Below are 57671 nucleotides of genomic sequence, written 5' to 3' on the forward strand. Positions count from 1 at the left end.
GCCCAGTCCGACCGAGAGCACGAGGGACCTGGGCGTCGTGGCGTGATAGGCCCCCGTCGAGTGCGTGAGACGTGCGTCTCGAACTGCTTCGGAGGGGCGCCGTCTCTCCTGCACTCCCGCGCTCGTCCCACGATGTGAGAGCGCTCCCAGCAAGTTACTGACAAGGCAGTCAGTTGTGCCCTAGGCTCCCCGCACCGGCGCGACGTCGCGCCGGCGTCGGTGCGTTGCGCCGACCCCCTGTTCGAAGGAGAACACCCACCGTGACCCTCTCGACGACCATCCCCGGCGCGGGCAGACCGGCTCGTCGCGCCCGTGCCGCCGGCGCCGGCGTGGCGGCGCTCGCCGTGGCCGCGACGGGCGTGGCGCTCGGTGCGCCCGCCACGGCCGCCCCGGCCACCGATCCCGACCTCGGACCGAACGTCGTCTTCATCGACGACTCGTGGTCGGTGGACCAGATCAACACCTACCTCGCGTCGATCAACGACGAGGCGGAGTTCAGCCAGGACCGCCACGCCGTGTTCTTCGAGCCCGGCGTCTACGGCGACGCGTCCGGCGCGAACGACCCGGCGACGGCGACCGGCATCGTCAACGCGGAGGTCGGCTACTACACCGCGATCGCCGGCCTCGGCGCGCAGCCCGACGACGTGCTCATCAACGGCGCGCTGAGCGTGCAGCCGGTCGTGAGCTGCCCGAACAACCCGTGGAGCTGCCAGGACCCGGGCTCGCTCACGCGCTTCTGGCGCTCGCTGAGCAACGTCGCGATCAACCCGATCCAGCGCCCGGTCGACGAGGACGTGAACCGCCCGTTCCCGGCGGGAATCACCGACCCGCACCAGCTCCGGTTCGCGGTGTCGCAGGCCGCGCCGCTGCGCCGCGTCGACATCCAGGGCGACCTCACGGTCTTCGGCCGCTTCGGCGAGTACGCGAGCGGTGGCTACCTCGCCAACTCGCGCGTCTCGGGCCGCCTCGTGACCGGCTCGCAGCAGCAGTGGTACACGCGCAACTCCGAGGTCGGCACCTGGGACGGCGGCGTGTGGAACATGGTCTTCTCCGGCGTCGAGGGCGCCCCGGCCACGGATTTCGGACCCCGGCCCGACGGCACCGCCGGCAACAAGACGACGCTCGACACGACCCCGCTGAGCCGGGAGGCGCCGTTCCTCTTCCGTGACGGCGAGGACCTCGCCGTGTTCGTGCCGAACGCGCGGACCGAGACGCGCGGCGTCGACTGGTCGACCGACGCGGACGCGGGCCAGAAGCTGTCCCTCGACGCCTTCTTCGTCGCCCACGAGGGCGACTCGGCGGCGGAGATCAACGCGGCCCTCGCGACCGGCAAGCACCTCCTGCTCACGCCCGGCGTCTACCACCTCGACGAGGCGATCCGCGTCGAGAACCCCGACACGGTCGTGCTGGGCCTCGGCTACGCGTCGCTCGCCCCGATGTCGGGCACCGCGGCGCTGGAGATCGGCGACGTCGCGGGCGTCAAGGTCGCGGGCATCACGGTCGACGCCGGACCGGTCGAGTCGGACGTCCTCGTGCGCGTCGGTCCGGCGGACGCGCACGTGGCGGACGCCACCGACCCGACGACGCTCACCGACGTGTTCGTCCGCGTCGGCGGGCCGTGGGTCGGCAAGGCGACGACGAGCATCGAGGTCAACAGCGACCACGTGCTCATGGACCACATCTGGGCCTGGCGCGGGGACCACGGCGCCGGCATCGGGTGGGACCAGAACACGGGCGACCACGGCGTCGTCGTGAACGGCGACGACGTGACGGCCACGGGCCTGTTCGTCGAGCACTACCAGAAGAACCAGACGATCTGGAACGGCGAGCGCGGCCGCACGGTCTTCTACCAGAGCGAGATCCCCTACGACGTGCCGAGCCAGGCCGCGTTCATGGACGGCGACCGCAAGGGGTTCGCGTCGTACCGGGTGGGCGACCACGTCCGGCGGCACGACGCCGTCGGGCTGGGCGTGTACTCGTTCTTCAACCAGGGCGTGGACGTGCGCGTCGCGAGCGGCATCCAGACGCCGGTCCGCGCGGGCGTGACGTTCCGGTCGATGACGAGCGTCTTCCTCAACGGGTCGGGCGGCATCGACCACGTCGTCAACGACACGGGCGCTCCCGCCGTCGGCTCGTTCGCCTCCCCGCAGGTCGTCGCGTACCCGACCGACCTCCCCGCGGAGGCGGACGTCACGGTCGAGGCCACGACGCGCTGCCTCGCGGGCAGGGCGTACGTGGCGGTCCGGGCGGCCAACGGCGGCGAGGCACCCCTCGCGGTGACGCTCTCGACGCCGTTCGGGTCACGCACCGTCGCGAGCGTCGCCCCGGGCGCGAACGCGTACCAGTCGTTCGCGACGCGCGCGTCGTCCGTCGCCGCGGGCGAGGCGACCGTGCACGTCACGGGCACCGACCAGCCCGCGCACGACGTCACCGCGGCGTACGACGCCGTCGCGTGCGGCTGACGCGCCACCGCTGAGCGCCCGCGGTCCGTCTCCCCGGGGAGGCGGGCCGCGGGCGCGTGCCGGTACCGATTGCGGGACCCCGGGGGCTGGGCAAGGATCGGCGCGTGAGCACGGCCCACCGTCCCTCGCTCCCCCGCGCCGCCGCGGACCGTGGCGCCCGCGCGCTCCACGACCTCGTCGCGACCTGCCTCGCCCTGGCTGCCGTCGTGCTGCTCACCGGGCTCGCACTGCTCGCCCCCGCCGGGACCGCGCACGCCGTCCCCCCGGTGGACGTCGCGGGCGAGATCACGGATCCCGACGGTGTCCTGGGCAACCAGACCGCCGCGGTCCAGGACGCGCTCGACCGCCTCGCGCAGGACACCGACCTCCAGCTCTTCGTCGTGTACGTCCCGAGCTTCGACGGCATGGACGGCGTCGACTGGGCGAACGCCACCGCCAACACGTCCGGGCTCGGCGTCGACGACCTGCTCCTCGCCGTCGCGACCGAGGACCGGCGCTACGGGCTCTCCTACGACAACAACGTGTCCCTCACCGACGCCGAGCTGGACCGGATCTCCGCGGCCGCGGAGGACGAGCTGCGGGACGACGACTGGGCCGGCGCCGCGATCGCCGCGGCCGAGGTAGCGCGCGGAGCGAGCCAGGGCTCCGGGGGAGCGTCCTGGTTCTGGGTCCTGCTCGGGCTCGGCGTGCTCGTCCTCGTGGTCGTCCTGGTCGTGCGCGCGGTCGCCAGACGCCGCCGGACCACCGTTCCGGGCGGGGGTCCGGCGGAGGGTGGCCTCGCGGCCCTGCCCACCGACGAGCTCAACCGGCGCGCGAGCGCCGCCCTCGTCGCGATCGACGACGCCGTGAAGACCTCGGAGCAGGAGCTCGGCTTCGCGCAGGCGCAGTTCGGCCTCGAGGCGACACAGCAGTTCTCCGCGGCGCTCGCCGAGGGCAAGCGGAAGGTCTCCGAGGCGTTCGCGCTCCGTCAGCAGCTCGACGACGACCGCCCCGAGACCGAGCCCCAGGCCCGGGACGCGATGGCCCGCATCGTCGCGCTGTGCGACGAGGTGGCGGAGTCCCTCGACGCCCAGTCCCGCACCTTCGACGAGCTGCGCGACCTCCAGGCGCGCGCCCCACAGGTGCTCGACGAGACCGACCAGCGCGCGAGCGAGGTCCTCGCCCGCGTCGAGCCCGCGCGCGCGACCCTCGAGGGCCTCGCCCGCACGTACCCACCGACGTCGCTCGCGTCCGTCGCGCAGAACCCCGACCAGGCGCAGGCGCTCGTCGCGAACGCCCGCGAGTCCGTCGCGCGGGGTCGCGAGGCGCTCGCCGGCAAGGACCGCGCGACGGCGGTCGCGCTCGCGCGCGCCGCGCAGAACGCCGTCGGGCAGGCGGTCACGCTGCTCGACGCCGTCGACCGGGCGGGCGCGGACCTCGCCGAGTCAGGTCCGCGCCTCGACAAGGGGCTGGCCTCCATCACCTCGGACATCGCCGACGCCGGCCGGCTCGCCCCCGCGGACCCCGCCGTGGCCCCGGCCCTCGCGGAGGCGCAGGCGGCCGCGACGGCGGCGGGTGCGGCGCGCGACGGCGGCGATCCCCTCGCCGCGCTGCGGCGCCTCACCGCGGCGGAGGCTGCGCTCGACGCCGCGCTCACGCCGTTCCGCGAGCGGGCCGAGCAGGCCGCGCGCGCGAACGCGCTCCTGCGCGACACGCTCGCTCGCGTCGACGCCCAGGTCCGCGCGACGAACGACTTCATCGAGACCCGGCGCGGCGCCGTCGGGCCCGAGGCGCGCACCCGGCTCTCGGAGGCGATCCGCCTGCTCGGCGAGGCCCGCGCCCTCCAGCCGACCGACCCCGTCGCCGCGCTCGACCGCGCGCAGCAGGCCGACGCGCAGGCCCAGTCCGCCGCGCAGCGCGCCCAGCAGGACGCGTCGAGCTGGCAGTCGTCGCAGGGCGGCGGGATGTTCGGCGGTGGTGGCGGCGGGAGCAACGTCGGGGGCATGGTGCTCGGCGGCATCCTGCTCGACTCGATCCTGCGCGGCGGCGGGGGCGGCCGGTCCGGCGGCTTCGGGGGCGGGAGCTTCGGCGGCGGTTCCGGGGGCGGAGGCTTCGGCGGCGGCCGGGTGGGCGGGCGCTCCGGCGGCCGGTCGTCGGGCGGTCGCTCGGGCCGCGGCGGGCGCTTCTGACGCGGACCGCACGCACCCGCGACCAGACCGGACGAGACGGACGAACGACACCAGCAGAGCACCACCGACCAGCACGAGACGGCTCACCAGAGAGGGACGACCATGGCGGAGAAGCAGAGCATCTTCGGACGGATCGCGCAGCTCGCCCGCGCGAACATCAACGCGCTCCTGGACAACGCGGAGGACCCGCAGAAGATGCTGGACCAGCTCGTGCGCGACTACACGAACAACATCGCCGACGCCGAGCAGGCCGTCGCGCAGACCATCGGCAACCTGCGGCTCGCGGAGCAGGACTACAACGAGGACGTCGCCGCCGTGCAGGAGTGGGGCCAGAAGGCCGTCGCCGCCTCCGCGCAGGCCGACCGCTACCGGCAGCAGGGTGATACCGCCAACGCCGACAAGTTCGACAACCTCGCCAAGATCGCGCTCGGCAAGCAGATCTCCGCCGAGGGCGAGGTCCGCCAGGCCGAGCCGCTCATCGCGTCGCAGCGCGAGTCGGTCGAGAAGCTCAAGTCCGGCCTCGCGATGATGAAGGACAAGCTCGGCGAGCTGAAGTCCAAGCGCGACTCGCTCGTCGCCCGGCAGAAGAGCGCCCAGGCGCAGCAGACCGTCCAGGGCGCGATCAGCTCCATCAACGTGCTCGACCCGACGAGCGAGATCTCGCGCTACGAGGAGATCGTCCGCCGTGAGGAGGCGCAGGCGATCGGCCAGGCCGAGGTCGCGGCGTCGAGCATCGACTCCCAGTTCGCCGAGCTCGAGACGTCCGGCGAGGCCGTCGAGATCGAGGCCCGGCTCGCGGCCCTCAAGCAGGGCTCGTCACCCGCCCCGCAGGTGTCGCCCACTCAGGTCACGCCCGCGATCGAGTCCGGAACCACCACCCAGGACGCGCCCACCTCCGACTGGTGACGCCCGCGCAGGGTCGGCCGAGGTAGAGCCGTGGTCACGCGAGATAGAGCCGTGGTCACGCGAGGTAGAGCCGTGGTCACGCGAGGTAGAGCCGTGGTTCTTGTGCTCGACGGCGCGTGGTCGGCCTGGGTGGTCGGGGTGGGTGGTGGTGCCGCGTCGACCATCCGCCGCTCGTTCCTCGCGTCGCTCGCGCGTTCTCGGTCGGGATCGTCCTGCGTTCGCCGGCTCACTCCGGACGATCCCTCGTTCCGGGCCCGCCACGACGCGGCACCACCACCTACCCCGCCCGGCGTCGTCCCACCCTGGTCGCCGGGCACCCGCACGACCGCGTGGACGCTCGACGGCTGCGCCCTGACCGCGGGCGCGACCGTCGTCGTGCACGACCGGGGTTCTGCTTCGCAGACCAGAGTTCTACCTCATGCGACCACGGCTCTACCTCGCGCGACCAGAGCTCTACCTCGCGCGACCAGGGCTCTACCTCGCGCGACCAGGGCTCTACCTCGCGCGACCAGGGCTCTACCTCGCGCGACCAGGGCTCTACCTCGTGCGACCACGGCTCTACCTCGCGCGACCAGGGCTCTACCTCGCGACCGCGGTTCTCCCTCGTGGGGGGCGGCGACGTCGGGTCAGGCCGGGACGCGCTGATCGGCGGTCGCGCGGACCTCGGCGACGAACGCCTCGGCGAGACGACGACCGCCGTCGAGGATCTCCGGCGCGTGCGCGTCGAAGCCGGCCAGCGCGTCGTCGGTGTCGACGTCGTCGAACGCGTCGCACCACGCCTCGAAGCCCGCACGCGTCGCCTCGGGGTGGAACTGGACGCCGAGCGCCGAGCCGAGGCGGAACGCCTGGTAGGGGTACATGTTGGACGACCCGAGCCAGACGGCGCCGGAGGGAAGGTCGACGACGGCGTCGGCGTGCATGCTCGTCACGTACCGCACCGGCGCGTCGCCCGCGGCGGGCACCGAGAGCGCGGAGAGCACGGGGTCGGTCTCGGCGTCGGCGCGCCAGAAGACGCGGGTCGCGCCGGCCTCGCGCCCCGGAGGCGCCGCGACCTGGACCTGGCCACCACCGGCGACGGCGAGGAGCTGGGCGCCGAGGCAGATGCCGAGCGCGGGCACGCCGGTCGTCGCCGCGGCGAGCAGGGTCTCGCGCAGCGCGGGCAACCAGGGGGCGCGCTCGTCGTCGTGCGCGGACATGTGCCCGCCGAGGACGACGAGGCCGTCACCGACCTCGTCCGCCGCAGGGACGGTGTCGCCGTCGTACGGGCGCACGACCCGCAGGTCGGCGGCGAGCTGGTCGGCGTAGGCGTCGAGCGTGACGTCCGGGGAGTTCTGGACGACCGTGATCCGGACGGTTCCGGTTGCGGCCGTGGCGTCGGTGTCGTACGTGGTCACGAGGTCCGACGGTACCCACTCCGGGGTACCCCGACGCAAACACCCACGTCGTGGACATGGCAGGCGACCGCCGCGCGGATAGGCTGACCAGCATGTCCGACCTCCAGACCCCCGACGGCCGAGCACTGACGACGCCGCGCCGCACCTACCTCGTCGTCGACGGCGAGAACATCGACGCGACGCTCGGCATGAACGTCCTCGGGCACCGTCCCGCGCCGGAGGAGCGGCCACGGTGGGACCGCATCGTCGAGTTCGCGCGCCAGGCATGGGGCCAGGACGTCACGCCGCTGTTCTTCCTCAACGCGTCGTCGGGCCAGATGCCGATGTCGTTCGTGCAGGCGCTCCTCGCGATGGGCTACCGGCCGATCCCGCTCGCCGGCTCGGGCAGCGAGAAGGTCGTGGACATCGGTATCCAGCGGATGCTCGACGCGATCGTCGACCAGCCGGGCGACGTGCTGCTCGCGAGCCACGACGGGGACTTCCTGCCGCAGGTCGAGACGCTGCTCGACGACCCGGACCGCCGGGTGGGCGTGCTCGCGTTCCGCGAGTTCGTCAACGTCCGCCTCACGGAGCTCGCCGGGCGCGGGCTCGAGGTGTTCGACCTCGAGGACCACGCGGGGGCGTTCACGACCGTCCTGCCGCGCGTGCGCATCATCCCGCTCGAGGAGTTCGACCCGCTGCGCTACCTCTGACGCCCGCCGCCGCGAGCGCCGCCACTCAGGCGTGGAGCTCGCGGTACAGGGGCGTGGGGAACGACGCCGTCACGCCGTCGCCGCCCAGGAGCGCCGCGATGCGCTCGGCCTCCGCGGCGACGGCGCGCTCGGCGTCCGACCCCACGTCCTCGAGCAGGCGGAACGCCGGCTCCCCGCCCGGGCGCACGGCCCACGCCCCGACGATCCGGCCCTCCCACCAGACGGTCGCGCCGGCGTTGCCGATCGTGTCGAAGACCGCGGCCTTGTGCGGGCCGAGGTACCAGTCGCGCGCGGTCCAGCCCATCGTCGTCGGGTCGAGCGCCGGCAGGAGCGCGACGCTCCCCTCCAGCGGGACCTCGTCGCGCCCGGGCAGGTCGGTCCCGCGCAGCATCACGCCGGCCTGCGGGGCCGCGTCGTCCTGCGTGCCGGTCTCGACCTCGACCTCGACGACGTCGAGCGCCGCGAGCGCGGCGCGCGTGTCCCGCTGGTTCCAGCCCGTCCACCACGTCAGGTCCTTGACCGTCGCCGGCCCGAACACCTCGAGCCAGGACCGGGCCAGCGCCGTGCGCGCGGCCGCCTCCTCCATCGCGGGGATACCGCCGGGGAACCAGTCCTCGACGGGCGACCAGACGTGGCGGTTGGACGACCACGACCCGCGCGGCTCGCCCCGCACGACCGCGCCCTCCGCGGAGAGCAGCGCCGTGAGCTGGGACGTCATGGTGCGACGCACGTCCCACGTCTTGGCGGTGGTGGGCAGGAACGCGGTGCGCAGGAGCGGCGCGGCCTTCGACAGGCTCGCGCCGTCCATCGGTCCGTGCTCCGCGAGCGCACCGTGGACCTGGGCCTCGACGGCGGCGAGGAAGGTCGCCGCGTCGTCGACCGGCGGGTCCGTGGGCAGCGTCGCGAGCTCCTTGAGCAGGCGGGCGCGCAGCCGCCGGGCCACCGCGAGCGCCGCGGCCGCGTGCACGACGGGCACCGTCTCGCGCCGCACGACGAACATCGTGCGCCGCATGGCGAGCACCTTGACCAGGGTGCGACGCCGGAACACGGCGTCCCGGACGTCGTCGAGCACGAGGCGGGGGACGCGCGCGAGGACGGAGAGGTAGACGCTCGGGGCGTCCGTGGCGTGCAGGGCGAGCAGCCGGTCGACGACGTCCTCGGGGGTGCGAGCCGCCGGGCGTCCGGGCAGGTCCGTCGTGAGCGCGAGCTGTTGCGCGACGAGCCGCCGTCGCCTCTGGTCCACCGTGATCCGCACGCCCGCCATCCTGCCCGACGCCGCCCACGCGCACCGCGCGGAACCCGCCTCGGGAGCGGGCCACGGTGGAGCCCGTTCCCAGGCGACTCCCAGACCGCGGGAGGACACTGGGGGCATGAGCACCACGCCTGAGGCACGCCTCGTCGTCGTCGACGACGAGCCGAACATCCGCGAGCTGCTGGCCACGTCCCTGCGCTTCGCCGGGTTCGAGGTGCACGCCGCCGCGGACGGGCAGAGCGCCCTGCGGCTCGTGCGCGACGTCGAGCCCGACCTCGTCGTGCTCGACGTCATGCTGCCGGACATGGACGGGTTCACCGTCACGCGCCGCCTCCGCGAGAAGGGGCAGCACACACCCGTCGTCTTCCTCACGGCGAAGGACGACACGCGCGACAAGATCACCGGGCTCACCGTCGGCGGCGACGACTACGTCACGAAGCCGTTCAGCCTGGAGGAGGTCGTGGCGCGCATCCGCGCGGTGCTGCGCCGCACGCACGCCGAGCCCGTGGAGGACGCGGTGCTGCGCTTCGCCGACCTCGAGATGGACGAGGACTCGCACGAGGTCCGCCGGGCGGGCGTCGACATCGACCTGTCCCCCACGGAGTTCAAGCTCCTGCGCTACCTCATGCTCAACGCGGGCCGCGTGCTGTCCAAGGCGCAGATCCTCGACCACGTGTGGCAGTACGACTGGGGCGGCGACGCGAACATCGTCGAGTCGTACATCTCCTACCTGCGCCGCAAGATCGACAACCTCACGGTGCCCGGTCCCGACGGCGAGCCCGTCGCGCTCCCACCGCTCATCCACACCAAGCGTGGCGTGGGCTACCTGCTGCGCCAGCCGCCGACGACCTCATGACGTCCGGCCCCGACCGCACGACCACGGGTTCCCGACCGGTCCCACCGCCCCCTCCCCCATCCCCCGGCTCGGGCACGACGCCCGCCGACCCCGCGCCGTCGGGCACGGGCGACACGCCCGGGGCGGGGGCCCCCGGCTCACCGGGCGACGGCCCGACGGCGGAGCGCCCCTTCGGCCGTCCCGTCCCCACCGAGGGGTGGGGCTGGTTCGCGCGCGTGCCGCTGCGCGCCCGGCTCGTCGCCATCACGGTGCTCCTGCTCGCCGCGGGGCTCGGTCTGGCGTCGGCGGTGACGACGACGGTCGTGTCGAGCTATCTCGTGCGGCAGGTCGACGTGCAGCTCGAGCGGTCCGCGGCCGCGGTCGCGAACATCACGCTGAACGACCGGGCCGGCGCCGGCTCGCAGCTGCCCAGCGACTACTACGTGCTCGTCCGGCCGAAGGGCGGCGAGGAGATCCCCCTCCGGTGGCCGCAGACGGTGAACCTCTACGGCGTCCCGGACATCCCCGCGATGTCCGACCCCGAGGTCGAGGCGAGCCAGAACGAGCCCTTCACCGTGGACTCCGTCGGCGGGACCGATCCTGCCGAGTGGCGCGTCACGACGTTCTTCTTCTACGACAAGTTCAGCGGCGAGCTCGGCGGCACCGCGTTCGTCGCCCTCCCGCTCACCGGCATCCACGAGACGGTCAAGGTGCTGGGCCGCGCGCTCGCGCTCTCGGCGCTGGGGATCGCGCTCGTCGGCGGCGCCGTGGCCTACCTCGCCGTGCACCGCGCGCTGCGCCCGCTGCGCGAGATCGAGGAGACGGCGGCGGACATCGCGGCAGGTGACCTGTCGCGGCGCGTGCGCCCCGCCCCGCCGACGACCGAGGTGGGTTCCCTGGCCGCGTCGCTCAACGCGATGCTCTCCCAGATCGAGGAGGCCTTCGCGGTCCAGGAGGCGTCGGAGGAGCGGATGCGACGGTTCGTGTCCGACGCGAGCCACGAGCTGCGCACCCCGCTCGCGACGATCCGCGGCTACGGCGAGCTGTACCGGATGGGTGCGCTCGACACGCCCGACAAGGTCGACGACACGATGGGGCGCATCGAGGACTCGGCGACCCGCATGGGGACGCTCGTCAACGACCTGCTGGCGCTCGCCCGCCTCGACGAGGGCCGGCCGCTGCGGCACGAGCCCGTGGACCTCGTCTCGCTCGCGCGCGACTCCGCGCAGGACCTGCACGCGCTGGACCCGACCCGGGAGGTCCGGCTGGTAGGCCTGGGCACCGGTGCGAAGGCGCCCGCGGCGCTGCGCGTCGTCGGCGACGAGGACCGGCTGCGGCAGGTGCTCGCGAACCTCGTCGGCAACGTCGCGCGCCACACTCCCGTGGGGACTCCGGTCGAGATCGCGCTGGGCGCCGTGCGCCCCGCGACGCCACCCGACGACGCGCAGGCCGGCTCCCCCGGCACGGTCGCCGTGCTCGAGGTGCGCGACCACGGACCGGGCGTCCCCAGCGACCAGCGCGGCCGGGTGTTCGAGCGGTTCTACCGCGCGGACTCCTCGCGCAACCGGGCGTCGGGCGGCTCGGGCCTGGGCCTGGCGATCGTCGCCGCGATCGCGGGCGCGCACCGCGGTCGGGTGTCGGTGCACGAGACGCCGGGTGGTGGGCTCACCGTCCGCGTCGACCTCCCGCTCGCCTCCTGACGGCCGCGCACCCCGCCCCCCGCCCCACCTGCGGATCTGCTCCTGAGCGCACGACGCGCCGCGCGGAGGCGGCTCCCAGGTTCCCGAGGCACCTCCGAGTGCGGCTACGATGGCGGGTCGTCCCGCGAGACCTAGGCTGGTGGAGAGGCCGTGCGGCGACGCGGGGGCCTCCGCACCAGGCACCACGCCTGGTGACGACCGCCTCCGTCATCTCCTCGTGTCCGTCGAAGTGTCCGTCGAAGAAGGCGAAAGTTCATGGGCGTCTACAGCGCCGACGCACCGCAGTGGTTCCTCTCCTCGTTCGTCCGCAGCGCCCGTGGCGCCGGGGCGACCGCCCCGGACGACGAGGTCCGCGCCGTCGGGCAGGGGCTGCTCGACCGCTGGGACCAGCCGGACCGCCACTTCCACAACCTGCGCCACCTGGCCGACGTGCTCGGCCGGGTCGACGAGCTCTCCCAGGAGACGCACGACCCCGACCTGGTGCGCCTCGCGGCCTGGTACCACGGGGCGATCTTTGACGCCAAGGGCCGTGCGACGTACGCGAACAAGGGCGGCGAGGACGAGTCGGCGAGCGCCGCGCTCGCGAGCGCCGAGCTCACGAGCCTGGGGGTCCCCGAGCCGGCGGTCCGCCGCGTCGCGTACCTCGTGAACGCGCTCGTGCGGCACGCGCCGGACGCGTCGGACTTCGACTGCGCGGTGCTGTGCGACGCCGACCTCGCGATGCTCGCCGCGGAGCCGCAGCGTTACAAGGAGTACCTCAAGGACGTGCGCGACGAGTACGCGCACATCCCGAAGCCCGACTACGTGCGTGCCCGGATCGCGATCCTCACCAAGCTGCTCGACCGCCGGTCGCTCTTCTCGAGCCCGCTCGGCGCCGCGTGGGAGGAGCCCGCGCGACAGAACCTCGACGCCGAGCTCCAGCGGCTGCGCAAGGAGCAGCTCAAGCTGGCAGAGGCGTCGGCGCCGTCCACAGGCCCCGCTTCCTGATCTGTCGTCCACAGGGACGTCGCCGCGCCCGCGGCGCCCGCGGTCCCGTGGCTAGCGTCGTCGTCGCACCGGCACCCGCCGCGTGCGGGACGGCCCGCGGGCCGACGAGACGACGGAGGACGACATGAGCCGGTACGAGGTCGACAGCGCACGGGTCGCCCAGGCGAGCGCGGCGGTGAACGGGTCGGTCACGGCGATCCGGGCGGAGGTCGGGGCCATGATGCGCCACCTCACCGACCTGCAGGCGTCGTGGCGCGGCGGCGCGGCGACCTCCTTCACGGGCGTGATGACGCAGTGGCAGGCCACGCAGAACCAGGTCGAGCTCGCGCTCGACGACATCACGGCGGCGCTCGGCGCGGCCGCCCAGACGTACGCGGACGCCGAGTCCCAGGCCGCGCGGCTCTTCACGACACGCTAGGCGCGGGAGCGCCCGGTGAGCGGCGCGTCAGGCGTCGAGGTGCACGACGGCGAGCCGGTCGCCGGCGCGCACGTGGTCGCCCGGGCGCACGCGGACGTCGACGACGACACCGTCGGACGGTGCCAGGACCGGCAGCTCGAGCTTCATCGCCTCGAGCACGACCACGGGCGCGCCCTCGGCGACGCGCCGCCCCGGCGGCGCCTCCACGCGCCACACCACGCCGCCGAGCGGCGCGCGCAGCACGACGCGCGCCGGGTCGTCGGGGGCGGCCGGGTTGCGCTCGGTGTCGCGTGCGCCGGCGGACGTCGGGTCGGGGCCGCCACGCGCGGTCGCGCGTGCGGCGGACCCGACGAGCTCGCCCGCTGCTGCCCAGGCCGCCGCCTCGCGTCCGAACGCCGCTCGCCGCGCCGCGCCGATCGCGGCGATGTCGTCCGCCTCGCGGGCGAGGAGCGCGGCGTGCTCCCGGCCGGAGAAGACGCCGTCCTCGACCGGGACCTCCAGGACGCCCGCACGGGCCGCCGCGCGACGCTCGGCGAGCTCGTCCGGGTCGACCGGCTCCCACACGATCCGGTCGAAGTGCCGGAACAGCCAGGGGACGCCCGGGCGGAACGGCGGGCGCTGCGCGTGGGCCGACCAGACGGGGACGGTCCGTCCCACGAGCTGGTAGCCCCCGGGGCTCGCCATGCCGTACACGCACAGGAACGCTCCCCCGAGGCCGACGGCGTCGGACGGGGTCCAGGTGCGCGCCGGGGTGTACTTCGTGGTGAGCAGGCGGTGCCGGGGGTCGACCGGCACGGCGAGCGGCGCGCCCAGGTACACGTCCCCGAGCCCGAGCACGAGGTACTCGGCGTCCAGGACGGTGCGCCGCACGTCCTCGACGCTCGCGAGCCCGTTGGCCCGCCGGACGAAGTCGACGTTGGACGGCAGCCACGGCGCGTCGGACCGGACCCCGGCCGCGTACCGCTCGACGGCGTCCCGGATCGCGGGGTCCTCCCAGCTCAGGGGCAGCCGGAGCACGCGGCTCGGCACCTCGATCTCGTCGCTCGGCGGCAGGTCCTCCTCCAGCTCCCGCAGCAGCCCGACGAGCCGTGCCACGGGCAGCGTCTCGGGGTCGACGTGCAGGTGGAGCGTGCGGACGCCTGGTGTCACGTCGAGCACGCCCCGCGGAGCCGCGGCCTCGAGACCGGTCGCCAAGGCGTGGATGCGCAGCCGGTCGTGCAGGTCGAGCCCCGCTCCGCCGTCGTACTCGACGAGGAGCGCGTCGTCGGCGCCGCGCAGGTAGCGGACCGCGGGGTGCCGGTCGGCGCGCGGCGTCGGCCCGCCCGGGGGCCGGACGTCGTCGCCGACGAAGGCCCCGACGTCCCGGCCCCGGACGGCGCGCACCACCGTCGGGACGCGCGCCGCCGCCCGGGCCGCGTCGTCGCGACGCAGCCGGTCGGCGCCGTCGTCGTGGACGGTGACGAACCGCACGACGTCGCCCGGGCGCATCTGTCCGAGCTTCCACCGGGAGCCGGCGACGACGGCGAGCGCGCACACGAAGCCGCCGAGGCTCGGTCCGTCCGGGCCGAGCAGGATCGGCGTGTCCCCGCTGATGTTCAGCGCACCCACCGAGTACGGGTTGTCGAGCACGTTGGACGGGTGGAGCCCCGCCTCCCCGCCGTCGGGCCGCACCCACGTGAGCGGCGGCCCGGCGAGCCGCACGCCGGTCCGGTCCGCGTGCGGCAGCACCCGCCACCACGACGTCCGCAGCCGTCCGAGCGCGGCGGCGGTGAGCGCTGCGGACCGCGGCCCCGTCGTCACCGCGAGCTCCCACGAGTGCCCCATCCGGGGGCGGGCGTCGGGCGGCACCGCGCCCGCGGCACCCAGCCCAGGAGCGCTCGCCACCGGCTCGCCCGGCCGACCGGCCGTCCCGGGGCGAGGGTGCAGGGCGTCGCCCGCGACGAGCGCGCGCCCCGCCGGGCCGCCGACGGCGCCGAGGACGAAGGTCGCCGCCGACCCGAGGTATTCCGGGACGTCCAGACCACCCGCGACGAGCACGTACGTCCGCAGCCCGACGGCGTACGGCGCGCCCACGGCGAGCACGCCGCCCGCGGGGACGACGACGGGCTCCCACTGCCGCACGGGGGCCCCGTCGACCGTCACGGGCGCCGGCGCCCCCGTGACGCACACCGTCGCCTCGTGCGAGAACCGCAGGGTCGGGCCGGTGAGGGTGCACTCGAGCCCCGCCGCGCCCTCGGGGTTGCCGAGCGCGCGGTTGCCGGTGCGGAACGACAGGTCGTCCATCGGGCCCGACGGCGGGATGCCCACCCCCCAGTACCCGGTGCGTCCCGGCCAGTCCTGCACCGTCGTGAGGACGCCCGGGTCGAGCACGTCGACCCAGGGCTCCGGGTCGTGCACGGTCGCGAGCGTGGTGGTGGTTGCCGACCCTTCGACGACGGCGGGGTCGGCGAGCGCCGCGCGCAGCAGCGAGACGTTCGTGGGGACGCCGTCCACGCGCACGCCCGCGAGCGCGGCGCGCAGCCCCGCGACCGCGCGCGCGTGCGACGCCGCGTGCACGACGACCTTCGCGAGCAGCGGGTCCGCCTCGGGACCGAGCTCGTCACCCGCGCTCGCGCCGGTCTCGACGCGGACGTCGGGCCAGGACGCCGCGCGCTCGTCGAGCGGCCCCAGGTCGAACCGCGCGAGCGTGCCCGTGGCGGGCCGCCCGTGGCGCACGTCCTCGGCGTAGACGCGCGCCTGTGCCGCCGCCCCACGGACGGCGGGCCCCGACGGCGGCACGTCGTCGAGCACGGTCGTGTCGCCGAGGGCGAGGCGCAGCATCCAGGCCACAAGGTCGACGCCGGTGACCTCCTCGGTCACGGTGTGCTCGACCTGGATCCGCGGGTTCACCTCGAGGAACGTCACCTCGCCGGAGCCGACGTCGAGCAGCGCCTCCAGCGTCGCTGCCGAGCGGAGCCCGACCCGCGCCGCGAGGCGACGGGCGCCGTCGTGCAGGGTCGCACGCACGCCGGGATCGAGGCCGGGCGCGGGCGCGACCTCGACGACCTTCTGGTGGCGGCGCTGGAGCGAGCAGTCGCGGTCGCCGAGCGAGACGACCCGGCCTGCCCCGTCACCGAAGAGCTGCACCTCGAGGTGGCGTGCCCGGTCGACGTGGCGCTCGACGAACACCCGCCCGGACGATCCCGGGCGCGACGACTCCCGCCGCCACGCCGCGGCGAGCTCCGCCGCGTCGCGGCACACGTGCACGCCCGTCCCACCACCGCCACCGGCGTCCTTGAGCACGAGCGGGAAGCCGATCTCGTCCGCCCACCCGAGCGCGTCCTCCAGGCCACCGAGCACCGGCGACCCCGGCAGCACCCGCAGGCCGCACTCCTGCGCGAGCGCACGAGCGCGGGCCTTGTCGCCCAGGGCGCGGAGCTGCTCCGGGGTCGGGCCCGCGAACGCGACTCCGGCCGCCTCGACCGCCGCGGCGAAGCCCGCGTCCTCCGCGCGGAAGCCGTAGCCCGGGTGCAGGACGTCCGCGCCCGCGGTGAGTGCCGCGTCGAGGAGCCGGCGACCGTCGTCGTAGGACTCGGCGACCGCCGCCGGGCCGATCCGCACCGCGTCGTCCGCGAGCCGGACGTGCCTCGCCCCACGGTCCGCGTCGGAGTGCACGGCGACCGTGCGCAGCCCGAGCGCCCGCGCGCTGCGCAGCACGCGGCAGGCGATCTCGCCGCGGTTCGCGACGAGCAGCGTGGCGGCCATCGCCCTCCCCGGGGTAGGGGCGCGAGGCCACGCCTCGCCGTCGGACAGAACGCCCCCAGCCTAGAGCCCACCGCGCCGCGCCGAGCCCTCCCTCCTCGGCTCCCGGGCTCGCGTGATCAGGCCCGCGGCGCGAGTGGCCTACCCGGCCGCTCATGCTGGCTCCGCACGGGCACGACCCGGCCGTCCCGGCGGGTCGAGCAGTCGACGTGGGCGCGCGTCCCGCGACCCGGACACGTACAGACCACCCGCTCCGCGACGGTACCGCCTGGTGGCGGGGCGCCGGGCGAATCGGCGCCGCGGGCAGTCGCCGAAGGTGGGAACGGACCAGGGTGGGTCGACGCCGGGCGGGGTGGGTGGTGGTGCCGCGTCGTGGCGGGCCTGGAACGAGGGATCGTCCGGAGTGAGCTCGCGAACGCAGGACGATCCCGACCGAGAACACGGGAGCGACGCGAGGAACGAGCGGCGCGGATGGTAGACGCGGCACCACCACCCACCCCGACCACCCGACGTAACCACACGCCGTCGGGCACACAAACCACGGCTCTACCTCGCGCAACCACGGCTCTACCTCGGCCAACCACGGCTCTACCTCACGCAACCAGGGTTCTACCTCGGCGAACCGGCGCCGAGCGTCAGACGGCGAGGGCCATACGCGAGAGCGCGCGCGCCGCGCGTTCCATGACGACGGCGAGCGACTCTCCGACGTGCAGGTGGAGCGCGGTGCGGGCCTCGGGGAGGCGGTCGGCGAGCGCGAGCTCGAGGATCTCGATGTGCTCGTCGATGGTGATGCGGATGCGCTCGGACTCGACGAAGTCGTACATGCGCACGGCGCGCACCTTCTCGTTGACCTCGACGAGCGCCTCGGTGAGGCGCTCGTTGCCGGCTGCGCGGGACAGCACGGTGTGGAAGCGCTCGTCGAGGAGCACAAAGCTCGGGTCGGGCTCCGGCGGCGCGGCGCGGAGCTCGACCCACCGGGCGAGCTCGTCGCGCAGGGCGTCGGTGTCGTAGTGCAGCTCGGTGTTCTCGATGATGCGCTCGACGCCGCGCAGCTCGAGGGTCACGCGCAGCTCGTACAGGTCGCGCAGCTCGGCGAGGCTGGGCACGACGACGGCGTACCCGAAGTCGGTGCGCTGGATGAGCCCGTCGGACAGGAGCCGGGACAGCGCCTCGCGCACAGGCGTGCGCGACACCTCGAACCGCCGGCTCAGCTTGGGCTCGGTGAGCCGCTCGCGCGGGTCCACCCGACCGTTGAGGATCTCGGCGCGCAACCGCGTGTAGACGGCGTCGCGCAACGAGGTCGTGGCGGGTTCCGGCGCGGTCACGATGTCCATGCGGGGTCTCCTGGTCGTCCGGCCCGTGCGTCGTGGTCATGCCCTGCCATCATCCCGCACGGCGACCCGGCGGCGGTGCCGCCGGGTACGCCGTGCGGGTCGACGCCGCGTCGGCTACACGGCCATCGCCGCACGGACGCTCTCCTCGGCGGCCTCGCCGCCCGACCCGCGGCTCGTCACGCGCCCGGACTGGAGGACGACGTAGTCGCGCGCGGCGCCGAGCGCGAACCCGACGTGCTGCTCGACCAGCAGGACCGACAGGCCGCCCGCGTCGGTGAGGGTGAGGATCGCGTCCTCGATCTCGGTGACGACGGACGGCTGGATGCCCTCGGTCGGCTCGTCGAGCACGAGCACGCGCGGGCCGGTGATGAGGGCGCGCGCGATGGCGAGCTGCTGCCGCTGCCCGCCGGACAGGAGCCCGGCCCGTCGGCCGAGGAGCCCGCGCAGCGCCGGGAACAGGTCGAGCGCGTCGTCGAGGCGTCGCGGCCCCTCGCGCGACGTGTCGGCGACGAGCTGGAGGTTCTCGCGCGCCGTGAGGTCGCCGAACGACTGCTGCCCCTGCGGGACGTACGCGAGGCCGCGCCGCACGCGCTGGTGCGTCGGCAGCCGGGTGACGTCCTCGCCGTCGAGCACGACGCTCCCCGACCGGGCCTTGAGCAGCCCGAGCGCGGTCCGCAGGAGCGTCGTCTTGCCGGCGCCGTTGTGCCCCAGCACGGCGGCGACGCCGCCCGCCGGCACCGTGAGGTCGACGCCGTGGAGCACCATGGTCCGGCCGTAGCCCGCATGCAGTCCCGTGAGCTCGAGCATCACGCCTCCTTCTCGTCGGTCGTCGGGGCCGCCGACGTGGGCGCCGCGCCCCGCCGTCGGGCGCCGCGGGTCGCGCCCGCGCTGCCGAGGTAGACCTCCTGCACGCGCGGGTCGGCCTGGACCTCGGCGTACGTGCCCTCGGCGAGCACCTGGCCCAGGTGCAGCACGGTCACGGAGCTCGCGAAGGCCCGGAGGAACTCCATGTCGTGCTCGACGACGACGACCGTCCGCTGGGCGCCGATGCGCTGGAGCAGCTCGCCCGTCTGCTCGCGCTCGGCCTGGCTCATGCCCGCGACGGGCTCGTCGAGCAGCAGCAGCCGCGCGTCCTGGACGAGCAGCATCCCGATCTCGAGCCACTGCTTCTGCCCGTGCGCGAGGATCCCGGCCTGGACGTCGCGCAGGTGCGCGAGCCCGACGGTCTCGAGCGCCTGCTCGACGGCCTCGGGCGTCGACGTACGACGCCGCAGGAGCGCGAGCGGCCCGCGTCCCGCACCCGCCGCGATGTCGAGGTTCTGGAGCACGCTGAGCTCCTCGAACACGCTCGCCGTCTGGAACGTGCGCCCGACGCCGGCCCTCGCGATGCGGTGCGTCTTCCGGCCGAGCAGGTCGACCCCGCCGAACTGCACGGACCCCGACGCCTTGGCGAGACCGGTGATCGCGTCCACGATCGTCGTCTTGCCCGCGCCGTTGGGTCCGATGAGGAACCGGAGGTCGCCGGCGGTGACGGTGAGGTCGACGCCCTGGACGGCGACGAACCCGTCGAACTCGACCCGCAGGCCGCGCACCTCGAGGTAGTCGTGCCGGAACCGCGAGTCGTCGACGCCGAGGACGGACTGCGCCGCCTCGAGGTCGAGCCCGTCGCCCGCGACGCCGGTCTCGAGGATGGCGCCCGCCTCGGGCGCGGGCGCCGTGCCCGACGCCGGCCCGGTCGGTTGCGTGGTCATGCGGTCCTCCCGGAGGTGGCAGGGTCGTGGTCGACGGCGGTCGGCGCCTCGGCCGTCGGGTCACCAGGGTCCGGCTCGCCCGGGCGGCCCCCGGCCGCGGTGCCGCCGTCTGCCGGGTCGGGGGCGCCGCCGTCGGGCACGGTGCCGCCCCGGGAGCGGCGCCACCGCGTGAACAGCTCGGCGAGGCCGCCGGGCAGGAACGCGACGACGAGGATGAAGAGCGCGCCCTGCGCGTAGATCCAGCCGGACGGGAACGTCTCGGACAGGCTCGTCTGCGCCCAGCTCACGGCGATCGACCCGAGCACCGGGCCGAGCAGGGTCGCCCGGCCGCCGATCGCGACGCCGATGAGGAACCCGATCGACGGGACGACTCCCACGTCGGCGGGCGAGATGATGCCGACGATCGGCACGAACAGCGCGCCGCCCACGGCGGCCATGAAGGCGGCGACGGCGTACGCGACGACCTTGACCTTCGCCGGGTCGTAGCCGAGGAACCGGACGCGGTTCTCCTGGTCGCGCACGGCGACGAGCAGCTCGCCGTACCGAGACACCATGAGCTGGCGCGCGATCGCGACCATGACGAGCAGGGCGCCCGCCGCGATGAAGAAGAGCATGCGCTTGTTCACCGGGTCCGCGAGGTCGTACCCGAAGAACGACCGGAAGCCGTTGAGGCCGTTGGTGCCGCCCGTCGTCGCCTGCTGGCCGATGAGCAGGATCGCGAACGCCGCCGCGAGCGCCTGGGAGAGGATCGCGAAGTACGCGCCGCGCACCCGCCGTGTGAAGACCGCGAAGCCGAGCAGCGCCGCGACACCGGCGGGCACGATCGCGATGGCGAGGACCGTCACGACCGGCGACCGGAACGGCTCCCACCAGCCCGGCACCTCGCCCGAGCCGTAGAGCATCATGAAGTCCGGAACCCCGCCCGGCCCCGCGTCGGCAAGCTTGAGGTGCATCGCCATGATGTAGGCACCGAGGCCGAAGAACACGCCCTGACCGAGCGTGAGCATCCCGCCGCGGCCCCACGCGAGGCCGATGCCGACGGCGACCATCGCGAGGCACAGGAACTTGCCGAGCAGGCCGAGGCGGAACGTGGAGAGCGTGGCGGGCGCGACCGCGAACAGCAGGACGGCGGCGAGGGCGAACCCGACGATCACGCGGGCGCGCGAGGAGCGGTACAGGGTGGTGAGCCGGGACGTGCTCCCGGTCGTGGCGGCGCTCATGCGAGGCTCCTCGTCCGGACCGACACGAGGCCCTGGGGTCGCACCTGGAGGAAGACGACGATGACGACGAACACGAGCACCTTGGCGATGCTCGCCGTCGTGGAGTACTCGAAGGTCGCCTGGAGCAGCCCGAGCGCGAACGCGGCGATGACGGTGCCCTTGATCTGGCCGATGCCGCCCGCCACGACGACGAGGAACGCGTCGACGATGTAGCTCGTGCCGAGAGTCGGGCCGATCGACCCGAGGAGCGTGAGCGCGACGCCCGCGATCCCGGCGAGACCGGACCCGATGAAGAACGTCAGGCGGTCCGTCGTCCGCGTGGAGACGCCGCTCGCCTCGGCGAGGTCGCGGTTCTGCACGACGGCGCGGATCCGCCGCCCGAGCGGCGTCACCTTGAGCACGACGGCGAGAGCGACGACCGCGACGAGCGCCAGCGCGAGGATGAACACGCGCGTCTTGGGCACGGCCAGACCGAACAGGTCGACGGCGCCGCTCAGCCACGCCGGGGCGCGCACGTCGACGTTCGGGGCGCCGAACACGTCGCGCGCGACCTGCTGGAGCACGAGCGCGACGCCCCACGTGACGAGGAGCGTGTCGAGCGGTCGCTTGTACATCCGATGGATGAGCGTCGCCTCGAGGAGCAGGCCGAGCAGGCCACCGACGAGGAACCCGAGCGGCAGCGACACGAGCAGCGAGACGCCGGCGTTCCCGACGACCCCCTGCACGACGAACGCCGTGTAGGCGCCCGCCATCATGAACTCGCCGTGCGCCATGTTGATGACGCCCATCTGGCCGAACGTGAGCGCCAGCCCGAGGGCGGCGAGGAGCAGGACCGAGCCGAGGCTCAGCCCCGCGAAGAGCTGCGAGAACAGCACATCCATGGGCGTCGTGCCTTCCGGTGGGTGCGAACAGGAGCCCGCTGAGTGCTGGGTATCTGCCGTCCCGACCCTGCGGCGACGACAGACACCCAGCACTCAGGGGGTCAGGAGAGGCCCTCGGCCCAGTCGTAGCCCTCGAGGTACGGGTCGGGCTCGATCGGCTCGCCCGAGCTCCACTCGGTGTAGATGAGGCCGTCGGGGCCGATCTTGCCGATCAGGGCGGTCTTGGCGATGTGGTGGTTGTCGCCGTTCACGGTGACGGAGCCCTCCGGCGCGTCGAAGGTGACGCCGTCGGCGGCCTCCTGGACGTCGGCGACGTCGAACGACTCGGCCTTCTCGACCATGCCCTTCCAGAGGTAGAGCGAGGTGTACGCCGCCTCCATCGGGTCGGACGTCACGCGGTCGGCGCCGTACTTCGCCTGGAACGCCTCGACGAACGTCGCGTTCTCGGGGCTGTCGATGGTCTGGTAGTAGTTCCAGGCCGTGAGCTGGCCTTCGACGTTCTCGACGCCGACGCCGCCCACCTCCTCCTCGGCGATGGACACCGACACGACGGGCATCGTGTCCGGGCCCAGGCCCGCGTTCTTGTACTCCTTGAAGAACGCGACGTTGGAGTCGCCGTTGAGCGTGTTGAACACGGCGTCGGCGCCGGCGGACTTCACCTTGTTGACGATGGTGGAGAAGTCGGTGTGGCCGAGGGGCGCGTACTCCTCGCCGAGGACCTCGATGCCGTTGGCCTCCGCGTAGGCGTTGATGATCTTGTTCGCCGTGCGCGGGAAGACGTAGTCGGAGCCGACGAGGAAGATCGACTCGACCCCCTGCTCCTTGAGGTAGTCGAGCGCGGGGACGATCTGCTGGTTGGTCGTCGCGCCCGTGTAGAAGATGTTGGGCGACGACTCCAGGCCCTCGTACTGGACCGGGTAGAAGAGCAGCGAGTCCTGGGCCTCGAAGACGGGGAGCATCGCCTTGCGCGACGCGGACGTCCAGCCGCCGAACACCGCGGCGACGCAGTCGCTCGTGATGAGCTTCTCCGCCTTCTCCGCGAAGACGGTGGGCTCGGACTGGCCGTCCTCCTGGACGATCTCGAGCTGCTTGCCGAGCACACCGCCGTCGGCGTTGATCTCCTCGGCGGCGAGGGCGAGCGAGTCGGCAACGGTCTGCTCGGAGATCGCCATGGTGCCGGAGAGCGAGTTGAGGAAGCCGATCTTGACGGTGTCGCCGGAGGTGTCGACGCAGCTCTCGGCGGCGCTGGTCGCGGCGCCCGCACCGTCGCCGGTCTCCGTCTTCGCGCCGCACGCGGTGAGCGTGAGCGCGAGGGCGACGAGAGCGGCGGCCGGGGCGAGACGGGTCGTGGCGCGTGAAGGTGTCACGAGAGTCCTTTCAGCGAGGTTCGCACAGCGGAGTTCTGCGCAGGTTTCTCAGCAGGGGGCCGGCGGCCGCCGGGCAGGCGGTCGCTCGCCGCAGGCACCGGGTACAGGTCTGTATACGTGCATGTGCCCGGGGTGGTGCCCACTGATGTCGACGCTAGTGACGCCGTGTTTCGCCCGATCTGCCCGCCCTGTTAACGGCACGTGTCACACGGTCACGATCCGGTCACGCGCTCGAGAACGTCTCTCGAGGCAGACCCCCGGTAGCGCGAGGTAGAGCCCTGGTCCGCCGAGGTAGAGCCCTGGTCCGCCGAGGTAGAGCCCTGGTCCGCCGAGGTAGAGCCCTGGTCCGCCGAGGTAGAGCCCTGGTCCGCCGAGGTAGAGCCCTGGTCGTGGAGCGTTCCCGAACCTCGTCTCTACCTCGCGGGACCGGAGCTCTACCTCGCGACTACGGTCGTCCCATGCTGCTCCGACCTGCCGAGCCCGACGACGCCGCGCGTCTCGCGCTCGTGCACCACACCGTGTGGCGCGCGACCTACGCCCGCCTCGTGCCCGACACCTTCTGGAAGACGGCCACGCTCGAGGAGCGCACCTCGTCGTGGGAGCGCCGGCTCGCCCCGGAGGCTCCGCCCGGCCGCAGCCAGGTCGTCGTCGCGGAGGTGGACGACGCGGTGGTCGGGTTCGGCATCGGCGGCCCGTCACGGGAGGTGGGCGGCCACGCGCCCGTGCGGGACGTCGAGCTGTACTCGCTGTACGTGCTGCCCGAGCACCACGGGACGGGGACGGGACAGGCCCTGCTCGACGTCGTCGTCCCACCCGGGCCGGCGCAGGTCTGGGTGGCCGAGGAGAACCCTCGCGCACGACGCTTCTACGCGCAACGGGTTCGAACCCGACGACACTCGGCACGCCGACGCCCGCTTCGGCGGGATCGTCGAGATCCGGTTGGTCCGGTAGGGCACGGCCGAGGAGCGCCAGCGCGGGGCGCCGGGTGCAACCTGCTCATCAACCGATGTCGACCAGGGCTCTACCTCGCGCGACCAGGGCTCTACCTCGCGCGACCAGGGCTCTACCTCGGCAGGGGTGGCCGTCAGGCGGCCGGGGCGGTCGCCGTGCGGCGGCGGGCGGTCGCACGCAAGCCGACGGTGAGGAGCCCGGCCGTGAGCGCGACGGCGAGGGCCACGCCGACGAGCCCCGCGACGCCGACGAAGATCCCGCCGGCCTCGCCGTAGTCGGCGAGCGGCATCCCCGCGAACGCGTGGTCGCGCGCCGCGTCGGCGAAGCCGATCGACTCGGCCGTCGCCTCGAGGCCGTCCGGCGTCGCCGCGGCGAACGACGACACGACGACCGCGGCGAGCAGCGCGCCCGACCCGAGCGCGAGCACCGCGCGCCGCACCGCACCCGGCGAGACTGCCGCGCCGGGCGAGGCCACGGCGTCGGGCACGAGGGCGCCGTTCGCCGCAGAGCGAGCCGGGCCCTCGACCGCCGCGACGCCTGGCGCGACGGCGAGCACGAGACCCACGACGCCCGCGGTGATGAGCGCCTCGCCGAGGCCGACGAGCACGTGCACGGAGAGCATCTGACCGACGAGCTCGCCCACCGGGACCGGCACCGTCCCGCCGACGGCGAAGAGCCCGGCGAACACCGCGGCCGAGGCGGGCACGCTCACGAGCGCTCCCACCCCCGCGGCGCCGGCTGCACCGCGGCCGCGCGTCAGGCGCAGGACGCCGCGCGTCGCCGCCCAGCCGACGAGCGTCCCGACCACCGCCATGAGCAGCACGTTCGTGCCCAGCGCGGTGAGACCGCCGTCGGCGAAGACGAGCGCCTGGACGAGCAGCACGAGCGTCACGGACAGCACGCCGAGCCACGGCCCGACGAGCGCGGCCGCGAGCGCCCCGCCCATGAGGTGCCCGCTCGTCCCGGACGCGACGGGATAGTTGAGCATCTGGACGGCGAAGACGAACCCGGTCGTCGCGGCCGTGAGCGCGACGCGACGCGGGGTGAGGTCCTCGCGGGCCCGGTACGCGGCGTAGCTGACGGCGGCGAGGGACACGACGGCGGTCGTCGCCGACGTGGGGTCGTCGAGGAAGTGGTCGGGGACGTGCATGTCAGGCTCCTGTCGTCAGCAGTGTGGTGCGGGATTCGAGAAGGTCGGTGTCCGACGGCGCGGCGTGGGTGGGCAGCGGGTCGTCGGGCAGGTCACCGGCGACGCCACGGGCGGCGCGCACCGCCGTCGTCCAGGCCGCCACGACGGCGTCGATCCCGGCGTCGTGGGTGCTCGGGCCGAGGTGGCGGCCGATCGCGCCGGAGCCGTCGAGGTCGAGCCGCAGCGGTGCGGGCGTGGTGCTCACGGGCCGGTCCGCCGCAAGCGCGACGAGCGGGGCCGGCGGGCGCGTCCCGAGGCACAGCACCGAGTCGACGACGCGCGCGTCGCCGAGGATCCCGGGCAAGGTGCGGCCGTCGTCGAGGTCGAGGTCCTCGACGAAGAGCTCGCGCACCTGCTCCGGTCGAGCAGGATCGCTCCGCCATGCAGGTCCCGACCCGTCCGGTGCTGCGGACTCACCGGTCCGGCCGACACCGCGAGGGTTGCGGGCGACGACGGTCTCCGACAGGTCGACGCGCGTGCGCGACCGCAGACGGCCTCCCATCTCGCCCGTACGGCCCAGGACGAGCGTCTCGCGCAGCAGCGCGACGCCCGGCTCACGCTGCGCGGCGCCGGCGGCGAGCGCCACGCGCGTGGTGCGCTCGACGTCGGCCCCGTCCGCCACGACGAACGGCAGCGCGTCCCACACGAGGAGCCCGCCGGCGTCGACCCGCACGTCCACGTCCCACGACGCCGACCGGCCGCGTCCGGCGTACGCGACGGTGCCCGACACCTCGACGAGCTCGAGCTCGACGCCCTCCCCCACGTGCACCTCGACCCGCACGCGGTCGCCCCCGAGGAGCAGCGCGCGCGTCGCGACGAGCGCGACCCGGGCCATGCCCGGCCCCGTGGACAGGACGCGCGGGCTGAGCGCGCCGGGGCGCAGGTCGCACCGCACGCGACCCACCTCCCGGTACGCGCCGACACGCGTCACGTCGTCCATCCGCGCCTCGTCGCCCCGGGCCTCAGTCGCGCCCGACGGCGGCCACCGGCTCGGCGGCCGCGTCGCCGTGCTCGTCGGCGTGGGGGTGGTCGTGCCCGTGGGCGTGCGACGCGTCGCCCACCTCGTGCGTGTGGAGGAAGCCGTTGCCTTCCTCGTCCGCGTGGAAGTGCGGCGCCATCGGACCCGGGTCCTGCGGCACGTGCGCGCCCGCGCGGTGCGCCGCGAGCAGCGTCTGCACCCACGTGGTGAGCGCGTCGATCGACTCGCGGTCGAGGCGCGAGAGGGCGAGCACCGGGGCGCCGTCGCGCGCGGCCGTCGCGTCGAGGACCATCCGGGGGACGTCCACCCCGACGTACGGCGCGAGGTCGGTCTTGTTGACGACGAGCAGGTCGGCCCGGGCGATGCCCGGCCCGCCCTTGCGCGCGACGTCGCCGCCGCCCGCGACGTCGAGCACGAAGATCTGGGCGTCGACGAGCGCGGGCGAGAACGTGGCGGTGAGGTTGTCGCCGCCCGACTCGACGAGCACGACGTCGAGCGGCGCGAAGTCCTCCTCGAGGTCCTCGACGGCGAGCAGGTTGGCGGTCACGTCGTCGCGGATCGCGGTGTGCGGGCACGCGCCGGTCTCGACCGCGCGGATGCGCTCGGGGTCGAGCACGCCCGCGGAGCGCAGGAAGCGCGCGTCCTCGTCGGTGTAGATGTCGTTCGTGATGACGCCGAGCTGCAGCACGCCGGACAGCTCGCGGCACAGGAGCGCGATGAGCGAGCTCTTGCCCGTGCCGACAGGACCGGCGACGCCGAGGCGCAGGGACCGGGTGGAGCGGGCGTCGGGAGTGTTCTCAGGCAGGTTGTCAGGCACTGAACAGCCTCTCGGTGGTGCGGGCGTGGATCTCGGCCCACTGCTCGACGAGCGGTGCGCCGTGCGCAGGGATCGCGCGGGGGTCGGTCAGGTAGGCGACGTCGCGGGCGAGCGCGTCGATCGCGGGCTGGGCGGAAACGACCCAGCCCGTCGCGACGACCGGGTCGACGGGCTCGAGCTTGAGCGTCGCGGCCGCGACGGTCTGCACGTCCTCGTACCCGACGAGGCGCGCGACCTGGAGCGCGGACAGGCCCGCGCACGCGGCGGTCACGCCGAGCACCACCGGTCGCGGGGGTTGCGGCGCCCTGCGGCCCGTCGCCGCCGGACCACCCGGGCCGGGCCCGGTGCCCGACGGCGCCCGCTCGGCCGACGTGGCGCCCGCGCCCGGGGCGGGCACCCCGCCCGTGCGGCGCGCGTCGGCGACGAGCACCGCCGCCGCGTCCAGCGCGGCGACCGCGGGACGCCCGGCCCACAGCCGGCGCAGGAGCCGCAGATAGCCGCGGCCGAGCCGCTGCGACGTCTCGCGCAGGGCGGGCGACGGCGTCCGGGCCGTCCAGGCGAGCCACGTGTCGGCGAGGTCGCGCGCCGCGGACGCGACGCCGTCGGGCCCACCGGCGGACGGCGCGTCACCCGCGGGGCGCGACCCCGCGCCGTCGGGCCCGGGACCAGCCGCAAGCGAGACGTGGCGCGCGACGACCGCCGTGGCCGCCTCGACGCGCGTGACCGTGGCGAGGCGCGCGCGCACGTAGTCGGGCACGCGCGCCGCGGGCATGCCCGCACGCAGCGCGGGCTCGAGGCCCGCGGACTGCGTGTGCCCGCCGGTGGGCAGGCGCGCGTCGGCGAGCAGCGCGAGCATGAGCTCCGCGCGCCCCTCCGCGTCGACCTCCGGCGTCTCGCTCATGGCTCAGAACAGCGAGTAGAGCTGCGCGAGCGGCAGCCGGTCGGCGGGCGCGGGGACGACGAGCTCGCCGTCGACCTCGATGGCGAACGACTCCGGGTCGATGTCGATCCGCGGGAGGTAGTCGTTGTTCTTCATCTGCGCCTTCCCGACGCCGCGCGTGTCCGCGACCGGGAGGAGCTGGCGGGCGAGCCCGAGCCGCTCCTCCAGGCCGTCGTCGAGCGCGGCGGGCGAGACGAACGACATGGAGACGTCGGCCCCGATGGCGTCGGCGAGCGCCGGGCGCATGAGCACGGGCTGCGGCGACGGGATGGACGCGTTCGGGTCGCCCAGCGCGCCCCACACGAGCGCGCCGCCCTTCATGACGACGCTCGGCCGGACGCCGAAGAGCTTGGGCTCCCACAGCACGAGGTCCGCGACCTTGCCCGGCTCGACCGATCCCACGTACGCGTCGATCCCGTGCGCGACGGCCGGGTTGATCGTGTACTTGGCGACGTACCGGCGAGCGCGCAGGTTGTCCGCCGGCAGCTCCGGCCCGCGCGCCCCGCCCGGGCGCGCGCCGCGGCGCGCCTTCATGACGTGCGCGACCTGCCACGTGCGCGTGACGACCTCGCCGATGCGGCCCATGGCCTGCGCGTCGGACGACGTGATGGACATGGCGCCGAGGTCGTGGAGCACGTCCTCGGCGGCGATCGTCGTGCCGCGGATGCGCGACTCGGCGAACGCGAGGTCCTCCGCGACCTGCGGGTTGAGGTGGTGGCACACCATGAGCATGTCGAGGTGCTCGGCGACGGTGTTGACGGTGTGCGGGAGGGTCGGGTTGGTCGAGCCGGGGATGACGTTCGGGTGGCTCGCGACGGTGAGGATGTCCGGCGCGTGGCCGCCGCCCGCGCCCTCGGCGTGGAACGCGTGGATCGAGCGTCCGCCGATCGCGCGCAGCGTCGACTCGACGAACCCGGCCTCGTTGAGCGAGTCCGAGTGCAGCGCGACCTGGAGCCCCCAGTCGTCGGCGGCGCGCAGCGCGGCGTCGATCGCGGCGGGCGTCGACCCCCAGTCCTCGTGGACCTTGTAGCCACCCGCGCCCGCCATGGCCTGCTCGCGCAGGCCCTCGGCGCTCACCGTGTTGCCCTTGGCGAGCAGCAGGACGTTCACGGGGAGCCGGTCGAGCGAGCGGTGGATCGCCTCGAGGTGCCACGCCCCCGGCGTGACGGTCGTGGCCTTGGTGCCCTCGCTCGGCCCGGTGCCGCCACCCGCGACGGTCGTGATGCCGGTGGCGAGCGCCTCGACCACCTGGGACGGCGAGATGAGGTGCACGTGCGAGTCGATGCCGCCCGCGGTGAGGATCTTGCCCTCGCCGCTCACGACGTCCGTGCTCGGCCCGATGTGCAGGTCCGGGTGCACCCCGTCGGCGACGTCGGGGTTGCCCGCGCGCCCGAGCGCGACGATCCGCCCGTCCCGGATCCCGACGTCCGCCTTGACGATCCCCCACCAGTCGAGCACGACCGCGTTCGTGATCACCGTGTCGAGCGCGCCCTCGGCGCGGGTCGTGGACCCCTGCGCCATCGACTCGCGGATCGACTTGCCGCCGCCGAAGACGACCTCCTCGCCCCCGAACGTGCGGTCCTCCTCGACCTCGATCCACAGGTCGGTGTCGCCGAGGCGCACCTGGTCGCCCGTCGTCGGGCCGTACAGCGCGACGTAGCGCTCGCGCGAGATCGCGACCATGCGTCAGTCCTCCTCGGGGGTGGTCGTGCCCGACGACGACAGGTCGCCCGGGGCCGTCGTCCTGCCCGGGCCCGCGGGCACCTCGGGCGGCGTCGACACGCGGTCCAGCGCGCCGCCGTCGGGCTTGCCGCGCTGGAGCCCGGGGACGCGGCGTCGGCCCCGGAGGGCGACGGCCTCGACCTGCGCCGACGCGCCGGGCTCGAAGCGACGCGACGTGCCGGACGGGACGTCGAGCCGGAAGCCGTGCGCGGCGTCCCGGTCGAACGAGAGCGCGGCGTTGGCGTCGGGGAGGTGCAGGTGGGAGCCGATCTGGACCGGGCGGTCTCCGGTGTTCGTCACGACCAGCGTGACGCGCTCGTCGTCGGTGCGGTCGGCGTTGAGGACGACGGGGACGTCCTCGGTGCCGCGCTTGAGCCGGATCGCTCCGGGTCCGCTCGTGCTGATGCCTGCCATGGGTCGCCTCGTTCTCGCTGCGTCTCGTGCGTGCGCCGGACCGGGCCGGCTCAGGCGATCGGCTGGTGGATGGTGACGAGCTTTCGCCCGTCGGGGAACGTCGCCTCGACCTGGACGTCGGGCAGCATCTCCGCGACCCCGTCCATGACCTCGTCGCGGCCGAGCACCTCGCGACCGGAGACCATGAGCTCCTCGACGCCCGCCCCCTCTCGAGCGCGCTCGATCACCCACGTGGTGAGCAGGGCGACCGTCTCGGGGTAGTTGAGCAGCACGCCGCGCTCGCGCCGGTCGCGCGCGACCATGCCCGCGACGGCGAGCAGCAGCTTCTCGGTGTCCGCGGGTGTCAGGTGCATGGCGGCGATCCTGCCGCGTGTTCGTTTCCGGCGTGTATACACCGCGTTATACGTCCGTGTACCGGGACTCCCCGGGCACGACGAAGGCCGCCGACCGGGAGAACCCGACCGACGGCCTTCGATGTCCTGCGACCTCCCGGACCAGTCCGGGAGAGGGTCAGGCGTGGATCAGAAGTCCATGCCGCCCATGCCACCGTCGCCACCGGGGACGGCCGGAGCCTTCTCCGGCTTGTCGGCGACGACGGCCTCGGTCGTGAGGAAGAGCGCCGCGATGGAGGCGGCGTTCTGCAGCGCGGAGCGCGTGACCTTGACCGGGTCGTTCACGCCGGCGGCGAGGAGGTCCTCGTACACACCGGTCGCGGCGTTGAGGCCCTGGCCGGACGGGAGGTTGCGCACCTTCTCCGCGACGACGCCACCCTCGAGGCCCGCGTTGACGGCGATCTGCTTGAGCGGGGCGTCGATCGCGGCGCGCACGATCTGCGCACCGGTCGCCTCGTCACCCTCGAGCTCGAGCTTCTCGAACGCCACGGCACCGGCCTGGATGAGCGCGACGCCACCACCGGCGACGATGCCCTCCTCGACGGCCGCCTTCGCGTTGCGGACGGCGTCCTCGATGCGGTGCTTGCGCTCCTTGAGCTCGACCTCCGTCGCGGCACCCGCCTTGATGACGGCCACGCCGCCGGCGAGCTTCGCGAGGCGCTCCTGGAGCTTCTCGCGGTCGTAGTCGGAGTCCGACTTCTCGATCTCGCCACGGATCTGGTTGACGCGACCCTGGATCAGGTCGGCGTCGCCCGCACCCTCGACGATCGTGGTCTCGTCCTTGGTGACGACGACCTTGCGCGCCTGGCCGAGCAGGTCCAGCGTCGCGTTCTCGAGCTTGAGGCCCACCGTCTCGGTGATGACCTGGCCGCCGGTGAGGATCGCGATGTCCTGGAGCATGGCCTTGCGGCGGTCGCCGAAGCCCGGAGCCTTGACGGCGACGGACTTGAACGTGCCACGGATCTTGTTGAGCACCAGGGTCGCGAGCGCCTCGCCCTCGACGTCCTCGGCGATGATGAGGAGCGAGCGGCCGGCCTTCATGACCTGGTCGAGGACCGGGAGCAGGTCCTTCACGTTCGAGATCTTGGACTCGACGATGAGGACGTACGGGTCCTCGAGCACGGCCTCCTGGCGCTCGGGGTCCGTCTCGAAGTAGCGCGCGAGGAAGCCCTTGTCGAAGCGCATGCCCTCGGTGAGCTCGAGCTCGAGGCCGAACGTGTTCGACTCCTCGACCGTGATGACGCCCTCCTTGCCCACCTTGTCGAGGGCCTCGGCGATGAGCTCGCCGATCGCGGGGTCGCCGGCGGAGATGGCGGCCGTGGCGGCGATCTCCTCCTTGGTCTCGATCTCCTTGGCGGCGTTGAGCAGCTGCTCGGTCACCGCGTCGACGGCCTTCTCGATGCCGCGCTTGACGGCGATCGGGTTGGCGCCGGCCGCGACGACGCGCAGGCCCTCGCGCACGAGCGCCTGGGCGAGCACGGTCGCGGTGGTGGTGCCGTCACCCGCGACGTCGTCGGTCTTCTTGGCGACCTCCTTGACGAGCTCCGCACCGATCTTCTCGTACGGGTCCTCGAGCTCGATCTCCTTGGCGATGGAGACGCCGTCGTTCGTGATGGTCGGCGCGCCCCACTTCTTGTCGAGCACGACGTTGCGGCCCTTGGGGCCGAGGGTGACCTTGACGGTGTCGGCGAGGGCGTTGAGCCCGCGCTCCATGCTCCGACGAGCCTCCTCGTCGAAGGCGATGATCTTGGCCATGGGGAATGATCCTCCGCTGGTGGCGTATGGCGGTCGGCCGGCGCCCGCGACGGACGGCCCGCGACGGGCGGCGTTCATGTCACGCCGCCGGGGCGGGCCTCACCTGTCGACCTGGTGTGGTGCGCCGCACCCGCGGTGAGCGGCTGCCTGCGCTGGTCACTTCTGTCACTCTCATGACGAGAGTGCTAACGCCATTATTGGCACTCGCAGGGGGCGAGTGCAAGACAGCCCGCCACGGCCCTCCCCCGTATCGCGACGGGCGAAACCCGCCGTGCCTCGCGATCCCCCTAGGATGCGCGGTGTGATCCGCGCAACACCGTCGTGGCGCCTCGCAGCAGCCCTGGCCGGCTGCGTGCTGGTCCCTGCCCTCGGCCTCACCGCCGCGACCGCCGTCGCCGCCCCCACGGGCGAGCACATCGACCTGTACCAGGACGGCGTGGCCGTCACGACCGCACCCGGCGGCGGCACCGCGCTCCTGCGCCTCGCCCCCGGTGCCGGGGCGACCTACCTCCCCGGCAGCCGCGTGCTCGACCCGACGACCCTCGACCCGGTCGCGCTCGCCGCGGGCGTCGACCCCGCGGACGGCGAGGCGAACCGGCTCGCGCAGGTCGCGGGTGCCCGGCTCGACGCGTCGGCGCTCCTCGACCCCGCACGGGCGCAGGACGCCGCCGCCGCGGCGCGCGCGTGGCTCGCGTCCGGCGTCGTCCCCGGGGTGGACGGCCCGTTCGCCGCGCTCGGCGAGGCCGCGCTCCTCGACCTGCGCGCCCTCACCCTCGACGACGGCGCCGCGCTCGCCGCCGCCTCTCCCAAGTGGCGCTACGTGTGGCCGCGCGACGCGTCGTTCACCGCCGCGGCGTTCGCGCGCACCGGGCACGTCGACGACGCACGGGACGTCCTCGGCTTCCTCGCCCGCGTCCAGGAGGACGACGGGTCGTTCCACGCCCGCTACCTGCCCGACGGCTCGGGCGTGCCCGACGACCGCGGCCTCCAGTCCGACGGCGTCGGCTGGGTCCTGTGGGCGGCCGACGTCGTGCTCGAGGAGACGCCTGCCGCCGAGCGGCGCGAGGTCGCCGCGGAGCTGCGGCCCCTCGTCGACGCCGCGACCGACCACGCGCTCTCGCTCGTCGACGGCGAGGACCCGCTGCCCCCGCCGTCGAGCGACTACTGGGAGGTCGAGCCGACCGCGCTCACCCTCGGGACCGCCGGGCCCCTGCTCGCCGGGCTCGAGGCCGCGGCGGACGTCTACGCCGCCGCAGGCGACACGGTCCGGGCCACCGACGCGACGCTCGGCGCCGCACGGCTGCGCATGGCCGTCGAGCGGTCGTTCGGGTCGCAGGGCTACCCGCGCCACGTCACCGGCGGCGCGCGCGACGCGTCCACCGCGTTCGTCCTGCCCCCGTTCCAGCCCGAGCCGCTCGCGGGCGCGGACGTCGCGTGGCGCGCGTCCGTCACCGAGATGCTGCGCCCCGCCGGAGGGCTCGCTCCCGGGGCGGGCTGGCGCGAGGACGGCATCTCCTGGACTCCGCAGACGACGCTCTACGCGCTCACCGCCGCGTCGTCGTCCGAGCCCGAGGACGTCGCGGACGCCGAGGAGTGGCTGCGGTGGGTCGACGACCACCGCACCGCGTCGGGCGCGATCCCGGAGAAGGTCCTCGCGGACGGGTCGCCGGCCGCCGTCGCACCGCTGTCGTGGAGCTCTGCGCTCGTCGTGCTCGCGCTCGTCGAGCTCGACACGACCACCGCCACCCCGGCGAGGTAGAGGCGTGGTCAGGCGAGGTAGAGGCGTGGTCAGGCGAGGTAGAGGCGTGGTCGCCCGCGGTCGAGGCGTGGTCGCGCACCGCGAGCGCTACCTGGCGCCCACACCCGACGTCGGCGCCAGATCGGGCTCCGCGCGGACGTCGAACTCCCGGCGCAGCACGCGCCGCGCGGCGTACCAGCCGCCGAGCCCGTGCACGCCCGGCCCGGGCGGCGTGGAGGCCGAGCACAGGTACACGCCCTCGAGCCCGACGGCGTACGGGTCGAGCCGGGGCGTCGGACGCGCGACCATCTGCCACATGCTCACCGCGCCGCCCGCGATGTCGCCGCCCACGTAGCTCTCGTCGTGCGCGGCCATCTCCGCGGCGGGCACGCAGCGGGACGCGACGACGAGGTCCCGGACCCCCGGGGCGAACCGTTCGAGCTGACCGAGGACGTCCTCGGTCACGTCGCGCGTCGAGCCGGCGGGCACGTGCGCGTACGTCCACAGCGGCCGCAGGCCGTCCGCCTCGCGCGCCGGGTCGACGACGGTCGGGTCGCTCGCGAGCATCATCGGCCGCACCGCGTGCCGGCCGGCCGCGACGTCCGCCTCCGCGCGCGCCATCTCGCCGCGCGTGCCGCCGACGTGCACCGTCCCGGCACGCCCCACCTCCGGGTCCGCCCACGGGACCGACCCGGAGAGCACGAGGTCGACCTTCGCGGCCGCGTCGCCGTGCCGGAAGCTGCGCAGGGCCCACTCCGTGCGCGGCGACAGGCGGTCGGTGAACACGTCCGCGACGACGCGCGGGGCCGTGTCGAACACGTAGGCCCGAGCCCGCGGCAGGTCGGCGCGCGTGCCGACGCGGTGACCCGTGACGACCTCGCCGCCGTGCGCCCGCAGGTCGTCCAGGAGTGCCGCGACGATCGCGCCCGACCCACCCTTCGGCAACGGCCAGCCCCCGGGCGCATGGCCGAGCGAGGCCAGCAGGAGCGCCGTCCCGGCGGCGGCCAGCGACGGCAGGCGGGCGATCGCGTGCGCCGCGACGCCCGTGAGGAGCGCCCCCGCCTCCTCGGTGCGGAACCGCCGCGTCCAGGCCGCGCTCCCCTGCTCGAGGACCGCCGCACCGAACCGGGCCGCCGCCCCGGCACCGCTCGGCGTCAGCACCCGGCCCGGCACCGACCGCTTGTCACCCAGGGCGACCGCGACGACGTCGCGCCAGCCGTCGGAGAGCGGGCCGAGCAGCGCGCGCCAGGCGGCGCCGTCGACGCCGAGGCGCTCCACCGTGCGGTCGAGGTCGTGGTACGCGATGCCCGCGCGGCCGCCGTCGAGCGGCTGCGCGTACGACACCTCGGGCACGAGCAGCTCCACGCCGCGCGCGCCCAGGTCGAACGCCTCGAAGAACGGCGACGCCCACGCCATCGGGTGCACGGCCGAGCACACGTCGTGCACGACCCCGTCCGCGAGGCCGAGGTCGAGCGTGCGCGCGCCGCCGCCGATCGTCGGCTGCGCCTCCAGGACGCGCACGGCGAGACCGGCACGTGCGAGGGTCACGGCGGCGGCCAGCCCGTTGGGGCCCGAACCGACGACGACGGCGTCGAGGTTCTCCGTCACGCGACCCTCGCGAGCGGCGTCAGAGCGGCCGCACCTGCTCGGCCTGCGGGCCCTTGGTGCCCTGGCCGAGCTCGAACTCGACCTCCTGGCCCTCGTCGAGCGTGCGGTAGCCGTCGGTCTGGATCGCGCTGAAGTGCACGAAGAGGTCCTGTCCGCCGGCCGCGGGCGTGATGAACCCGTAGCCCTTCTCGGAGTTGAACCACTTCACGGTGCCCTGAGCCATTGACGTTCTCCTCGTGCATCGTCGCCCGCGAGGCGACCCCCGCCCCGTGGTAGCCCGAGCCTAGCCCGCCCGTGGCCCGCACGGAAGGTCGGACGCGCGAGGCGACGCAGGCACGGACCCCGGCGAACGAGCAGGTCACACGGGTGAGGCCCTGACCCGAGCGAGGCCCCGTCCCCAGGAGATCTGAGGTCGCAGGCGTCAGCCGACGGGGGTGAGCTCCGACTTGATGATGACGGCGACGTCGCCCTCACGCAGGCTGTCGACCTGCTGGACGTTCTCGGCCGGGATACCCAGGGTCGCCGCGACGGCAGCAGCGGTGTCGCTGCGGTCGGGCACGTACCAGACGGTCGTGACGTCGACGGGAGCGGGGCCGTCCGGGTAGTCAGTGGCCACGGTGTTGCTGAAGCCCTGCGCGTCGAGGGCGTCCTTGCCCTTGCCCGCCTCGCCGCCGATCCCGCTGTCGTTCAGCACGCGCACGTACGCGCTCGGGTCGGCAGCGGCCATGAGCGTCGCGAGGTCGGGAGCCGCGGGCGTCTCCTCGACGGGCGGTTCCTCCGTGGCCGGGGGCTCCTCCTCCGCCGGAGGCTCTTCCGTCTCCTCGGCGGGTGGCGCCTCGGTTTCCTCCGCGGCGGGGTCCGTGGACTGCGCCTGCGGCGGGTTCTCGGTCGCTCCGTTGTCCGACAGCAGCGCGACGCCCCCGTACGCGAGGCCGGCGAAGACGACGGCGACCAGCAGGAACGGCCACGTCTTGCTCCACCCGCTGCGCGGCGTGCGGTGCACCCCCACGGGGGAGCCCTGCTGCGCGGGCGCGTCGAACTCGTCGGGCGCGTAGGGGTAGCGGCTCTTCGTCACGGCGACAGGGTAGCCCGGTCAGGCCCGTTGGCTAAACGCCCAGTTCGCCCGGACTTCACGGGCGACGGCGCTCCGCACGTCAGAGGCCTTCGAGCCGGCGGGCCGTGCGAGCCCGCTGCCTGGTGGAACGCATCCGGCGCAGCCGCTTGACGAGCATCGGGTCGTGCGCCAGCGCCGCCGGGGAGTCGATGAGCGCGTTGAGCACCTGGTAGTAGCGCGTCGCGGTCATGTCGAACAGCTCGCGCACCGCCTGCTCCTTGGCGCCCGAGTACTTCCACCACTGCCGCTCGAACGCCAGGATCTCCTGGTCCCGCTCGCTCAGGCCCGACGCCGAGCCCTCCTGGACGGTCGGGTCGCCGACCCCGTCGGGTCCGTCGAGCACGTACGCCGCCTCGCTCATCGTTCCCTCCCTGCACTCTCTCGTCACGGGACCTGCGCACCCCGGTGCGCCCGGCCGCCTCTCAGCGTACGCACGAACCACACGGGTGTCATTCGTCCTCGCCGGAGTCGCCGGAGGCGTCCCCGGGGGCCGCTAGGCTCGTGGCCGTGGAGAGCGCACCCGCCCAGCCCGTCGACGTCGACCCGGGCAGCACCCCGGCAGTCACCGATCCGGCGACGGCCCCCCGCCCCCCGCTCGCGAGCATCATGGCGCCCGACTGGGCCCAGGCCCTCGCGCCCGTCGAGCCGCAGCTCCACGCGCTCGGGGACTTCCTCCGCACCGAGGTCGCAGCCGGACGCGAGTACCTGCCCGCGCCGTCGGCGATCCTCAACGCCTTCTCGCGGCCCCTCGCAGACGTGCGCGTGCTCGTCGTCGGCCAGGACCCGTACCCGACGCCCGGGCACCCGATGGGGCTGTCGTTCTCCGTGCAGCCGCACGTGCGCCCGGTGCCCCGCTCGCTCCAGAACATCTTCGCGGAGCTCGCGGAGGACGTCGGCGCCCCGACGCCCGCGAACGGCGACCTCACCGCGTGGAGCGACCAGGGCGTCATGCTGCTCAACAGGGTGCTCACCGTCCGGCCGGGCGAGCCCGGGTCGCACCGCGGCCAGGGGTGGGAGGCCGTCACGGAGGCGGCAATCCGGGCGCTCGTCGCGCGCGACGCCCCGCTCGTCGCGATCCTGTGGGGCCGCGACGCCGCGACGCTGCGCCCGATGCTCGGCGACACCCCCGTCGTCGCGAGCGCCCACCCGAGCCCGCTCTCCGCACGCCGCGGGTTCTTCGGCTCCCGCCCGTTCTCCCGCGTCAACGAGCTCCTGGTCGCCCAGGGCGCCGCCCCCGTCGACTGGACCCTCCCGACCGCGTAGCCCGCCCCCGCCGAGGTAGACCCGTGGTCCGGCGAGGTAGAGCCCTGGTCGGTCGAGGTAGAGGCGTGGTTCTTGTGCCAGACGGCGCGGGGTCGCCCTGGTAGGTCGGGGTGGGTGGTGGTGCCACCACCCACCCCGCCCGGATTCGTCTCACCGTGGTCTGGGCTCCCCCCGGGCGAACCCCGCGCGGCGGGGCTCGTCCTACGCCTCCCCGCGCGATGGGTCCCACGCTTGCGCGCGAAGACGTCCGGGGCGCCGTCGCGTCCCGCCCTGCCGCGCCGCGTCGACCGGTGCGCCGGTGGCGGCGCGGTCCGAGCGCGGGACGGTCCGCCAGACCTCCGAGCGCCAGCTGGACCCGCTGCGACCCGCCCGGTCGGCCCTCCGGGTCATCTGGGCAGCGGCCGAACCCTCACGCGTGGTGACCTGATCGCGATCGGTGACCGGCCGCCGTCAGGCATGACCACGGCTCTACCTCGACCAACCAGGCCTCTACCTCGCGGAACCACGGCTCTACCTCGGCGGACCACGGCTCTACCTCGGCCGACTGCGGCTCTACCTCGACGGACCAGGGTTCTGCCTCGGTGGGGCACGGGACCGACGGGAGCAGAATGGGCGGGTGACGACGCAGAACCCGACGACCACTCCCCTGGCCGGTGACGCCTCTGACGCACACCGACCCGACGACGCCCCGCCCCGCTGGTCGAGCTACCTCGCGATCGGCGACTCGTTCACCGAAGGCCTGTGGGACCCGTACCCCGGCGAGGAGGACCACCAGCGCGGCTGGGCCGACCTCCTCGCCCAGCACCTCGCGGCCCGCCGCGTCGCGGCGGGCGAGGAGCCGCTGCGCTACGCGAACCTCGCGATCCGCGGGCGCAAGCTGCGCTCGATCCTCACCGAGCAGGTCCCCGCGGCGCTGGAGCTCAAGCCGGACCTGGTGAGCGTCGTCGGCGGCGGCAACGACATCCTGCGACCGAACGCCGACGTCGACCGCCTCGCGCGCAACCTCGAGCACGCGGTCTCGCGCCTGCGGGCGGCGGGGATCGACGTGCTCATGGCGACCGGCTTCGACGCGTCGCAGTCGCCGCTCGTGGGCCTCACGCGCCCTCGCGTCGGGGTGTACAACGCGCACATCTGGTCGATCGCGCGCCGGCAGGGCGCGTACGTGCTCGACCTGTGGGGCATGCGCGCGCTCCAGGACTGGCGCGTGTGGTCGGAGGACCGCATCCACCTCACGCCCGAGGGTCACCGGCGGGTCGCGCAGGCGGCGCTCGTCGGGCTGGGTCAGACGCCCGACGACGCGGCGTGGGACGACCCGCTCGCCCCCTTGCCGCCTACCCCGGCGCTGGACCGGGCGCGGCAGAACGCGCAGTGGGTGCGGACGCACGTCGTGCCCTGGGCACAGCGCCGGATCCGGGGGACGTCGTCGGGCGACGGCCGGCTCCCCAAGGCGCCCGAGCTGTTGCCCGTCCCGCTCGCGCAAGACTGACGCCCCGTCGACCGGGGCACGACGACGCCCCCGGTTCCGCACGGAACCGGGGGCGTCGTGGTGGAGCCGCCTGTCGGGTTCGAACCGACGACCTTTCGCTTACAAGGCGAGTGCTCTACCAGCTGAGCTAAGGCGGCGTGCCCGGGCTGCCGGGCGAGCGAACAGACTACCTGCTCGCCCGACGGTCCGGGACCGCGGCCGGCGCCGCGCGCGGCGCCGGCCTGCAGGTCAGCCCTGCGCGGCCGTGACGGCGTCCGAGAGCGCGTTCGGGTCGCTCCAGTTGCCGTCCCAGCGCTCGCCGTCGATCGTGATCGTCGGCGTGCCGAAGCCGCCGGACTGCGGGTTCACGAGGGCCTCGTCCTGCGTCACGAGGCTCGTCGCGGTGGCGGCCCAGTCGCCGTACGTCTCGACGGCGGTCCCGTCGGCGATGCCCGCGGCGACGTCGGCCGGGACGCCGGCCTGCTCGGCCAGGTCCGCGATCTGCTCGTCGGTGAGGGTCGAGACGTTCTCCTCCGGCTGGTTCTGGAACATGATCGCGTTGAACGCGTTCATCTGCTCCGGGGCGCGGTCCGCGATCCACGCGGCGGCCGCCGCGGAGCGGGTCGAGAACTGCTGCGCGTTCGCCATGCGGTCGAGGATCGAGACGGGGTGCAGGACGACGGTGATGTCGCCCGACTCGCGGAGCTGGTCGAGCGTCGGGCCGTTCGTCTCCTCGAACTGGCCGCAGATGGGGCACATGTAGTCGAGGTAGACGCCGACCTCGACCGCGCCCTCGTTCTCCGTCCCGGCCGCGCCGTCGGCGCCCATCGGGATGCCGCCGTCGTCGCGCGACGTGGACGGGCTCGTCACGTCGGCGAGGTTCCCGGCCGCGACGGCGTCGATCGTCTTGTTCTGGTCCTTCATGGCCGGGATCCACACGGCGAGGAACACGCCGACGAGCACGAGGACGCCCGCGACGAGCGCTCCGATCGTGATGAGGCGGTTCCGCTTGTCGCGCTTGGCCTGTGCCTCGCGCAGCGCGAGGGCCTCCGCGCGCGCGGCCTCGCGGCGCTGGGCCTTGGTCTGGGCTTCGTTGCTGGGCATGGTCGTCCTCCGAGGGAGTTCCGAGAGCTGGGATGGGTGGGGTGCGCGCCGACGGGGGTCGCGCGGGCCGTGGGTCCGACGGCGTCGTCAGACCAGGGCGAGCCGCGGCGGCCCGCGCCGCGTGCGCACCACCGCGTCGGCGAGGTGGTGCAGTGCGGCGGGGACGGCGTCGGGCACCGGGCGGACGACCCGCCGGGCACCTGCCACGAGCGCGCCCACCGGGCGGCCCGCGCCCCGCAGGACCCTCCGCAGCGCCCGCGCCGCGCCGGTCACGACCGCCCGGGAGCGGTCGTGGGCGCGCCGCGCCCACGTCGACACGCCCCACGCGACCACCGCGGCCGCGACGTGCGCGACGACGACGGGCAGCGCGAGCACGCCGACCACGGTGACCATGGCGGCGGGGTCGCCGCCGAGCGCGGTGCCGGACGGGCAGTCCGGGGTCTCGTGGACGAGCGCGAGGTGCATCCCGGCGACCCCCCACGCGCCCGGCACCGTGACGCACTGGTGCACGACGGCGTACCCGCGGTCGGCGAGCTGCGTCACCAGGGCGGCGAGGAGCGTGAGGAGCAGGAGGGCGGGGCCGAGCAGCCGGCCGGTCACGGGCACGACGGACGTGCGCGTCACGCCGCGCGACCACGCGCGCGGCACCGTCGTCCGGAGCACGGCGCCCATCCTACGCATGCGTGCTGGTAGCGGGCTGGGAACGCCCAGGACGGGCCCACGAGTGGTCCCCGGTGCCGGCACTCCCGCTCAGCGCAGCGACGGCGGCCCGGGGAAGGGCCACCACGTCACCTCGGGGTCGCCGGCGAGGAGCACGACGCACAGGACCGTGAGGGCGAGCCCGACGCCCACGAGCACGAGGGTCCCGGTGCGGCCCGGGGCGAGCCGCGCGAGCGCGGTGCGCGTCCCGTAGCGCGTGAGGTGGGTCAGCGGCCCGGCCCACGCGAGCACGACGGCCGCGAGCGATGCCAGGCCCAGGATCACGGTCGTCACGACCGGCGAGTTCCCGCCGTCGGCACCCTCGACGACGACCCAGCGGTCGGACTCCAGGAGCCACCACCCGGCCACGACGACGAGCACGCCGGCGCACGCCGCGACGAGCAGCGACGGGAGCGCCCCGACCGCGGCACGCACGACGTACCAGGGCGACGCCGCGACGGCCCGCACGGTGTCGCGTGGCGAGACCCCGCGCCGCTCGCGGCGCGCGTGGAGGGACTCGGTGGTCACGCCCACGATCCGCGCGAGGACGACGAGCACGGAGAGCACCACGAACGCGACGCCCGGGTGGAGCATGCCGAGCAGGACGAGCGGGGCCGCGAGGAGGAGCAGAGCGGTGCGGCGCGGGGCGGGCACGGGCCGGAGGTACAGCGGTTCGCCGTCCTCCCCCACGGGCGGCGCGCCGAGGTCGTCCATGAGGTCGTGGTCCGTCGGGACCGCCATGGTGCGGCCGTCGTTGACCTGGGACTGCGACGTGGGCAGGGGCGGTGGCACGACCTGCGCCGCGCCGGTCCAGGCCTGCGCGCCGGTGCCGCCCGGCACGACGGCGACGGGGGGCACGACCCGCGTGGGACCGGTGGGCGGCCCGACGACCTGGGTCGCGGGGGCGAGGTCCCCCGTGTCGGCGGCGTGCCGCAGCGCGGCCACGACCTCGGTCGGGCCGAGCCGCTGCGCGGGGTCCGCGTGCAGGGCCCCGGCGAGCACGCGCGCCGTGACGGGCCCGAGGCCGGCGAGGTCGGGCCGCCCGCTGCGGGCGCGGGCCAGGACGACGTCGGTCGGCCGCACCCCGAACGGGGCACGACCCGTCGCGGCGTAGGCGAGGAGCGCCGCCCAGCCCCACCAGTCGCTCCCGACGCTCGGGGCGGCGCCCTCCAGGAGCTCGGGCGCGAGGTAGCCGGGCGTGCCCATGACGAGGCCGGTCGACGTGACGCGCGCATCCTCGAGGCCCTGCGCGATCCCGAAGTCGATGAGCACGGGGCCGCGCGAGGAGACCATGACGTTGCTGGGCTTGAGGTCGCGGTGCACGACCCCCGCCGCGTGCACGGACTCGAGCGCGGCCGCGAGCTGGTCGGCCAGCTCGTAGAGGTCCCACGCGTCGAGCGGGCCGCCCTCGGCGACCTCGTCCTCGAGGGTCGGGCCGTCGACGAGCTCGGTGACGATGAACGCGTCGGGGCCGTCGAGCTCGACGTCCAGGATCTGCGCGACGGCGGGGTGCCGGAGGCGCTGGAGGGCGAGCGCCTCGCGCCGCAGGCGCTCGCGACCCTGGGCCGCGGCGTCGAGGTCGACGTGGGCGTGCAGGAGCTTGATCGCGACGAGGTTCCCGCCGCCGTCGTGGGCGCTGTGGACGGTGCCCATGGCCCCCGAGCCGAGCCGCGCGCCGATGAGGTAGCCCCCGACCTCGCTACCCGGTGCGGGCCCGCGCGCCGGGCCGCCCGGGGCGGTCCGCGCGTCGACGCGCTGCGTGGGCTCCTCCATGGTGACAAGGTAGCGGCAGCGGGCCGGTCATCGCCTTCCGGACGTGCCCGGCGGGCCTGGTGGGCGGGTCGGCCCGGGACGGACGGCCCGTCCGCGCGCCGGGCGGGCCGACTACCCTGGGTCGCCCCGGCGCGATCCATCGAAGCTCAAGGAGTAGTCCATTGACAGGCAAAGAGGGATTCGATCTCGTCGTGGTGGCCAACCGGCTGCCCGTGGACTTCACGGTCGGTCCCGGCGGCGACATCGAGTGGAACCGCTCGCCCGGCGGTCTCGTCACGGCGCTCGAGCCCGTCATGCAGGCGTCCGACGGCGCGTGGGTCGGCTGGTCCGGCGCCCCCGACCTCGCGAGCGAGCCGTTCGACGCGGACGACATGCGGCTCGTGCCCGTCACCCTCTCGGCCGACGAGATCGAGCGCTACTACGAGGGCTTCTCCAACGACACGCTCTGGCCGCTCTACCACGACGTCATCTCGCCGCCCACCTACCACCGCACGTGGTGGGAGGCGTACCGGCGCGTCAACCAGCGCTTCGCGGACGCCGCGGTCGCGCAGGTCTCGCCGGGCGGCGTCGTGTGGGTGCACGACTACCAGCTCCAGCTCGTGCCCCAGATGATCCGCGCCCAGCGCCCCGACGTGCGGATCGGTTTCTTCAACCACATCCCGTTCCCGCCCCTCGAGCTGTTCCAGCAGCTCCCCTGGCGCCGACAGGTGCTCGACGGACTGCTCGGCGCGGACCTCGTCGGCTTCCAGCGCGCGGGCGACGCCGCGAACTTCATCCGCGCCGTGCGCCGCCTGCGCGCGCACACGACGCGCGGCCCCATCATCACGGTCCCCGGCGAGGACGGTCGCGACCGCCACGTGCGCGCCGCGGCGTTCCCCATCTCGATCGACTCGCGCCGCTTCGACGAGCTCGCGCGCTCGCCCGAGGTGCAGCAGCGCTCGCGCGAGATCCGCACCGACCTGGGCGACCCGGACATCATGATGCTCGGCGTGGACCGCCTGGACTACACCAAGGGCATCCGGCACCGCATCAAGGCGTACGGCGAGCTCCTCCAGGACGGGCGCCTCGACGTCGAGCACGCGACGCTCGTCCAGGTCGCGAGCCCGAGCCGCGAGAACGTCGACGCCTACCAGGAGCTGCGCGAGCACGTGGAGGGCGCCGTCGGGCGCATCAACGGGGAGTACGCCGAGATCGGGCACGCCGCGATCCACTACCTGCACCACTCCTACCCCCCGGAGGAGATGGCCGCGCTGTACCTCGCGGCGGACGTCATGCTCGTCACCGCGCTGCGCGACGGCATGAACCTCGTCGCCAAGGAGTACGTCGCCGCGCGCTCCGACGACCGCGGCGTCCTCGTGCTGTCGGAGTTCACGGGGGCCGCCGACGAGCTCTCCTCCGGTGCGCTCCTGGTCAACCCGCACGACATCGACGGGATGAAGGACATCATCGTGGCCGCCGCGCACATGGACCACCGCGAGCAGCGCAAGCGCATGCGCCGCCTGCGCCGCAAGGTCCTCAGCGACGACGTCGCGAAGTGGTCGGAGTCGTTCCTCGGCGTCCTCACGGCCATGCCGTCGCGCGTGCCGCACCGCCGGCCGGACGACGTCGGCCAGGACGAGGCGCAGGCGGACCTCGCCGCGGAGGCCGGCGCGTGACCCCGCCCGGCGGCGGCCCCGAGCTGCCACCGTCCCTGCCCCGGGCCGTCGCCGACGCCGTCCGCGCGTTCGCGACGGACGGCAGCGACTCCCCGCACGCCCGGCTCGTCGCGCTCGACTTCGACGGGACGCTCGCGCCGCTCGTGGACGACCCGCACGCAGCGCGCATGGCGCCCGCGGCACGGGCCGCGGTCGACCGCCTCGGCGCGGTGCTCGCGGGGACGACGACGCGCCTGGCCCTGGTCTCGGGACGCCACCTCGCGGACCTCGCCGAGCGCAGCGAGCCGCCCGTCGGCACCTTCCTCGTGGGCAGCCACGGCGCCGAGACGGGCGTCGTCACGCCGTCGGGCCTCGAGGCCGTCCCGCTCGAGCTGACCGCGGACCAGGCCGACGCCCTCGCGACGCTGCGTGCGGGGCTCGCGGACGCCGTGGCGGGCCGCGAGGGCGCGTGGGTCCAGGACAAGCCGAGCGCCGCCGTCCTGCACACGCGGCTCGCGTCCCCGGCGGACACGCGGGCGGCCGAGGACGTCGCGGATGCCGTGGCCGAGCGGCTCGGGCTGCACGCGATGCACGGCAAGGACGTGGTGGAGGTCGCCGTCGTCGAGACGTCCAAGGGCGAGGCGGTCGACCGGCTGCGGGACGTCGTCGGGCACGACGCGGGGCTCCCGGACTCGCGGACACGCGTGCTGTACGCCGGGGACGACACCACGGACGAGACCGCGTTCGCCGTCCTCGGCCCCGGCGACCTGGGGGTGAAGGTCGGGGACGGCGAGACCCGGGCGGGCTCGCGGGTGCCCGACGCCGACGGGCTGGCCGCGGCGCTCGACCTGCTCGCCGACCTGCTGGCTCGCGCGGAGGGCTGACGGGGCGGGTCACGGACCGCCGCGAAACCGCTACCCGATCGTGACCGGCTCTGTGACGAAGCACTCAGAAGCCGGAGTAGTATCGGGTCCACGATGACGTCGGGTCCCCTGCTCGAACCAGAGGGGGTCCGACTTCTTCTGTGTCGTCGAAGACACGCTCGTCCGCCATCGCGAACAGCTACGTCGACGTGGCACGTCACTGCACAACGGATCGTCCGGCACGTACCTGCCGGTGGAGGGATGTACCAGTCATGGCTACGGTCACCTACGACCACGCAACCCGGCTCTACCCCGGGACCGAGCGTCCCGCTGTGGACCAGCTCAACCTGCACATCGAGGACGGCGAGTTCCTCGTCCTCGTCGGCCCCTCGGGCTGCGGCAAGTCGACCTCGCTCCGCATGCTCGCGGGCCTCGAGGACGTCAACGGCGGACACATCTACATCGGCGACCGCGACGTCACGGACGTCCAGCCGAAGGACCGCGACATCGCGATGGTCTTCCAGAACTACGCGCTGTACCCGCACATGTCCGTCGCGGACAACATGGGCTTCGCGCTGAAGATCGCCGGCACGCCGAAGGCGGAGATCCGCCAGCGCGTCGAGGAGGCCGCGAAGATCCTCGACCTCACCGAGTACCTCGACCGCAAGCCGAAGGCGCTCTCCGGTGGTCAGCGTCAGCGTGTCGCCATGGGCCGCGCGATCGTCCGCCAGCCGCAGGTGTTCCTCATGGACGAGCCGCTGTCGAACCTCGACGCCAAGCTCCGCGTCCAGACCCGTACGCAGATCGCGTCGCTCCAGCGCCGCCTCGGCGTCACGACGGTCTACGTCACGCACGACCAGACCGAGGCCCTCACCATGGGTGACCGCATCGCGGTCCTCAAGGACGGCCTGCTCCAGCAGGTCGGTACGCCGCGCGAGATGTACGACACCCCGGCCAACGTCTTCGTCGCCGGCTTCATCGGCTCGCCGGCCATGAACATCGGCACGTTCGTGGTCAAGAACGGCGTCGCCGAGGTCGGCCCGGCCCGTCTCACGCTCGAGCGCGAGACGGCCGCGAAGATCACCGAGGCGGACAACGGCAAGGTCACCATCGGCTTCCGCCCCGAGTCGCTCGACGTCGTGTCGCAGGCCAACGAGAGCGCCTTCCCGGTCGAGGTGAACATCGTCGAGGAGCTCGGCTCCGACGCGTTCGTCTACGGCACGCTGAAGGGCGAGCTGGCCTCGCAGGCCGACGTCCACTCGGGCGCCGGCGACAACCAGGTCATCGTCCGCGTCGACCCGCGCAACGTCCCGGCCAAGGGCGAGCGCATCTACGTGACGATCCGCCCGGGTCACTCGCACGTCTTCGCCGCGGCGTCGGGCCAGCGCATCAGCGCCTGACCTCACGCCGTACCGCCGCAGGGCGGGTCCTCCCGGTCGGGAGGACCCGCCCTGCGGCGTTTCCGGGCGGAGCGCGTCGCGACGGGGAGGTCTCACGGCCGCACGTCGCGCCTTGACAGGCCCATGGGCGACCACAAGACTACTTTTGCACACGCGACACCAGAAGTCGCATGTTCGTCACCCAAAACGACAACGCTGTCAATTGGAGCCTCATGCAGATCCCGCACCATTCGTCTCGCGCACGGCGCCTCGGCGCGGCACTGACGGGCGGCGCGCTCGTCGCGTGCACGCTCGCCGCGGCCCCGGCCGTCGCGAACCCGTCCGCCGAGACCAGCCCCCCGACCACCCTCGCCGCAGCCGAGACGTGCGGCCCGGAAGACGGGCTGCCCGACTCCAAGATCTCCATCCAGCTCTACACGCACGTCGGTGAGCTCGGGGGCTCGGGGACCCCGTCCGCCGAGACGATCGACCGCGTGCTCGGAGAGGTGGCCAACGCGGGGTTCACCAACGTCGAGCCGTACAACCAGCCCTACTCCATGCCCGTCGAGGAGTACCAGGCGATCCTCGACAAGCACGGCCTCGCGGTGTCGTCCAGCCACGGGAGCACGGACTGGGGCTCGTGGCCCCAGACCGTCGCGTACGCCGTCGCGCTGGGTCAGGACTACATCGGGACCGGCGGGATGGCCGGCGGCTACGGCACCTACGCCGAGGCGGTCGCGACCGCGGCCTACGTCAACCAGCTCGGCCAGTACGCGCACGAGAACGGCGCGAACAAGATCGTGCTGCACAACCACCAGAGCGAGTTCACCACGCGGTACCCCGACCCGGTGACGGGCGAGATGGTCAGCGCCTGGGAGGTCATCGAGGAGAACACCGACCCGCGCTACGTCACGTTCGAGCTCGACGTCGGCTGGGCCGCCGACGCCGGTCTCGACGTCCCCGCCTGGATCGAGGAGCACGGGGACCGCATCGAGCTGCTGCACATCAAGGACGCCGTGAACGTCAACGCGCCGGGCGACATGCGGCAGGTCGCCCTCGGCCGGGGCGAGCTGGACCTCCCGGCGATCATCGCCGCGGCCGAGCCGTACGTGCAGTACTACACCTACGAGTGGGACTGGGCGCCGTCGTTCGAGACGTCCGCGGAGTCCTACCGGTACCTCCGCTGCTTCGAGTCCGAGGGCGGTGGCGGGAACGAGGGCGACGAGTCGCTCGCGCTGGGTCGCCCGGTGACGGCCTCCAGCATCGACGAGGCCGGTCACGAGGCCGAGAAGGCGGTCGACGGCAACGCCGGCACCCGCTGGAGCAGCGCGTGGAACGACCCGGAGTGGATCGCGGTGGACCTCGGCGCGAGCTACGACCTCAGCAAGGTCGTGATCGACTGGGAGACCGCGTTCGGTTCGGGGTACCAGATCCAGACGTCGCCCGACGGCGAGACCTGGACCACGGTGCACACCGTGGCCGACGGTGACGGCGGGTACGACGAGCTGGACGTCGCGGGCACGGGCCGCCACGTGCGCCTCTACCTCACGGAGCGCGCGACGCAGTGGGGCTTCTCGCTCTACGAGCTCGAGGTCTACGGCACCCCGAGCGGGCAGCTCGACCTCGACGTCACGGTGCAGGCGCGGTGCCTCGCCGGCCAGGCGTACCTCGCCGTCCGCGCCACGAACGGCGAGGACTCGCCGGTCGACGTGACCCTCGCAACGGCCTACGGCACCCGCGAGTTCGCCGACGTCGCCCCGGGCAAGAACGCGTACCAGTCGTTCGCGGTGCGCTCGGCCTCGGTCGAGAGCGGGTCGGTGACCGTCACGGGCGCCGCGACGGTCGACGGCGAGGACGTCACCTCGACGTTCGACGTCGACCACGACGCGCTCGCCTGCTCCTGATCTCCTCCCGTCCCTCGTTGCGGGGCGCGCCCGACCTCACGGGTCGGGCGCGGCCCCGCACGGCGAGCCGGGCACCGAGCCGACGCCGGAGCGAGGGGTGGGGCGGGTCGTGGTGGGTGATGACGAGACGAGCCGGGAGCCGCGAGGAACCAGCGGCGGACGGTGGACCCGCCCCGCCCCTCGCGCAGTCGTCGGCGGAAGCACCGCGACCGTACGGCCCCTCGCGTCGACCATGGACAATGGACCCGTGACGGTGCACAACCTGCAGATCACGGCGTCGGCCCCCGACCCGGCCCTCCTCGACCTGCCCTGGGACATCCCGCTCGAGGAGTGGCCGGCCGAGACCCTCGCGGCGCTGCCGCGCGGTATCTCCCGGCACATCGTGCGGTTCGTCCGCCTCTCCGGGCGCGTCATCGCGATCAAGGAGATCGGCGAGACGGTCGCGTACCGCGAGTACGAGCTGCTCCGCCAGCTCCGCCGGCTCGAGGTGCCGAGCGTCGTCCCGGTGGGGGTCATCACCGGGCGCCAGGACGCCGACGGCGAGCGGCTGGAGGCGGTGCTCATCACGGAGCACCTCCAGTTCTCGCTCCCCTACCGCGCGCTGTTCAGCCAGTCCCTGCGCCCGGACACCGCGACGCGACTCATCGACGCGCTCGCCGTGCTGCTCGTGCGCCTGCACCTGATCGGGTTCTACTGGGGCGACGTGTCGTTGTCGAACACGCTGTTCCGGCGCGACGCCGAGACGTTCGCGGCGTTCCTCGTGGACGCGGAGACGGGCGACCTGCACCGCGAGCTCTCCCCCGGCCAGCGCTCGTACGACGTCGACCTCGCGCGCACCAACATCATCGGCGAGCTCATGGACCTCTCCGCGGGTGAGCTGCTCGACGAGGACGTGGACGAGGTCGCGATCGGGGACGCGCTCGTGGCGCGCTACGAGGAGCTGTGGGCCGCGCTGACGACGTCCGAGTCGTTCGACGCGAACGAGCGGTGGCGCGTCGCGGCACGCATCGAGCACCTCAACAACCTCGGGTTCGACGTGGACGAGCTCGCGATCACAACGGACATCGACGGCACGACCGTGCAGATCCAGCCGAAGGTCGTCGACGCGGGGCACCACTCGCGGCGCCTGCTGCGCCTCACGGGCCTCGACGTGCAGGAGAACCAGGCCCGCCGCCTGCTCAACGACCTCGACTCGTTCCGGGCCGCGGCGGAGCGGCAGAACGACGACGAGGAGTTCGTCGCGCACGACTGGCTGAGCGGCGTGTTCGAGCCCACGATCCAGGCCGTGCCCCGCAACCTGCGCCGCAAGCTCGAGCCGGCGCAGCTCTTCCACGAGATCCTCGACCACCGCTGGTTCATCTCCGAGCGCGCGGGCCGCGACGTCCCGATGGCCGAGGCGACCCAGTCGTACGTCGAGAACGTCCTGCGGCACCGGCCGGACGAGAAGGCGATCCTCGGCCTCGCACCGGGCGAGAAGGACCCCGAGTACTACGGCTGACACCGCTCACGCAGGGAGACGTCAGCGCCCCACCGGTCCGCGGACCGGTGGGGCGCTGCGCATGCGGTGAGTCCTCCCGCGCTCAGGCCTCGCGGCGCAGGCGCGCGACCTCGTAGAGCGAGATGCCCGTCGCGACGGCGGCGTTGAGCGACTCGGTGTCCGACCCGATGGGGATGGACGCGACGACGTCGCACGCCTCGCGCACGAGGCGGGAGAGCCCCTTGCCCTCGGACCCGGCCACGACGACGAGCGGCTCGGTCGCGAGCTGGAGGTCGCCGATCGCGGTGTCGCCGCCGGCGTCGAGCCCGACGACGAAGCAGCCCGCCTTCTTGAGCTCACCGAGAGCGCGGACCAGGTTGGTCGCGCGCGCGACGGGCACCCGGGCGGCGGCGCCGGCCGAGACCTTCCACGCGGACGCCGTGACGCCCGCGGCGCGCCGCTCGGGGACGAGCACGCCGTGTGCCCCGAACGCGCCCGCCGAGCGCAGCACGGCGCCCAGGTTGCGGGGGTCCGTCACGCCGTCGAGCGCGACGATCAGCGGCGGACGACCCGACGCCTCGGCCGCGTCGAGCAGGTCGTCGACGTCGGCGTACTCGTACGGCGGCACCTTGATCGCGACGCCCTGGTGCACGGCGCCGTCGGTGAGACGGTCGAGCTCGGGCTTGCCGACCTCGAGGAGGTCGTAGCCGCGCCCCGCGACGATGTCGACGATCTCGCGCGTGCGGTCGTCGGCGTCGAGGCGCGACGCGAGGTAGACCACCTCGACGGGGATGCGTGCCCGGAGCGCCTCGAGCACGGAGTTGCGGCCCGCGACGACCTCCTGCACCGAGCCGCGACCCTTCGGGCCACCGCCGCGCGACGTGCCGCCCTGGGCAGGGCCGCCCCGCGTGGCGCCCCGTCCGGTCGGCGTCGTGGCGCGCTTCTCCTCGGCGACCTTGCGCTTGTGCGCCGCGTGGTAGACACGGTCCTCGGCCTTCGGCGTCGGCCCGCGGCCCTCGAGGCCCTTGCGGCGCTGTCCACCGGAGCCGACGGTCGCGCCCTTCTTGCTGCCGGGCTTGCGGGTCGCGCCGCGTCGTTGTGAGTTGCCAGCCATGGGTGTACCCGTCGTGTCGTGGTCAGGTCGGTCGGTGTCGATCAGGTGGATCGACACCGGTCCGGTCGGTCAGGTCGGTCGGTTCGTGCGAGCGGGCGTGTGTGCGCCACCGAGTCCAGTGTCCCTCAGACGCCGCGCCGAGGTAGAGCCGTGGTCCACCGAGGTAGAGGCCTGGTCACGACCACGCCTCTACCTCGCGGCACCGGGCCTCTACCTCGCGGAGATGGTCGTCAGGCGAGGGTCCAGCGTGCGCCGTCCGCCGAGTCCTCGACCGCGACGCCCGCCGCGGCCAGGCGGTCGCGGATCGCGTCGGCGGTCGCGAAGTCGCGCGCCGCGCGCGCCTCCGCGCGGGCCGCGAGCTCCGCGCCCACGACCGCGTCGAGCACCGCCGCGTAGCGCGAGTCCCCGCGGTCGGCCCACTGCGCGTCGCCCGGGTCGAGCCCGAGGACGTCGAGCATCGCCCGCACCGCGACGAGGTGGTGGCGCGCGACGGCGTCGGCGGCGGTCGTGCGGTCCGCGAGCGCCGCGTTCCCCGCGCGCAGGTGCTCGTGCACGACGGCGAGCGCCGCGGGCACGTTGAGGTCGTCGTCCATCGCCGCGGTGAACGCGGTCGGCAGCTCGGCCTCGGTCACGTCGCCGACGTCGCCCACGCGCTCGGTCGCACGCTCGACGAACCCGGCGAGCCGCTCCCACGTCGCCTCGGCCTCGACGACCGTCGCGGGCGTCCACTCCAGCATCGAGCGGTACTGGACGGACCCGAGGGCGTAGCGCAGCACGGCCGGGCTCGTCGTCGCGAGGACCTCGCGCACGAGCAGACCGTTGCCGAGCGACTTGCTCATCTTGGCGCCACCCTGCGTGACCCACGCGCTGTGGAGCCAGTGCTGCGCGAACCCGTAGCCCGCGGCGCGCGACTGCGCCTGCTCGTTCTCGTGGTGGGGGAAGCGCAGGTCGAGCCCGCCGCCGTGGATGTCGAACGTGTCGCCGAGATACCGGCGCGCCATCGCGGAGCACTCGAGGTGCCAGCCGGGACGGCCGCGGCCGAAGGGCGTGGGCCAGGACGCGGTCTCCGGCTCGCCGTCCTTGGGGGCTTTCCAGAGCGCGAAGTCGCGCGGGTCGCGCTTGGCGGCGGCCTCCTCCGCGTCCGCGGGGACGTCGTCGGGCACGGGGTTGAGGTCCTCGAGGCGCTGGTTGGTCAGCGAGCCGTACTCGGACCAGGAGCGCACGTCGAACCACACGTCGCCCGGGCCGGTCGTGTACGCGTGCCCGCGCTCCACGAGGCGCTCCATGAGCTCGACCATGTCCGGGACGTGCCCGGTCGCGCGCGGCTCGTACGTGGGCGGCAGGACGCCCAGCGCGTCGTACGCGGCGGTGAACGCGCGCTCGTACGTCGCGGCCCAGGCCCACCACGGCTCGCCGGCGTCGGCGGACTTCACGAGGATCTTGTCGTCGATGTCGGTGACGTTGCGGATGAGCGTCACGCGCGACCCGCCGCGCCGCAGCCAGCGCACGAGCACGTCGAACGCGACGGCGGAGCGCATGTGGCCGATGTGGGGGGCTGCCTGGACGGTCGCGCCACACAGGTAGATGCCGACCTCGCCCGGAGTCAGAGGCACGAAGTCGCGCACGTCCCGCGTGGCGGTGTCGAACAGGCGAAGAGTCACGTCCGCAAGGGTACCGGGGAGGCGCCGTCGCGACCGAAGCGGGGCGCGCCCGCCCGACCGCGGGTCTCGGCGCCGTCCGGGCCGACCGCGTCAGCCGAAGCTCTTGCCCTCGCCGCGGTACGTCGGGACCACGTCGACCACCTCGTCCCCTCGCACCAGGTGCACACGGTCGAACCGCTCCATCACCTCGCCCGCCTTGCCGTGTCGGAACCAGACGCGGTCGCCGACGCCGAGGTCGGGCGCGCTCACGGCGCCCCGGGCCCGGTGCAGCGGCGTCTGGACCTCGCCCGCCCCCTCGCGGCCCGTGAGCGACCAGCCGGGCGTCGCGACGCGTGGGAGGCGGCTGCGCGACGCGGGACCGGACGCGACGTACCCGCCGCCGAACGCCGTCGCCCACCCGGGGGCGGGCACGCGCACCACGTCGAGGCCGAAGAAGGCGGACGGCCGCGGCCGGAAGGACCGGTACTCGTCGAAGAGCCCGGGGACGTACAGCCCCGACCCCGCGGTGACCTCCGTGACGACGCCGTCCGCCGACGACGTCTCGAGCGACCCCGTGCCGCCCGAGTTCACGAGCTCGAGGTCGTGCCCGACGACGTCGCGCACCGCCGCGACCACCTCGCCGCGGCGCTCGCCCAGCTCGAGCACCGAGAGCCGCTTGACCGCGCGGACGGCGAGGCTCGAGTCGGGCATCCCGGCGACCTGGGCCTCGTAGAACATGAGCCCGCGCAGCGCGAGACCGGGCGTCGAGACCACGCGCGCGGCGAGCGACGCGACGTCCGGGGGGTCGTGCAGGGGCGAGCGCCGCGTGCCGAGGTGGACCGTGACGAGCCCGAGGCCGACGCGCAGCGACGCGTCGACGTCGAGGCACACGCGCACGGGCGGCTCGTCACCGGTGCCGGTCTCCGCGAGCGCCTGCCGCACGAGCTCGAGGTGCGCGGCGTCGTCGACCATGAGCGTGATCTCGCGCCGCCCGGCCTCGTGCTGCGCGAGCGCGGCGAGCGCCCCGCGGTCCACGGACGGGTAGCCCACGAGCACGTCGCGGACGCCCGCGTCGACGAGCCACAGGGCCTCGCGCACCGAGAACGCCATGACGCCCTGGAAGCCGCGCTCCCCGGCGCGCGTCACGAGCGAGCGGACGCGCACCGACTTCGACGCGACGCGCACGGGCACCCCGCCCGCGCGTGCCAGGAGCTCGTCGGCGTTGGCGTCGAACCGGTCGAGGTCGACGACGGCGAGCGGCCCGTCGAGGTCCGCGGTCGCGCGCGTGAGCCGGGCGAGCAGCGACGGCGTCGCGCCACGCTCGTCCGCGGCGCGGTCGGCCGTCCGCACGTTCGTCCCGGGTGCCGCGTCGCTCGTCATGGGGAGAACGTACGCCACCCGGGGAGCGTGAGACAGTACGACCTGTGAGCAGCGACGACGCCCTCTCCTGGACCAACTGGGCCCGCACGGCCTCCGCGACCCCGCGCCGTCGGGCCTCCCCGCGCGACGAGGCCGAGCTGGGCGAGCTCGTCGCCCGCGCCGCCGCCGACGGGATGTCGGTGCGGGCCGTCGGCGCGGGCCACTCCTTCACCCCCGCGGCGGTCACCGACGGGCTCCTGCTCGACCTGGACCGCATCGGCCTGGTCGAGCGCATCACCCGCGGCACGGGCGCGCCCGGCGAGGCCGACGCCGACGCGATCCTCGTGACGGTCGGGGCGGGGATCCGGCTGCACCGGCTCAACGAGGCACTCGCCGCTGCGGGTCTCGCGATGCGCAACCTGGGCGACATCGACCGGCAGTCGATCGCCGGTGCGATCTCGACGGGCACGCACGGGACCGGGGCCCGCCTCGGCGGGATCGCGACCCAGGTGCGCGGCGTCCGCGTCGTCGGCGCGGACGGCGAGGTGCGCGAGGCGTCGGCGACGCAGGACCGCGACCTGTTCGAGGTGAGCCGCCTGGGTCTCGGCGTCACGGGTGTCCTGTCGGCGGTCACGCTCGAGGTCGTCCCGGCGTTCCTGCTCCGCGCGCAGGAGGAGCCGTGGCCGCTCGACCGCGTGCTCGAGGGGCTCGGCACGTCGGACGACCCGGAGGGGCTCGTCGGGGGCAACGACCACTTCGAGTTCTACTGGTTCCCGCACACGCGCCGAGCGCTGACCAAGCGCAACAACCGGCTCGCGCCCGACGAGGAGACGGCGGAGCTCGAGCGCCTGCGGACCACCGGGCCCGGGCCGGTCGCGCGGGCGCGCACGTGGGTCGACGAGGAGCTGCTGTCCAACGGCGCGTTCGAGCTCGTCAACCGGCTCGCCACGGCGGTCCCGCGCGCCACGCCGCGGCTCAACGCCGTCTCGGCGCGGGCGCTCGCGCCCCGGACGTACGTCGCGCCGTCGCACCAGGTCTTCGTCACGTCGCGCCGCGTCCGGTTCCGCGAGATGGAGTACGCCGTGCCGCGCGAACGCCTGGTCGACGTCCTGTCGAGCATCGACCGCTGGCTCAACCGGTCGGGCGAGCACGTGCCCTTCCCGGTCGAGGTCCGGTTCGCGGCGCCCGACGACGTCTGGCTGTCCACGGCGCACGGGCGCGAGACCGCGTACGTGGCGGTGCACCAGTACGCGCGCCTGCCGCACGAGCGGTACTTCGACGCCGTCGAGCGCATCGTCGCCGAGGTCGGCGGGCGCCCCCACTGGGGCAAGCTCCACGGGCTCGGCGCCGACCGGTTCCGCGAGCTCTACCCCCGGTTCGACGACGCGGTGGCGGTCCGCGACGCGGCGGACCCCGCCGGGGTGTTCGCGAACGCCTACACGGACCGGGTCCTCGGGCGGGCGCCGGGAGCGTCCGCGCGCGGCTGACGGCCGCTCGCGCGCCCCCCGGTCAGGAGACGGGCTCCGGGCCGTGCTCGCGCACGGGCGATCCGTCGGGACGGACCATGAGCGACAGCACGTACTCGGCGAGCGCGTGAAAGCTGCGGACCGCGGTCTCGTCGTCCTGCTCGACGAGCCACGCGATCTCGATGCCGTCGATGTACCCGGCGACGATGCGCGAGAGGAAGCCCATGTCCATCGAGTAGGTGACGTTCCCGCGCTCGGCGACGTTCTCGAGGAAGCCGCGGGTCATCGCCCACGTCTGCTCCAGGTGCGTGTGCGCCACGGACCGCAGCGCGCGGCTTCGCACGCCCGCCGTCGCGAACTCGAACGTGAGGAGGCGCATGTGCCGGCGCGGGGTCAGCCCGCTCCAGAGGCCGTCGGCAGCCGCGTGCGCGAGCTCCACGACGTCGCCGTCGACGTCGAGGGCGGCGCGGACAGGCTCGGACGCGACCAGGGCGAGGCTGTTGCCCATCGCCTGGAGGAGCTCGTCCTTGTCCTCGAAGCAGTAGTGCACGACGCCGAGCGACACGCCGGCCTCGGCCGCGACGCCGCGGATCGTGACGGCCTCGACGCCCTCGCGGACGGCGATGGTCATCGCCGCGTCGACGAGCTGGGCTCGGCGTTCTTCGACGGACATTCGGTTCATGTGCGATTCATCCCATGTGTCGTTCTTGGGAAAGTCAAACACATCGATGCGCTCTCAGCGATCGTAAGGCCTGCTCGTGGGCCTGGCACCCGGGACGCCGGGAGGCGAGAATGGCGAGCCGGACCCGCTGTACCCGTCACGCCCCCTGCCCCCGACGAAGGACGACCGTGCCCCGACCGCGCCACCCTCGCACCCTCTGGACCCTTGCGACCCTCGCGACCGCGGCGCTCGCCCTCGCGGGCTGCGGCGGTCCCGCGGACGCCGGGGTGGACGACGCGCCGGTCACGTACGACGTCCCCGAGGTCCCCGTCCGGGTCACCGCTCCCCCGGGCTGGGAGCGAGTCACCCGCGACGGCGCCTTCGCGCTGCGCGCGCCGAGCGGGTCGGGGTCGCAGGACTTCCGGGCGAACGTCGTCGTGACGGGCACGCAGTCCGCGAAGACGCTCGAGCAGGCAGGCGCGAGGACCGCCGCGTCCGTCGACGCGATCCCCGGCTGGATCCCGGACGCCGACGGCCAGGGCACGACCACCCTCGGCGAGCTCCCCGCCTTCCGTGTCGCGGGCACGTACGAGACGGCGGGGACGGTGGTCGTGCAGGAGATCCTGGCGGTCCGGACGGGCGACGCGCCGGACGACTGGGTCGTCGACCTCACGGCTTCCTATGCCGAGGGCGACGCCGACGCCGCCGCGCAGACGCGCGCGATCCTCGAGAGCGTGGAGCTCGTCCCCGCGGGCTGACCTCACGCGGGCGGCGTCCCGACGGCGACGACGAGCGCCGTCGCGACGGCCGCGACGCCCTCCCCACGGCCCGTGAGGCCGAGCCCGTCGGTCGTCGTGGCCGTGAGGGTCACGGGGGCCCCCGCGGCGGCCCCGAGGGCCGCCTCGGCCTCCGCACGGCGGGGCCCGAGGCGCGGACGGTTGCCGATGACCTGGACGGCCACGTTCCCGATCTCGAACCCTGCCGCGCGCACCCGGCGCGCCGCCTCGGCGAGCAGTCGCGACCCGCTGGCCCCGGCCCACTCGGGCGCGCTCGTCCCGAAGTTCGACCCCAGGTCCCCGAGCCCCGTCGCCGAGAACAGCGCGTCCGCGGCGGCGTGCGCCGCGACGTCCGCGTCCGAGTGCC

47 protein-coding genes, 1 tRNA gene and 1 pseudogene (1 of these 49 running past the window's edge) are annotated in these 57671 nt (G+C 74.3%); 19 read left to right on the forward strand and 30 right to left on the reverse strand.

Annotated elements, in window-relative coordinates:
* The first annotated feature begins 260 nt into the window (after nucleotides 1-260).
* The 3 genes from AC6CH9_RS18885 to AC6CH9_RS18895 all read left to right on the forward strand — a co-directional run bounded on the left by AC6CH9_RS18885 (nucleotide 261) and on the right by AC6CH9_RS18895 (nucleotide 5536).
* Nucleotides 261-2462, forward strand: coding sequence for a pectate lyase-like domain-containing protein (locus tag AC6CH9_RS18885; protein ID WP_498156272.1), 2202 nt, complete (start codon nucleotides 261-263; stop codon nucleotides 2460-2462).
* 104 nt (nucleotides 2463-2566) lie between these two features.
* The gene (locus tag AC6CH9_RS18890) at nucleotides 2567-4630 is read left to right on the forward strand and encodes a TPM domain-containing protein (RefSeq protein ID WP_498156273.1); all 2064 of its coding nucleotides are present in this window, start codon (nucleotides 2567-2569) and stop codon (nucleotides 4628-4630) included.
* 102 nt (nucleotides 4631-4732) lie between these two features.
* Nucleotides 4733-5536: a PspA/IM30 family protein gene (locus AC6CH9_RS18895; protein ID WP_498156274.1), complete on the forward strand. Its 804-nt coding sequence runs from the start codon at nucleotides 4733-4735 to the stop codon at nucleotides 5534-5536.
* Between the two features lie 626 nt (nucleotides 5537-6162).
* Here the strand turns inward: AC6CH9_RS18895 and AC6CH9_RS18900 are convergent.
* The gene (locus AC6CH9_RS18900) at nucleotides 6163-6930 is read right to left on the reverse strand and encodes a type 1 glutamine amidotransferase (RefSeq protein WP_498156275.1); all 768 of its coding nucleotides are present in this window, start codon (nucleotides 6928-6930) and stop codon (nucleotides 6163-6165) included.
* 92 nt (nucleotides 6931-7022) lie between these two features.
* Between AC6CH9_RS18900 and AC6CH9_RS18905 the strand changes: the two genes are divergently transcribed.
* Nucleotides 7023-7622, forward strand: a complete 600-nt coding sequence (locus AC6CH9_RS18905) for an NYN domain-containing protein (protein WP_498156276.1) — start codon at nucleotides 7023-7025, stop codon at nucleotides 7620-7622.
* Nucleotides 7623-7647: 25 nt separating this feature from the next.
* Here AC6CH9_RS18905 and AC6CH9_RS18910 read toward each other — a convergent pair whose 3' ends face one another.
* Nucleotides 7648-8877, reverse strand: a complete 1230-nt coding sequence (locus AC6CH9_RS18910) for a winged helix DNA-binding domain-containing protein (protein ID WP_498156277.1) — start codon at nucleotides 8875-8877, stop codon at nucleotides 7648-7650.
* 115 nt (nucleotides 8878-8992) lie between these two features.
* Between AC6CH9_RS18910 and AC6CH9_RS18915 the strand changes: the two genes are divergently transcribed.
* The 4 genes from AC6CH9_RS18915 to AC6CH9_RS18930 all read left to right on the forward strand — a co-directional run bounded on the left by AC6CH9_RS18915 (nucleotide 8993) and on the right by AC6CH9_RS18930 (nucleotide 12814).
* The gene (locus AC6CH9_RS18915; protein WP_389280214.1) at nucleotides 8993-9730 is read left to right on the forward strand and encodes a response regulator transcription factor; all 738 of its coding nucleotides are present in this window, start codon (nucleotides 8993-8995) and stop codon (nucleotides 9728-9730) included.
* Nucleotides 9727-11409: a sensor histidine kinase gene (locus AC6CH9_RS18920; RefSeq protein WP_498156278.1), complete on the forward strand. Its 1683-nt coding sequence runs from the start codon at nucleotides 9727-9729 to the stop codon at nucleotides 11407-11409. The genes AC6CH9_RS18915 and AC6CH9_RS18920 overlap by 4 nt, the downstream gene beginning before the upstream one ends.
* Before the next feature lie 255 nt (nucleotides 11410-11664).
* Nucleotides 11665-12396 (forward strand): HD domain-containing protein, encoded by a 732-nt coding sequence (locus AC6CH9_RS18925; protein ID WP_498156279.1) that lies wholly within the window; start codon nucleotides 11665-11667, stop codon nucleotides 12394-12396.
* A gap of 124 nt (nucleotides 12397-12520) precedes the next feature.
* Nucleotides 12521-12814 (forward strand): WXG100 family type VII secretion target, encoded by a 294-nt coding sequence (locus AC6CH9_RS18930; protein ID WP_498156280.1) that lies wholly within the window; start codon nucleotides 12521-12523, stop codon nucleotides 12812-12814.
* 27 nt (nucleotides 12815-12841) lie between these two features.
* Here the strand turns inward: AC6CH9_RS18930 and uca are convergent, their stop codons facing one another.
* From uca to urtA, 7 genes are all read right to left on the reverse strand, one after another.
* Nucleotides 12842-16558, reverse strand: a complete 3717-nt coding sequence (gene uca, locus AC6CH9_RS18935) for an urea carboxylase (RefSeq protein ID WP_498156281.1) — start codon at nucleotides 16556-16558, stop codon at nucleotides 12842-12844.
* A 632-nt stretch (nucleotides 16559-17190) separates the two neighbouring features.
* Complete coding sequence (locus AC6CH9_RS18940) at nucleotides 17191-17889, reverse strand: GntR family transcriptional regulator (protein ID WP_498156282.1); 699 nt, start codon at nucleotides 17887-17889, stop codon at nucleotides 17191-17193.
* Nucleotides 17890-18003: 114 nt separating this feature from the next.
* Nucleotides 18004-18696 carry an urea ABC transporter ATP-binding subunit UrtE gene (urtE, locus tag AC6CH9_RS18945; RefSeq protein ID WP_472865646.1) on the reverse strand — a complete coding sequence of 231 codons (693 nt, stop codon included), beginning with the start codon at nucleotides 18694-18696 and terminating at the stop codon, nucleotides 18004-18006.
* Nucleotides 18696-19640, reverse strand: a complete 945-nt coding sequence (gene urtD, locus AC6CH9_RS18950; protein ID WP_498156283.1) for an urea ABC transporter ATP-binding protein UrtD — start codon at nucleotides 19638-19640, stop codon at nucleotides 18696-18698. The genes urtE and urtD overlap by 1 nt, the downstream gene beginning before the upstream one ends.
* Nucleotides 19637-20860: an urea ABC transporter permease subunit UrtC gene (gene urtC / locus AC6CH9_RS18955; protein ID WP_498156284.1), complete on the reverse strand. Its 1224-nt coding sequence runs from the start codon at nucleotides 20858-20860 to the stop codon at nucleotides 19637-19639. Before urtC ends, urtD begins: the two co-directional genes overlap by 4 nt.
* Entirely contained in the window at nucleotides 20857-21741 is an 885-nt protein-coding gene (urtB, locus tag AC6CH9_RS18960) for an urea ABC transporter permease subunit UrtB (RefSeq protein ID WP_498156285.1), read from the reverse strand. The genes urtC and urtB overlap by 4 nt, the downstream gene beginning before the upstream one ends.
* Before the next feature lie 101 nt (nucleotides 21742-21842).
* Nucleotides 21843-23108, reverse strand: coding sequence for an urea ABC transporter substrate-binding protein (gene urtA / locus AC6CH9_RS18965; protein WP_237840182.1), 1266 nt, complete (start codon nucleotides 23106-23108; stop codon nucleotides 21843-21845).
* Nucleotides 23109-23566: 458 nt separating this feature from the next.
* Here urtA and AC6CH9_RS18970 point away from each other — a divergent pair.
* A pseudogene (locus AC6CH9_RS18970) lies at nucleotides 23567-23923 on the forward strand (GNAT family N-acetyltransferase); the annotation flags it as partial.
* 269 nt (nucleotides 23924-24192) lie between these two features.
* On the opposite strand, the gene AC6CH9_RS18975 reads toward AC6CH9_RS18970, so the two are convergent.
* The 8 genes from AC6CH9_RS18975 to groL all read right to left on the reverse strand — a co-directional run bounded on the left by AC6CH9_RS18975 (nucleotide 24193) and on the right by groL (nucleotide 32267).
* Nucleotides 24193-25209, reverse strand: coding sequence for an energy-coupling factor ABC transporter permease (locus tag AC6CH9_RS18975; RefSeq protein ID WP_498156286.1), 1017 nt, complete (start codon nucleotides 25207-25209; stop codon nucleotides 24193-24195).
* A 1-nt stretch (nucleotide 25210) separates the two neighbouring features.
* Nucleotides 25211-26188 carry an urease accessory protein UreD gene (locus AC6CH9_RS18980; RefSeq protein WP_498156287.1) on the reverse strand — a complete coding sequence of 326 codons (978 nt, stop codon included), beginning with the start codon at nucleotides 26186-26188 and terminating at the stop codon, nucleotides 25211-25213.
* Nucleotides 26189-26210: 22 nt separating this feature from the next.
* Nucleotides 26211-27044 carry an urease accessory protein UreG gene (gene ureG, locus AC6CH9_RS18985; protein ID WP_498156288.1) on the reverse strand — a complete coding sequence of 278 codons (834 nt, stop codon included), beginning with the start codon at nucleotides 27042-27044 and terminating at the stop codon, nucleotides 26211-26213.
* The gene (locus AC6CH9_RS18990; protein ID WP_498156289.1) at nucleotides 27037-27945 is read right to left on the reverse strand and encodes an urease accessory UreF family protein; all 909 of its coding nucleotides are present in this window, start codon (nucleotides 27943-27945) and stop codon (nucleotides 27037-27039) included. Before AC6CH9_RS18990 ends, ureG begins: the two co-directional genes overlap by 8 nt.
* Before the next feature lie 3 nt (nucleotides 27946-27948).
* Entirely contained in the window at nucleotides 27949-29667 is a 1719-nt protein-coding gene (locus AC6CH9_RS18995; RefSeq protein WP_498156290.1) for an urease subunit alpha, read from the reverse strand.
* A gap of 3 nt (nucleotides 29668-29670) precedes the next feature.
* Nucleotides 29671-30120, reverse strand: a complete 450-nt coding sequence (gene ureB / locus AC6CH9_RS19000; RefSeq protein ID WP_498156291.1) for an urease subunit beta — start codon at nucleotides 30118-30120, stop codon at nucleotides 29671-29673.
* A gap of 50 nt (nucleotides 30121-30170) precedes the next feature.
* Nucleotides 30171-30473 (reverse strand): urease subunit gamma, encoded by a 303-nt coding sequence (locus AC6CH9_RS19005; RefSeq protein ID WP_047232401.1) that lies wholly within the window; start codon nucleotides 30471-30473, stop codon nucleotides 30171-30173.
* A 168-nt stretch (nucleotides 30474-30641) separates the two neighbouring features.
* Nucleotides 30642-32267, reverse strand: a complete 1626-nt coding sequence (gene groL / locus AC6CH9_RS19010) for a chaperonin GroEL (RefSeq protein WP_047232400.1) — start codon at nucleotides 32265-32267, stop codon at nucleotides 30642-30644.
* Between the two features lie 292 nt (nucleotides 32268-32559).
* Between groL and AC6CH9_RS19015 the strand changes: the two genes are divergently transcribed.
* Entirely contained in the window at nucleotides 32560-34026 is a 1467-nt protein-coding gene (locus AC6CH9_RS19015; protein ID WP_498156292.1) for a glycoside hydrolase family 15, read from the forward strand.
* Nucleotides 34027-34113: 87 nt separating this feature from the next.
* On the opposite strand, the gene AC6CH9_RS19020 is transcribed toward AC6CH9_RS19015, so the two are convergent.
* The 4 genes from AC6CH9_RS19020 to AC6CH9_RS19035 all read right to left on the reverse strand — a co-directional run bounded on the left by AC6CH9_RS19020 (nucleotide 34114) and on the right by AC6CH9_RS19035 (nucleotide 37088).
* Nucleotides 34114-35613, reverse strand: a complete 1500-nt coding sequence (locus tag AC6CH9_RS19020) for a phytoene desaturase family protein (RefSeq protein WP_498156293.1) — start codon at nucleotides 35611-35613, stop codon at nucleotides 34114-34116.
* Nucleotides 35614-35632: 19 nt separating this feature from the next.
* Entirely contained in the window at nucleotides 35633-35836 is a 204-nt protein-coding gene (locus AC6CH9_RS19025) for a cold-shock protein (RefSeq protein WP_047232397.1), read from the reverse strand.
* A gap of 198 nt (nucleotides 35837-36034) precedes the next feature.
* The gene (locus tag AC6CH9_RS19030) at nucleotides 36035-36688 is read right to left on the reverse strand and encodes a LytR C-terminal domain-containing protein (protein ID WP_498156294.1); all 654 of its coding nucleotides are present in this window, start codon (nucleotides 36686-36688) and stop codon (nucleotides 36035-36037) included.
* Between the two features lie 79 nt (nucleotides 36689-36767).
* Nucleotides 36768-37088, reverse strand: coding sequence for a DUF3263 domain-containing protein (locus AC6CH9_RS19035; protein WP_498156295.1), 321 nt, complete (start codon nucleotides 37086-37088; stop codon nucleotides 36768-36770).
* A gap of 242 nt (nucleotides 37089-37330) precedes the next feature.
* Here AC6CH9_RS19035 and AC6CH9_RS19040 point away from each other — a divergent pair, with 242 nt between their 5' ends.
* Nucleotides 37331-37990 (forward strand): uracil-DNA glycosylase, encoded by a 660-nt coding sequence (locus AC6CH9_RS19040; protein WP_255364939.1) that lies wholly within the window; start codon nucleotides 37331-37333, stop codon nucleotides 37988-37990.
* 616 nt (nucleotides 37991-38606) lie between these two features.
* Nucleotides 38607-39476, forward strand: a complete 870-nt coding sequence (locus AC6CH9_RS19045) for an SGNH/GDSL hydrolase family protein (protein WP_498156296.1) — start codon at nucleotides 38607-38609, stop codon at nucleotides 39474-39476.
* Nucleotides 39477-39537: 61 nt separating this feature from the next.
* Here AC6CH9_RS19045 and AC6CH9_RS19050 read toward each other — a convergent pair.
* From AC6CH9_RS19050 to AC6CH9_RS19065, 4 genes are all read right to left on the reverse strand, one after another.
* A tRNA-Thr gene (locus AC6CH9_RS19050) sits at nucleotides 39538-39613 on the reverse strand.
* Nucleotides 39614-39704: 91 nt separating this feature from the next.
* Nucleotides 39705-40559, reverse strand: a complete 855-nt coding sequence (locus tag AC6CH9_RS19055) for a DsbA family protein (protein WP_498156297.1) — start codon at nucleotides 40557-40559, stop codon at nucleotides 39705-39707.
* An 87-nt stretch (nucleotides 40560-40646) separates the two neighbouring features.
* A complete protein-coding gene (locus tag AC6CH9_RS19060) occupies nucleotides 40647-41222 on the reverse strand; it encodes a hypothetical protein (RefSeq protein WP_498156298.1) in 576 nt (191 codons plus the stop codon).
* A gap of 87 nt (nucleotides 41223-41309) precedes the next feature.
* The gene (locus tag AC6CH9_RS19065; RefSeq protein ID WP_498156299.1) at nucleotides 41310-43031 is read right to left on the reverse strand and encodes a serine/threonine-protein kinase; all 1722 of its coding nucleotides are present in this window, start codon (nucleotides 43029-43031) and stop codon (nucleotides 41310-41312) included.
* Nucleotides 43032-43222: 191 nt separating this feature from the next.
* Here AC6CH9_RS19065 and AC6CH9_RS19070 point away from each other — a divergent pair, with 191 nt between their 5' ends.
* From AC6CH9_RS19070 to AC6CH9_RS19090, 5 genes are all read left to right on the forward strand, one after another.
* Complete coding sequence (locus AC6CH9_RS19070) at nucleotides 43223-44686, forward strand: alpha,alpha-trehalose-phosphate synthase (UDP-forming) (protein WP_498156300.1); 1464 nt, start codon at nucleotides 43223-43225, stop codon at nucleotides 44684-44686.
* Entirely contained in the window at nucleotides 44683-45549 is an 867-nt protein-coding gene (gene otsB / locus AC6CH9_RS19075; RefSeq protein ID WP_498156301.1) for a trehalose-phosphatase, read from the forward strand. The genes AC6CH9_RS19070 and otsB overlap by 4 nt, the downstream gene beginning before the upstream one ends.
* A gap of 251 nt (nucleotides 45550-45800) precedes the next feature.
* Nucleotides 45801-46928, forward strand: coding sequence for an ABC transporter ATP-binding protein (locus tag AC6CH9_RS19080; RefSeq protein WP_498156302.1), 1128 nt, complete (start codon nucleotides 45801-45803; stop codon nucleotides 46926-46928).
* 170 nt (nucleotides 46929-47098) lie between these two features.
* Nucleotides 47099-48811, forward strand: coding sequence for a discoidin domain-containing protein (locus tag AC6CH9_RS19085; protein WP_498156303.1), 1713 nt, complete (start codon nucleotides 47099-47101; stop codon nucleotides 48809-48811).
* A 253-nt stretch (nucleotides 48812-49064) separates the two neighbouring features.
* Nucleotides 49065-50309 carry a DUF4032 domain-containing protein gene (locus tag AC6CH9_RS19090; protein WP_498156339.1) on the forward strand — a complete coding sequence of 415 codons (1245 nt, stop codon included), beginning with the start codon at nucleotides 49065-49067 and terminating at the stop codon, nucleotides 50307-50309.
* A gap of 82 nt (nucleotides 50310-50391) precedes the next feature.
* On the opposite strand, the gene rlmB is transcribed toward AC6CH9_RS19090, so the two are convergent.
* The 3 genes from rlmB to AC6CH9_RS19105 form a co-directional block, all read right to left on the reverse strand.
* Nucleotides 50392-51402, reverse strand: a complete 1011-nt coding sequence (rlmB, locus tag AC6CH9_RS19095; protein WP_498156304.1) for a 23S rRNA (guanosine(2251)-2'-O)-methyltransferase RlmB — start codon at nucleotides 51400-51402, stop codon at nucleotides 50392-50394.
* A 230-nt stretch (nucleotides 51403-51632) separates the two neighbouring features.
* A complete protein-coding gene (gene cysS / locus AC6CH9_RS19100; RefSeq protein WP_047233883.1) occupies nucleotides 51633-53063 on the reverse strand; it encodes a cysteine--tRNA ligase in 1431 nt (476 codons plus the stop codon).
* Between the two features lie 90 nt (nucleotides 53064-53153).
* Nucleotides 53154-54422 carry an alanine racemase gene (locus AC6CH9_RS19105; protein WP_498156305.1) on the reverse strand — a complete coding sequence of 423 codons (1269 nt, stop codon included), beginning with the start codon at nucleotides 54420-54422 and terminating at the stop codon, nucleotides 53154-53156.
* A 44-nt stretch (nucleotides 54423-54466) separates the two neighbouring features.
* On the opposite strand from AC6CH9_RS19105, the gene AC6CH9_RS19110 reads away from it, so the two are divergent.
* The gene (locus AC6CH9_RS19110; RefSeq protein ID WP_498156306.1) at nucleotides 54467-55888 is read left to right on the forward strand and encodes a D-arabinono-1,4-lactone oxidase; all 1422 of its coding nucleotides are present in this window, start codon (nucleotides 54467-54469) and stop codon (nucleotides 55886-55888) included.
* Nucleotides 55889-55910: 22 nt separating this feature from the next.
* Here the strand turns inward: AC6CH9_RS19110 and AC6CH9_RS19115 are convergent, their stop codons facing one another.
* Nucleotides 55911-56549 carry a TetR/AcrR family transcriptional regulator gene (locus AC6CH9_RS19115; protein WP_087469838.1) on the reverse strand — a complete coding sequence of 213 codons (639 nt, stop codon included), beginning with the start codon at nucleotides 56547-56549 and terminating at the stop codon, nucleotides 55911-55913.
* Between the two features lie 167 nt (nucleotides 56550-56716).
* On the opposite strand from AC6CH9_RS19115, the gene AC6CH9_RS19120 reads away from it, so the two are divergent.
* The gene (locus tag AC6CH9_RS19120) at nucleotides 56717-57286 is read left to right on the forward strand and encodes an LpqN/LpqT family lipoprotein (RefSeq protein ID WP_498156307.1); all 570 of its coding nucleotides are present in this window, start codon (nucleotides 56717-56719) and stop codon (nucleotides 57284-57286) included.
* 2 nt (nucleotides 57287-57288) lie between these two features.
* Here AC6CH9_RS19120 and ispF read toward each other — a convergent pair whose 3' ends face one another.
* On the reverse strand, nucleotides 57289-57671 hold the 3' portion of the coding sequence (gene ispF, locus AC6CH9_RS19125) for a 2-C-methyl-D-erythritol 2,4-cyclodiphosphate synthase (RefSeq protein ID WP_498156308.1). It continues 166 nt past the right edge of the window; 383 of the gene's 549 nt are visible here — the last part of the coding sequence; its start codon lies beyond the right edge, outside the window; its stop codon occupies nucleotides 57289-57291.

The organism is Cellulosimicrobium sp. GQ32 (genome assembly GCF_059758455.1).

Excerpts from the sequence above, each read along its gene's own strand:
- AC6CH9_RS18895 (WP_498156274.1), top strand. The coding sequence starts at position 4,733 with ATGGCGGAGAAGCAGAGCATCTTCGGACGGATCGCGCAGCTCGCCCGC.
- AC6CH9_RS18905 (WP_498156276.1), top strand. The coding sequence starts at position 7,023 with ATGTCCGACCTCCAGACCCCCGACGGCCGAGCACTGACGACGCCGCGC.
- AC6CH9_RS18915 (WP_389280214.1), top strand. The coding sequence starts at position 8,993 with ATGAGCACCACGCCTGAGGCACGCCTCGTCGTCGTCGACGACGAGCCG.
- AC6CH9_RS18920 (WP_498156278.1), top strand. The coding sequence starts at position 9,727 with ATGACGTCCGGCCCCGACCGCACGACCACGGGTTCCCGACCGGTCCCA.
- AC6CH9_RS18925 (WP_498156279.1), top strand. The coding sequence starts at position 11,665 with ATGGGCGTCTACAGCGCCGACGCACCGCAGTGGTTCCTCTCCTCGTTC.
- AC6CH9_RS18930 (WP_498156280.1), top strand. The coding sequence starts at position 12,521 with ATGAGCCGGTACGAGGTCGACAGCGCACGGGTCGCCCAGGCGAGCGCG.
- uca (WP_498156281.1), bottom strand. The coding sequence starts at position 16,558 with ATGGCCGCCACGCTGCTCGTCGCGAACCGCGGCGAGATCGCCTGCCGC.
- AC6CH9_RS18940 (WP_498156282.1), bottom strand. The coding sequence starts at position 17,889 with ATGGACATCGTGACCGCGCCGGAACCCGCCACGACCTCGTTGCGCGAC.
- urtE (WP_472865646.1), bottom strand. The coding sequence starts at position 18,696 with ATGCTCGAGCTCACGGGACTGCATGCGGGCTACGGCCGGACCATGGTG.
- urtD (WP_498156283.1), bottom strand. The coding sequence starts at position 19,640 with ATGACCACGCAACCGACCGGGCCGGCGTCGGGCACGGCGCCCGCGCCC.
- urtC (WP_498156284.1), bottom strand. The coding sequence starts at position 20,860 with ATGAGCGCCGCCACGACCGGGAGCACGTCCCGGCTCACCACCCTGTAC.
- urtB (WP_498156285.1), bottom strand. The coding sequence starts at position 21,741 with ATGGATGTGCTGTTCTCGCAGCTCTTCGCGGGGCTGAGCCTCGGCTCG.
- AC6CH9_RS18975 (WP_498156286.1), bottom strand. The coding sequence starts at position 25,209 with ATGCACGTCCCCGACCACTTCCTCGACGACCCCACGTCGGCGACGACC.
- AC6CH9_RS18980 (WP_498156287.1), bottom strand. The coding sequence starts at position 26,188 with ATGGACGACGTGACGCGTGTCGGCGCGTACCGGGAGGTGGGTCGCGTG.
- AC6CH9_RS18990 (WP_498156289.1), bottom strand. The coding sequence starts at position 27,945 with ATGAGCGAGACGCCGGAGGTCGACGCGGAGGGGCGCGCGGAGCTCATG.
- AC6CH9_RS18995 (WP_498156290.1), bottom strand. The coding sequence starts at position 29,667 with ATGGTCGCGATCTCGCGCGAGCGCTACGTCGCGCTGTACGGCCCGACG.
- ureB (WP_498156291.1), bottom strand. The coding sequence starts at position 30,120 with ATGGCAGGCATCAGCACGAGCGGACCCGGAGCGATCCGGCTCAAGCGC.
- AC6CH9_RS19005 (WP_047232401.1), bottom strand. The coding sequence starts at position 30,473 with ATGCACCTGACACCCGCGGACACCGAGAAGCTGCTGCTCGCCGTCGCG.
- groL (WP_047232400.1), bottom strand. The coding sequence starts at position 32,267 with ATGGCCAAGATCATCGCCTTCGACGAGGAGGCTCGTCGGAGCATGGAG.
- AC6CH9_RS19015 (WP_498156292.1), top strand. The coding sequence starts at position 32,560 with ATGCGCGGTGTGATCCGCGCAACACCGTCGTGGCGCCTCGCAGCAGCC.
- AC6CH9_RS19025 (WP_047232397.1), bottom strand. The coding sequence starts at position 35,836 with ATGGCTCAGGGCACCGTGAAGTGGTTCAACTCCGAGAAGGGCTACGGG.
- AC6CH9_RS19035 (WP_498156295.1), bottom strand. The coding sequence starts at position 37,088 with ATGAGCGAGGCGGCGTACGTGCTCGACGGACCCGACGGGGTCGGCGAC.
- AC6CH9_RS19055 (WP_498156297.1), bottom strand. The coding sequence starts at position 40,559 with ATGCCCAGCAACGAAGCCCAGACCAAGGCCCAGCGCCGCGAGGCCGCG.
- AC6CH9_RS19065 (WP_498156299.1), bottom strand. The coding sequence starts at position 43,031 with ATGGAGGAGCCCACGCAGCGCGTCGACGCGCGGACCGCCCCGGGCGGC.
- AC6CH9_RS19080 (WP_498156302.1), top strand. The coding sequence starts at position 45,801 with ATGGCTACGGTCACCTACGACCACGCAACCCGGCTCTACCCCGGGACC.
- AC6CH9_RS19085 (WP_498156303.1), top strand. The coding sequence starts at position 47,099 with ATGTTCGTCACCCAAAACGACAACGCTGTCAATTGGAGCCTCATGCAG.
- rlmB (WP_498156304.1), bottom strand. The coding sequence starts at position 51,402 with ATGGCTGGCAACTCACAACGACGCGGCGCGACCCGCAAGCCCGGCAGC.
- AC6CH9_RS19105 (WP_498156305.1), bottom strand. The coding sequence starts at position 54,422 with ATGACGAGCGACGCGGCACCCGGGACGAACGTGCGGACGGCCGACCGC.
- AC6CH9_RS19115 (WP_087469838.1), bottom strand. The coding sequence starts at position 56,549 with ATGAACCGAATGTCCGTCGAAGAACGCCGAGCCCAGCTCGTCGACGCG.